Below are 57,671 nucleotides of genomic sequence, written 5' to 3' on the forward strand. Positions count from 1 at the left end.
TGGATGGTGGCCAGAGCGAACACCAGCGCGACGCTGCAACCCTACGGGCCGGAAAGCAACGCGCTTCTGAATCGCAAGCGTGTGTTCCTGTACCCATCGCAGATCGTGGATCGCTTCGGCAACTGGGTGCGCTTTGAATGGAGTGGTGACCGACTGCTGCGCATGGTAGCCAACGATGGTCGCGAGATCAGCCTGATCTACAACGCGAAGGGATTGATCGCTTCTGCCACGACAGCAGGGCGTACATGGATCTATGACTACACCGAGGCCGATATCCTGCGGACGGTGACGCTGCCGGACGGAACCCAGTGGGTCTACCACCTGCCGCCGCTTTCAGTCACACATAAGTATGCCGACTATATCGGGCAGAACATCTGGGAGTACATGGAGTATCCGGCAACCTGTTCTCGCATGAACAAGATCGTGCCGAGCGAGATATCCATGACCGTCCAGCATCCTTCGGGTGCTTTGGGAACCTTCCTGTTCCGGCCGTTCCGCCACGGGCGCAAGAACGTCTCTCTGGATTGCCAGACTTCCGGCGACAATCACCTGTTTGCTGATGGTTGGAACTACACGCCGATCTATCGTGACGCAATGTCGCTTGTGGCCAAGACCATCAGTGGTCCAGGTATGCCCACGGCGCAGTGGACCTATCAGTACACCAATCTCAATGGGGCCTACGCGAACGATCTGGGCGGTCCGGACATTCCTCCGGGCCAGGCCGAGCCGAAGATCACCACCGAGACGCTGCCTGACGGTGTCGTGCGTGTGTATGAGTTCGGCAAGGAGGTGGCGTACAACGACGGTCTTCTCCTGTCGACCACGACGCGTTCGGGCGGCTCCGTCGTGCGCGTTGATCGCAACAATTACTACCCGGATGCCCAACTGGACTCGGCGCCATTTCCCAAGGAAGCCGGCAAGGACTTCAAATACGGGGCGAGTGATCTCAAGGCGCACTACAACCGTCCTGTCCAGTCCACTGTCGTGGAACAGGATGGCGTGCAGTTCACCCGCACCGTGCAGGCATTCGACGCTTTTGCGCGCGAAGTGACTGTCGTCGAGGGCAACTCCGCCGGGCAGAGCCGCACCAGCGCAACCACCTACTATGACAACCTCGCACTATGGGTGAACGGTCAGTCAGCGCGTAGCGTAGTCAATGGTGTTGAGCAATCACGCACCGAGTTCGACACGACCAATGCGTTGCCGATACGGGCGTATGCCTTCGGGCGTCTGGCACAGCAGGTGACCTACGCAGCCGACGGTACGGTGGCGTCGGTCGCCGACGGCCGTGGCAACACCAGCCATCTTTCCGGTTGGAAACGCGGTGTGCCGCAGCAGTTGCGGATGCCAGCCACGGCTGAATCTCCCAATGGAGCGACGCGCAACGTTGTGGTGGACGACAACGGTTGGATCACCTCGTTGACCGATGAAATCGGTGCGACCACCAGTTTCAGCTACGACAGCATGGGGCGCCTGCGCAGCCAGCAGTTCCCTGGAGGCGACACCGTGAGTTGGAATGCGGTGACCATGGACCTGCAGCGGTTGGGCGGAGCGCAGTTCGGCGTGCCGGCTGGCGCATGGAAGCACTCCCGAACCCAAGGCGGTAGACGGACCGACACTTATCTGGACGCCATGTTCCGCCCGGTGCTGGTCACTGAAAATGCAGACAACGTTCTCGATAGCGCAGTCGTGACCCGCTACGACACCAGTGGCAAAACAGTGTTCGCGTCCTATCCTGTTCGCTCGCTTTCCGACATCAACACGTCGCTTGGTGGCACCAGCACGCGGTACGATGCGCTGGGTCGACCGGTCGTGGTCAGCCAGTCGTCCGAACTTGGCGCCTTGGTGACTCGTTCCGAGTTCGTGGGCAACCTGTCGGTGAAGGTGACCAATCCACGCGGCCAGTCGACCACAACACGGCACTTGGCCTATGACCAGCCCACCTATGAGATGCCGCTGACGCTGCAGCATCCAGAAGGGGTCGTGACCGAGATCCAGCGCGACGTTCTCGGCAAGCCGCTGGCGATCACCCGTCGCAGCGCCGACGGCAGCCAGGCGCTGACCCGCCGTTATGTCTATGACGGTTACCAGCAGCTGTGCAAGACCATCGAGCCGGAAACCGGGGCGACGGTGCAGGACTACGATGCTGCCGGCAATGTCCTGTGGTCGGCTGCCGGTACGGGTTTGACCAACGCCAGCGACTGCAATCGCGCCGAGGCGCTTGCCAGCGGGCGTGCGGTGCAGCGCAGCTATGACGCTGCCAATCGACTGCTGGCGTTGATCTTCCCCGATGGTCGCGGCAACCAGACCTGGTCATACACGCCGGACGGCCTGCCCGCAGAAATCAGTACGCAGAACGAGGCCGGCCGTCCGCTCGTCATCAATCGCTACCAGTACAACCATCGTCGTCTGCTCAGCAGCGAGACGCTGCAGTATCTGGATCTGGGAACGGTGAACTTCGCCTATGGTTACGATGGCAATGGCACGCTTGCGAGCAACACGTATCCGGGTGGGCGTATCGCCAGCTATGCCCCGGATGCACTCGGCCGCGCCACATCGGTGGCGGGCTATGCGAAGGAGGCCAGCTATTTTGCCAATGGTGCCTTGGCGCGCTTCGTCTATGGCAATGGCGTTGTCCATACGATGACCCAGAATGCACGTGGTCTTCCTGATCGAAGTCGCGATGCAACCGCTGCGGCCGCAGTGCTCGATGACAGCTACGACTACGATGCGGGTGGCAACGTGATGGCCATCTCTGATGGCTTGCCGGGTGCGCCAGGCAATCGTGACATGGCCTACGACGGGCTGGATCGACTGCGCTCGGTTACCGCACCTGGTTTTGGCAATGCGCTGTATGAGTACGACGCACTGGACAACCTGCGCCGGGCCAAGGTCGGCAGCCGGGATCGTACGCACTACTTCGATCCGACCAATCGTCTGGTCAACGTCGTCGATACCGGCAGCAGCGCGACCGTTGTCGGTCTCGGCTATGACGTGCAGGGCAATCTTTCGATCCGCAATGGCCAGGCGTTTGGTTTCGACTACGGCAACCGCCTGCGTACGGTGGGAACGACGGAGGCCTATCTGTACGACGCGCATGGACGCCGGGTGAAAGCCTGGAACAGCGAGTCGGGCGCCATCTACTCGTTCTATGACAATGGCGGCGTGCTGCGTTTCCAGCGCAATGAGCGCACGGGAAAGCAGACAGACTATCTGTACCTGTCCGGCAGTCTGGTGGCGCAGGTGCACGGCGAGGCCGCACCCAGCATTCCGGCGCTGAGCGCCCCAGGCTACATCACCCAAGGCAGCGTTAACTTGACATGGAGTCCGGCCGGTGGCGCCAACCGCTATGAGCTGCAGCGTGCCCAGGCGGGTACTTGGAGCACGATCTTCGACGGTGCGGTGCAGGCGTTCACCAGTACCAGTCTGGCTACCGGTACCTATCAGTTCCGTGTGCGTGGTTGTCGCGTGGTCTGTGGTGAGTGGAGCAACACCGCTTCGGTTGCCGTCGAACTGCCGCCGGCTACGGTGCCTGTGCTGACCGTACCGGCAACCGCCTTCAACGGCAGCTACAGCGTCAGTTGGTCGGCCTCTGCCGGTGCAGAGCGCTTTGAGCTCGACGAGAGTGCCAATGGTGGTGCCTGGACCCAGGTCCACAATGCGGTGGGCCAATCCAAGGGGTTCACCGGCAAACCGGGAGGCAGCTTCAACTACCGTGTCCGTGCGTGTAATCCGGTGGGGTGTACCAGCTACAGCGGTAGCGCTGCGGTGGCGGTGGTCTACCCGCCTGCCAGTGCTCCAGGAGTGTCAGCGCCGGCTCGTTCGGCACCCGGCAGTATTGGCATTGGCTGGAACGGGATTGGCGGTGCTGATCGATACACGCTGCAGGAAAGCGCCAATGGCGGCGGTTGGGTGACCCTGTTCGATGGCAATGCAGGTTCCTATGCCACGCCTGCACGTGGAGTGGGCAGCTATGCCTACCGCGTCACGGCCTGCAACGGCGCTGGATGCGGGCCGTGGTCGGGATCTGCAACAGTTGCCGTGATCGGGGCGCCGACGATCGAGCCGGTGATCAGCGCTCCGGGGTTGGTGAATGTGCCGCAATACAGCTTCAGCTGGTCTGTACCCGCCAATAGTGAGAGCTTCATCCTCGAGGAGAGCGCCAACGGCGGTGGATGGACCGTGGTGCATAACGGCGGTGCTAACAGCTTTGGCGCGGACCGCGGCAAGGGCAGCTATGCCTATCGCGTGCGTGCCTGCAACTTCGTGGGGTGCAGTCCTTACTCAGGCATCGTGACGGTAACAGTGGCACTTCCGCCAGGGACGCCCCATTTCTATCTGGCCGAATGGCTGACCACGCGCAAGGCGCCCTATCAGGTGCAGTGCTCGGTGGGGTGGAGCCAAATGGCCGACGCCACCGAGTACCAGCTTGAGAGTGGTGGCGGTGGCAAGCGTCTGTATACGGGGCCCAACGCCTATGTGAGTGCAAACGGCAATGCGTATTGTGCAGGCAACTATCGCGTGCGTGCCTGCAATGCAGGCGGTTGCTCGTCGTGGTCAGCCGACCATCCCGTCACCCGCGGTGTACTGAGCTGGGACTGAGCCATGAATGGAGTCACTTCTCTACTGATTCGCGCAGCGCTTCTTGTGGTGGCGACTATGGCCGGTGCTGCACCGGCTGCGGCCCAGGAAGTTGTGGAATACATCCACACCGATGCACTGGGTTCACCGGTGGCGATAACCGATGCCACCGGAAATGTAATCGAGCGGAGGGTGTATGAACCGTATGGGGCCGTGGTCAATCGGCCGTTGAAAGATGGTCCTGGGTACACCGGGCACGTGACGGATTCGGGCACAGGTCTGAGTTACATGCAGCAGCGGTACTATGATGGGGAGACTGGTGCATTTCTATCAGTCGATCCAATAGCCTCATCAGTGGCTGCTTTTGGACGCTACGCGTATGCGCTGGGGAACCCGTATCGGTTCCTTGATCCGGATGGAAGGCAGCCCAAGGAAGCTCGGCAGGCTATTACCGGGAGCAAAATAAAAAATAATGGTATCGCCGCTGGAGTAAGGGTGGCGGCAATCGGAGGGGCTCTCCCGTCTGGTTTCACCAAGGAGAATGCGCAGGCTCGGTATGATGCTATGAAGGGTGTTGTTGATGCTACGAAGGATAAGATGGAGTCAATTGCGAACGCAAATTCAGATGATGCTGCCAAGGTCTTCTCACAGGTTTATCAGAAATACTCTATTAGATTCGGATGGGAGGTGAGTGCGGAAATCGTGATGAAGAATAGCGGTGCTTTTCATCTTTCCGATATTGGGATATCCAGTCGGGTTCGGGATGGGGACTGGCTGGGTGCAACTGCCGGTAGGCCTCTCGTAGGGGGGATCAATATCCACACGCATCCAGCATTGGACGGATACAAACGTGCCTACTCGCCATTCTCCTATTGGGATGTTGAAACGTACAAGACGACAAATTCGATAAATTACGTTTCGGATCCGTCGGGTGTATATAGGCTGAATAAAGATGGTGAGTCGGAGGTTGTGAAATGAAACTAAATTATCAGCTTTGCGTGGCCTTCTTCTTGGTGTTTTCCGTGGTCGGTTGCGGTCTTCAAGACGGAGGGCAGGCACCGCCCGCAAAGGTCTGTGGGATTGGCCAGAATCCAGTTTGTCGAGTCAGCTTCCGGGCGCTGGCTGCGACCCCTCGGCTATTCGATGGGAAATCAATACGCATGGAGGGCTATCTCGGAGTTAGCCGGGGGCTCTTTGTATTGAGCTCCAGCAAGGAGCTGTTCGAGGCTGGAGTGACCGATGAGACCGAAGTTCGCATCAGGGGACCAATAGATCTCCAGCGTGGCGTGTTTGATCGGTATGCCTATTCGTGGGTATCAGTGACTGGGGTGTTCAGGCTTAGGAGGACGGACGGGTCGACGGATGATCTTCTTCTCGGTGAAATGCATGCCCCACTTGACGTTCAATCTTTGAGGGTCCCAGGTCCGATTCCAAAAGCGACTTTCGGAGACGTGTCCGTTGATCTCGAAGATCTGAAGTGAATTCCAGGTATCAATCGCCCTCCGATTAAGCAGTTTGTGATAACAGGAATGATTCTGCTGGTGTCCGAGGCGGGTGCCGATAGGTCGTTACATGTCTCTGCAGATGACGTTTACGGTCGTCGTGCAGTGGCGCAGCATGGGCAACCACGGAAAAAAAAACGCCACGGTCTCCCGTGGCGCTCGCAACTTTCCGGGTGTTATCGCGACCTCACCCCAGCAACTTCCGCACCTTCGCCAGCGCCGTCATGAACCGCTCGATCTCTTCATGCGTGTTGTAGAACGCCAGCGAGGCACGGCAGGTCGCCGCCACGCCGTAGTACTGCAGCAGCGGATGCGCGCAGTGCTGGCCCGAACGCACGGCTACACCTTCCAGATCCAGCAGGGTGGCCAGGTCGTGCGCGTGTGCGCCGTCGATCAGGAACGACACCACCGCGGCCTTTTCCGGTGCCTCGCCGATGATGCGCAGGCCATCGACCCGACGCAGCTCTTCGGTGAAGTGGGCCAGCAGCTCGGCTTCGCGCGCTTCCACGTGGTCCAGGCCGACGTTCTGCAGATAGTCGGCGGCCACGCCCAGGCCGATGAAGCCGGCGATGTTGGGGGTGCCGGCTTCGAACTTGTGCGGGGCATCGTTGAACACGGTGCCGTCGAAGCTGACTTCCTTGATCATCTCGCCGCCGCCCAGGAACGGCGGCATCGCATCCAGGTGCTCGCGGCGTGCCCACAGCGCGCCGGTACCGGTCGGGCCGCACATCTTGTGGCCGGTGATGGCGTAGAAGTCGCAGCCGATGGCGGTGACATCGACTTTGCGGTGGGGTGCGGCCTGCGAGCCGTCGACCACGGTGACGATGCCGCGTTTGCGGGCTTCGCGGCAGATCTCGCGCACCGGGTTGATGGTGCCGAGCACGTTGGAGACGTGGGCCACGGCCAGCAGCTTGACCTCGGGGGTCATCGCCGCGCGCAGCGCGTCCAGGTCCAGCGCGCCGTCGGGGGTGATCTCGGCTACGCGGATGGTCGCGCCGGTGCGCTGGGCCACCAGCTGCCACGGCACGATGTTGGCGTGGTGCTCCATGCGCGACACCAGGATCACGTCGCCGGCCTTCAGCCGCGGCAGGGCCCAGGAGTAGGCAACGAGATTGATCGCGAAGGTGGTGCCGCTGCACAGCACCAGGTCGTTGCTGCGCACGTTGAGGAAACGGGCCAGCTTGTTGCGTGCGCCTTCGTAGGCGTCGGTGGCCTCGGTGCCCAGCGCATGCACGGCACGGCTGACGTTGGCGTTGTAGCGGCGGTAGAACTCGTCCACCGCGCCGATCACCTGCACCGGCTTCTGGCCGGTGTTGGCGTTGTCGAAATAGACCAGCGGCTTGCCGTGCACTTCGCGCATCAGCAGCGGGAAGTCCAGGCGTACGCGCGCCCAGTCGGGGGCGTCGGCGGGTGCTTCGATCGGTCGCGGGGTGGACAGGTTCATGCCACGCCCGCCTCGGCCAGTGCCTTGTCCAGCCGGCGTGCCAGCTGTTCGCGCAGCGCTTCGGGCAGCACCTTCAGCGGTTCGTGGCAGAACGCGGCGCTCAGCAGCGCCTGCGCCTGGGCCTGCGGCAGGCCGCGCGAACGCAGGTAGAACAATGCGTTGGCGTCGAGCTGGCCGACGGTGGCGCCGTGTGCGGCCTTCACTTCGTCGGCGTCGATCACCAGCGTCGGCTGGGTATCGATCTCGGCGTCGGCAGACAGCAGCAGATTCTTGTTGGACAGGTTGGCGTCGGTGCCATCGGCGCCGGCACGGATCTGGATGCCGCCATGGAACACCACGCGGCTGCGGTTGGCGGCCACGCCACGCCACTGCAGCTCGGCGCTGGTGTCGCGGGCGATGTGGTCGATGCCCAGGCGGGTATCGACGTGTCGACGGCCGGTGCCGAGCAGCACGCCATTGGCGGTCAGCTGGGCGTTGTCGCCTTCCAGACGCACGTTCAGTTCATGGCGGCTGAGCGCGGCACCCAGCTCCAGGTCCACGCGGTGGTACTGCGCGTCCTTGGCCAGTACCGCGTCGGTGCGCAGGAAGCTGGTCTGGCGCGCGCTGCTCGCCTGCACCCGGGCGTGCTTGAGCACCGCATCGCGGGCGACGTGGGCGTGCAGCACGGTGTTGTCCAGGTGCGCCGAATCACCGACGCTGAAGCGATGCTCGACCACGCCCAGGCTGGCGCCGGCACGCAGTTCGATCAGGTGGCGATGGTGCCAGGCCAGATCGGTGTCGCCGGCGACGCTGGCGAACACCAGCTGCAGTGGTACCTCGACCTGCACTCCGTCGTCCACGCGCAGCACCACGCCTTCATCGGCGAGGGCAGCGTTGAGGCGGGCGAATACTTCGTCACTGCGCTCATAGCGGCGGCCGAGGAAGCGTACGGCATCCTCGCCAGCGGCCAGTGCGGAAGACAGCGTTTCCAGCTGCACGCCGGCCGGCAGGCCCTGCACGTCGCTCAGCGCGTCGTCGAGGCGGCCATTGACGAACACCAGGCGCGGCGCCGGGATGTCCTCCAGCGCGGCGGCATCCAGCAGCGCCGGGGCCAACGGTGCGGCCGCGAAGCTGCGGCGCTCCAGCTGGCGCAGCGAGGTGTACTTCCAGCTTTCGCTGCGTGCGCCGGGCAGGCCGTCGCGCAGCGCGCTGTCGAGCACTTCGCGGCGCGCATCGCTGCCGCAGAAGGCCTGGGCCATGGAGTCGAGCAGGGCGCTCATCAGACCGCCGCCTCGGGCACGACCCGGTCCTTCAGGAAGTCATAGCCGTGCGCTTCCAGTTCCAGCGCCAGTTCCGGGCCACCGCTCTTGACGATGCGGCCATCGGCCAGCACGTGCACCACATCCGGCTTGATGTAGTCCAGCAGGCGCTGGTAGTGGGTGATGACCAGGAACGAGCGGTCCGCGCTGCGCAGCGCGTTGACGCCGTCGGCCACGCTCTTCAGCGCATCGATGTCCAGGCCCGAATCGGTTTCGTCCAGGATCGCCAGCTTCGGCTCCAGCACGGCCAGCTGGAAGATCTCGTTGCGCTTCTTCTCGCCACCGGAGAAGCCTTCGTTGACGCCACGGTGCAGCAGTTCGTCCTTCAGGTGCAGCACGGCCAGCTTCTGCCGAACCAGCTTGAGGAACTGCATGGAATCCAGTTCTTCCTCGCCGCGTGCCTTGCGCTGGGCGTTGAGCGCGGCGCGCAGGAAGTAGGTGTTGTTCACGCCGGGGATTTCCACCGGGTACTGGAACGCCAGGAACAGGCCGGCAGCGGCGCGCGCTTCCGGGTCCTGGTCGAGCAGGTCGACGCCTTCGAACTGCACGCTGCCTTCGGTGACCTCATAGCCGTCACGGCCGGCCAGGACATTGCCCAGGGTGGACTTGCCGGCGCCGTTGGGGCCCATGATGGCGTGCACCTGGCCGGGCTTCACGTCCAGGGACAGGCCCTTGAGGATTTCCTTGTCGCCGATGCGGGCGTGGAGGTTTTCGATCTTCAGCATGGTGGGGGTTTCCGTGGTGCGGGCCGGGGCCCGCCGGTAAAAAGAATGCGTTGTGCGAGGGCAGGGCGGGCGATCAGCCCACCGAACCTTCCAGCGAGACTTCCAGCAGCTTCTTGGCTTCCACTGCAAATTCCATCGGCAGTTCGCGGAACACCTGCTTGCAGAAGCCGTCGACGATCATCGACACCGCGTCTTCCTGGCTGATGCCACGGGCGCGGCAGTAGAACAGCTGGTCGTCGGAGATCTTCGAGGTGGTGGCCTCGTGCTCGACGGTGGCGCCCGGGTTCTTCACCTCGATGTAGGGGAAGGTGTGGGCGCCGCACTGCTTGCCGATCAGCAGCGAATCGCACTGGGTGTAGTTGCGCGCGCCGTCGGCATTGCGGTCGACCTTCACCAGGCCGCGGTAGGTGTTCTGGCCGCGGCCGGCGCTGATGCCCTTGCTGATGATCTTGCTCTTGGTGCGCTTGCCGACGTGGATCATCTTGGTGCCGGTGTCGGCCTGCTGGCGATGATGGGTCAGCGCCACCGAGTGGAACTCACCCACCGAGTCGTCGCCCAGCAGCACGCAGGACGGGTACTTCCAGGTGATCGCCGAGCCGGTCTCGACCTGGGTCCAGGTGACCTTGCTGCGCGCGCCACGGCATTCGGCACGCTTGGTGACGAAGTTATAGATGCCGCCGACGCCGTTCTCGTCGCCCGGGTACCAGTTCTGCACGGTGGAGTACTTGATCTCGGCATCGTCCAGCGTCACCAGTTCGACCACCGCCGCATGCAGCTGGTTCTCATCGCGCATCGGCGCGGTGCAGCCTTCCAGGTAGGACACGTACGCCTTCTCTTCGCAGATGATCAGCGTGCGCTCGAACTGGCCGGTGTGGCCGGCGTTGATGCGGAAGTAGGTGCTCAGTTCCATCGGGCAGCGCACGCCCTTGGGAATGAACACGAAGCTGCCATCGGAGAACACCGCCGAATTGAGCGCGGCGAAGTAGTTGTCGCCCACCGGCACCACGGTGCCGAGGTACTGGCGCACCAGTTCCGGGTGTTCCTTGATGGCTTCGGACATCGAGCAGAAGATCACGCCCTTCTCGGCCAGTTCCTTGCGGAAGGTAGTGCCCACCGAGACCGAGTCGAACACCGCGTCCACCGCTACGCCGGCCAGCTTGGCGCGCTCGTGCAGCGGCACGCCCAGCTTGTCGTAGGTGTCCAGCAGTTCCTTCGGCACGTCATCCAGCGAGGCGTACTTCGGGCCCTTCGGCGCGGAGTAGTAGCTCAGCGCCTGCAGGTCGATCGGGGCGATCTGCAGCTTGGCCCAGTTCGGCATCGGCATGGTCAGGAAGTGGCGGTAGGCGTCCAGGCGCCACTGCGTCATCCATTCCGGCTCTTCCTTCTTGGCCGACAGGGCGCGGATGGTGTCCTCGTCCAGGCCGGCGGGAAGGGAGTCCGACTCGATGTCCGTGATGAAGCCGGCCGAATACTTGCGGCCGAGCTGCTCATGGATCTCGCGGTTGGGGGTGTCGTCGCTGGCGACGGTTTCGATGGTTTCGGTGGCCATGGGGGGGCTGCCTACGGATCAGGAGACGACGTCGACAGCGATGGTGCGGCGCTGTTCTTCGTCGACAAGGGGAAGAGGGGGCAGGATCTGCGCCAGGCTGACATCGCGCAGGGCCTCGGAGACCACGTCGTTGATCAGCCGCCAGCTGCTGCGTGCGCCGCACTTGGGCGCCATGCCGCACTGGTGGTGGTCGTGGCTGCACTCGGTCAGGGCCAACGGCCCTTCCATGGCTTCGACCACTTCAAACAGCGAGATCTCGATCGATGGGCGGGTCAGCCGGTAGCCGCCGCGGACGCCGCGCAGGCCTTCGACCAGGCCAGCCTGGGCCAGTGGCTTGAGCACCTTGCTGACGGTGGGCGGCTCCAGACCGGTGAATTCGGCCAGCTCGGTGGCACTGAGCACCTCGCCCGGACGGGCGGCGAGCACGGTCAGTACGACGGTGGCGTAATCGGTGAGCTTGGTGACGCGCAACATGGGATGCGAGTGGTTCTTAAAGCGGACTGAAATTGTACGCTTTTATTCGCCGGCATCCAACCCGGCCATTCAGCGGGCGCTTGGGGCCGGCTGCAGGTCGGCGGCCGAGGGCGGCCGACGGGGCGACATGCTGGGGCATGGGGGTGATTTTCGCAATCACCCGGAATGGGCGAGAATCAACGTTCCTTTCGCTGCAAACGTCTCTTGCCGATGCCCAAGAAGATCCAAGCCCGCAAGTCCGCCATCCACGGCAACGGTGTGTTTTCCGTGGCCCCGATCAAGCAGGGCGAGCGCGTGATCCAGTACAAGGGCCTGCTGCGCAGCCACGGCGATGTCGATGCCGATGACAGTGGCGACGTGGAAAGCGGCCATACCTTCCTGTTCACCCTCAACGACGACTGGGTGATCGATGCCAACTACAAGGGCAACGACGCGCGCTGGATCAACCACAGCTGCGACCCGAACTGCGAGGCGGTGATCGAGGAAGACGGAGACGGTGACAGCCGCGGCGACAAGGTGTTCATCGAGGCGCTGCGCGACATCAAGGCCGGCGAAGAGCTGACCTACAACTACGGCATCACCCTGGCCGAGCGGCATACGGCCAAGCTGAAGAAGATCTGGGAGTGCCGCTGCGGTTCGCCCAAGTGCACCGGCACGATGCTGCAGCCCAAGCGTTGATCCGCTAGCGCCGGGCCATGCCCGGCGAGCGCGAAGCGCGGGCGGAATCAGAAGCCGCCGGGCATGGCCCGGCGCTACCCGGGCGTTTCTGCACCTGCCGTGCACGACCAGGTCACCGTCGTTCAATGCGCCTTCGCCCACCCTGTCCGCTCCCCCTCATCTGGAGCACGACATGACTCAGCGCCTACGCGGCAAGCAGATCGCCATCCTCGCCACGCACGGTTTCGAGCAGTCCGAACTGATCGAACCCAAGCACCTGCTGGAAGCGGAGGGCGCGCGCGTGAGCGTGGTCTCGCCGGCCAAGGAGGCGAGCATCAAGGGCTGGAAGGACAAGGACTGGGGCGATTCGGTCGCTGTGGATCAACCGCTGGAGGGCGCCGACGCCGGCCTTTTCGATGCGCTGGTGCTGCCCGGTGGCGTGATCAATCCGGACACCCTGCGCACCAACGAAGCAGTGCTGGATTTCATCCGCAGCATGGCCGAGGCCGGCAAGCCGGTGGCGGCGATCTGCCACGGCCCTTGGCTGCTGATCAACAGCGGGCTGGCGAAGGGACACGAGGTAACGTCGTGGCCGTCGCTGCAGCAGGATCTGGCCAATGCCGGCGCGCGCTGGCGCGACGCGGAAGTGGTGGTGGACGGCAACCTGATCACCAGCCGCAAGCCGGATGACATTCCCGCTTTCAGCGAGGCGGTGGTGAAAGCGCTGGCGGCGTGATGTTGTGCTGGTAGTGCCGGCCGCTGGCCGGCACGTGCGTGAAAGGATTGCCGGCCAGCGGCCGGCACTACCTTATTTGCCGAGCACGCCGGCCGGCACCAGGTTGCCCAGATTCTGGTTGAAGGTCACCACCAGCTTGCCGTTCTTCACCTGCGCTGACTGCACCTGCAGGGCACCGAGCAGGCCGGCCACGGCCGGGTCCAGCTTGTAGATCGGTTCGCGCTGGGCGTAGTCGCTCAGCCATGCGTTCAGCAGGCCGCGGGTACGCGAGTCAAGGCGGCCGCCCTGGCTGGCCGGGGTGAAGTCGTCCACGCTCGGCTGCTGCAGGTGGAAGCCCTGGGTCTGCGCGTCATAGCGCAGGCCGCTGCTGAGCTTCACCGTACCCAGCTTGGCCGGGTTGCCGCCCGCAGTGGCCAGCGCCACGTCCATGCCCAGGTTCAACCGCTCGCCGGCCGGAAGGCTCAGCTGCGGGTGGCTCATGGTCAGTGCGATCAGGCCGCCCAGTGCGTCCTGGGTGCGCGGGAAGCTGCCGTCCAGGTACTGCTGCACGTCGCTGGCGCCGACCGCCAGTTCACGACCGGAGATCGAAGGGGCGGCCTGCGCACCGATCGCGGCAGCAATCAGCACGGTCGAGGCGGCAAGGCGGGTCATCAGGGAACGCAGGCGCATGGTGGTGACCGGAAGAAGGATCGAAGAGGCCTACAGAGTAGCTTTGCCCGCTGAATCGCGGGTACACACCGCTGCAACGGTTCAGTCCAGCGTTGGCTGCAGGCTGGCCGACTGGATCTGCCAGGCGCGGCCGTCGGCACTGGGCTGTACGCGGTACCAGCCGTGGTAGCGGAAGGTGCCCTCGGCGGTCACCGCGCGGATCTTCACCGGCACCTGCAGCAGGCGCGGCGGCTGGCCATCGTCGCGCGGCACCGCCACATCACTGTCCAGGCGCAGGTTGCGTACGTCGGGCAGCAGGCGCAGCACGGCGTCGTCAGCGTGACGCGGGTCGGCCGGGGCATAGGTCCAGGCCGCGTCGCTGCGTGCCTTGTTCTGGTTGAGCAGGTCGAGCATGTAGCGGTTGAGCATCGCTGCGGGCGATTCGCTGCCGATGGCAACGGCGCCATACAGCGGGTCGATGGTGATGGCGTCGACGGAAGCTGCCTCCGATGCCGCTTCCGTCATTGGTGCGGAAGCGGTGGTTGCGGCGGGGGCTGAGTCTGGTGTCGTGGAATCCGCCTGAGGCGGCGGGTTGGAACACCCCACCGCAAGCAACGGGATCAACAAGCAAAGAAAACCGCGCATGTCTGCCTCCTCCCCGAGGCGACCTGGAAGGCGGCAGTGTAGCGGCCGGGGCCGCCTCAGCGCGAAGAGGGAAGCTGCTCCAGCGCATCCAGCGCCGGCAGCACCTGGACGGCGATAGCGGCCAGTGCATGGCCGTCGGTGTCCGCATGGCGCTGCACGATGTCACGCAGCAGCTGGGTCGCCACCACCAGGGTGGCACGTTCGTCGCCGCTCAGCCCGGCCGTGCGCGGGGCTGATTCCAGCAGGCGCATCAGGTCGCGGCTGGCGCGGTGTTCCAGTTCGATGGTGCAGCGCCCGGTGCACTGGTGCCCGTCCTTTTCGATCGGGGTCACCGAGATCCGGTAGCGGGTGGAGGGGCTGGCCATGAGGGGTGCTCGCGCTGGTGGGGAGGAATGGCTCCACCATAGGCAAGGCATCGGTCGGCGGCGATGGCCGGGGCTGCACGCAGTGTTCCACCCGGTTCGTTCCTGCACTGGAAAAACAGCGGCGCGGCCATGGGCGGCGGGCCTGTGCGGGCGATTGCGTGGGCGCGGGAAACGCTGTGTTGCGGGGTCGCAGGGGGCGGCATCCACGCGTGGCGTGGATCTACTGGAGAGCAGAGCAAAAAAAACGGGACGGCCAAGGCCGTCCCGTCAGGTATCCGCTGCAGGGCGCGCGCTTAGAGCGCAGCGTCCTTGAGCTTCTTCAGCGGGCGAACCTTGAGCTTGGTGGTGGCCGGCTTGGCGGCGAACCACTGCTCTTCCTTGGTGAACGGGTTGATGCCCTTGCGCTTCGGCTTGGCTGCCACATTGACGGTGCTGATCTTCAGCAGGCCCGGCAGGGTGAACGAGCCGGCGCCCTTCTTGTGCACCGAAGCGGCGACAGCGCCTTCCAGCGAGGCCAGCACAGCGCGGACGTCCTTGGCGACAACGCCGGAGACTTCAGCGATGTGTGCAACCAGGCCCGACTTGGTCAGCACTTCCTTGATCGGCTTCGGAGCGGCCGGCTTGGCGGCGGCAGCCTTCGTCGCGACTTTCTTCACTGCCTTCTTCGGGGCAGCCTTCTTAGCGGTCTTTGCCATGGTTTCCTGTTCCGTGAACGGTTGGTTGTTTGGTCGGCGCCGAACCCCGTCGGCAAGCGCAATGTAGGGCAACTCTTGGGCGCCGCCAATAGCCTGGAGCGCTGAAAGTGCATGTTTTTTCATATCCAGGCCGATTCAGTACATGGCTGGCAGTGGGGGAAGCGGGGGCCGTGGTGCACTGCATTGCGCTGTTGTTGTTTTCGGTCGGGTTGGCGAAATGACTGAAAACAAGGGGAAAATCGCCGGGGTGATGGCGAAGAAGTGTCCACTCGCTGGCTCGGGACAGGCGCGGCGCATGCGGCGGAGCGACGCAGGGCTAACGCGGCGCGTGCCAAGGTATTGGTTCATCACAGCCACAACGGAGCAGGACATGGGAATCTCGCGACACGCTAACGCGCATTGGGAAGGCGACCTGAAGTCGGGCAAGGGCCAGTTGAGCACGCCACAGAGCGGCCTGCTGGACAAAACCCGCTACGGTTTCAACAGCCGTTTCGGTGATGAAAAGGGCACCAACCCCGAGGAACTGATCGCCGCCGCGCACGCTGGTTGTTTCACCATGGCGCTGTCGGCCAAGCTCGGCGAAGCCGGGTTCACCCCGACCTCGCTGGATACCGAAGCCAAGGTCGATCTGTCGATGGAAGGCGGCCCGCAGCTGTCGCAGATCCGGCTGAAAGTGAAGGCGGTGGTGCCGGGAATCGATGCGACCCAGTTCCGCGCGATCGCCGATGACGCCAAGCAGAACTGCCCGGTTTCCAAGGCGCTGAGCGCAGTGCCGATCAGTCTGGAAGCCGAGCTGGGCTGAGAAGGTGGTAGCGCCGGGCCATGCCCGGCGAGCGCAGCGGAAAGACGCCGGGCATGGCCCGGCGCTACCCCGCGTGCGGGCAATCACCAGTCGATGGTGCCGGTGATCACCGTCTGCACCTGGCCACCGGACCAGACCTCGCCGTCTTCGTCGACCAGCAGGGTCAGGCGCGCATCGTGGCCGACTTCGCGACCTTGGCTGACTTCGAAGGGCTGGCGGCCGCGCGGCAGGGCATCGCGCAGGTCCAGCCAGGCCGCCAGTACGGCGTTGGCCGCGCCTGAAGCAGCATCCTCGAAGCGGCGTCCATTGCCGACGAAGGCGCGCACGGCCAGGTCGTAACCGTCGCTGCCATCGGCAAAGGCATAGGCGAACACACCCATGCTGTCGGTCGATTCAGCCAGCGTGGCGATCGCGTCCCAATCGGGGCGCAGGGCGCGCAACGCGGCTTCGTCCGCAACCTGCACGACCCACCAGCTGCGACCGCCCTGCATGCGCGCAGGTGGCAGCGCACCCAGCGGCCAGCCCTGCAGGGCGGGCTGCAGGCGCGGATCGTCGGCTGCCGCGGTCTCGGCCAGCTGTGCACGCGGCGTACGGATCGCGATGCGCTGCTGCGCGCCTTCACCGGTCACGCGCAGTGGCAGCGCCCCGGCGATGCCGTCCTGCACCAGTACTCCGTCAACCGGCACGGCGATGCCTGCCTGCAGCACCGCATGGGCAGTGCCGACGCTGGGATGGCCCGCGAACGGCACTTCCTTCTGTGGGCTGAACATGCGCAGTCGATAGCTGGCGCCGGCCGTCTGTGCCGGGAACACGAAAGTAGTTTCGGGCAGGCGGGTCCAGCGGGCGATGGCCTGCATCGCTGCATCGTCCAGGCCTTCGGCATCGAGCACGACAGCCAGCGGATTGCCAGCGCCCGGGCGCGGGGAAAACACATCCAGCTGCAGGAAACGGCGTGCGGACATCAGGCGGGAACTCCAGGAAACAGGCCGCATAGGGTAGCGCGGGGCCATGCCCCGCGAGCGCGCAGCGCGGCAGGCCGGCGGGCGTGGCCCGGCGCTACCAGCGGATGTGGCCGTCGATCACCGGCTGCACCTGGCCACCGATCCATACCGTGCCCTGCGCGTCGACGGTGACCTGGACGCGGCCGTCGCGACCGACCTCGCGGCCCTGGCTGGCCACATAGCTCCCGTTCTTGCCGGGCAGGGCATTGCGCTGCCGCAGCCAGGCGCCGATCAGCGCGTTGACGCTGCCGGTCACCGGATCCTCGGGTACGTTGGGCGCATCGGCAGGACAGAACGCACGCACCACCAGATCATGGTCGGCACCGGGTTCGAGCGCGAACACCGCTACGCCGAGCGCATCGGTGGCCATGCTCCAGTCGCGCAGGGCCGCCATGTCCGGTACCAGCGTGCGTACGGCGTCGGCATCGTGCAACGGCAGCAGCCACCAGCGCGGGCCGTTTTCCCAGAGTTCGGCGCCCTGGCCCTCGGCGATGACGGCGCGCAGCGCTTCCGGGACGGCGCCCGGTGCTGTCGGCAGCAGGCGCGCCGCTGGGCTGGCCAGGCGGATGGTGGGCGTGTTGGCCGGGCCGGTGACCTGCACCGGCAGCAGGCCGGCCGCGCACTGCTGTACCAGGGCCCCGTCGCGTGGCTGCACCAGACCGCAGGTGACCGCCGCCCAGGCGGCACCCACGCTGGGATGGCCGGCGAAGGGCAGCTCGCTGGCAGGGGTGAAGATGCGGATGTGGTAGTCGGCGCCGGCATCGGTGGGGCGCAGGAAGAACACGGTCTCGGACAGGTTCAGCCAGGCGGCCAGGGCCTGCATGTGGTCGGTGGACAGCCCATCCGCGTCGAACACGACACCGAGCGGGTTGCCGGTACCGGGGTGATGGGCGAAGACATCGAGCTGCAGGTAGCGGTAGGCGGTCATTGACGGGTGTATTGGGCTTAGAATCGAAGGTTCCGCCCCCAAGGGCGGCTTCCCCACATTACACATAGCCTATCCATGTCAGCTTCCCCCCTTGTCGATCGTTGGATCGTACTGAAGTTCGGCGGCACCTCGGTGTCGCGTCGCCACCGCTGGGACACGATCGGGAAGCTGGCGAAAAAACGGGCGGAAGAGACCGGATCGCGCGTGCTGGTGGTGGTTTCGGCGTTGTCCGGGGTCACCAACGAACTGACTGCGATTGCCGATGGCGCGCCGGACAGCCGCGATCGCGTGGCGGCGCTGGTCGAGCGCCACCAGGGCTTCCTGCAAGAGCTGGGCCTGGGCGCCGAAGTGCTGGCCGAGCGCCTGGCCGCACTGCAGGGCCTGCTGGACGACCCGCGTGCGCCCAACCGTCCGCTGGACTGGCAGGCCGAAGTGCTGGGCCAGGGTGAACTGCTGTCTTCCAGCCTGGGCGCGGCCTACCTGCGCGCCAGCGGCCTGGATTTCGGCTGGATGGATGCGCGCCAGTGGCTGGACGCGCTGCCGCCGCAGCCGAACCAGAGCGACTGGTCGCAGCGCCTGTCGGTGAACTGCCAGTGGCGTGCCGATGCAGAATGGGCGCAGCGCTTCCGCGCGCAGCCCACGCGCCTGCTGATCACCCAGGGTTTCATCTCGCGTCATGCCGACGGTGGCACGGCCATTCTCGGCCGCGGCGGTTCGGATACGTCGGCGGCGTACTTCGGTGCGCTGCTCGGCGCCAGCCGCGTGGAGATCTGGACCGATGTACCGGGCATGTTCAGCGCCAATCCCAAGGACGTGCCGGACGCGCGCCTGCTGACCCGCCTGGACTATTACGAAGCGCAGGAAATCGCCACCACCGGTGCCAAGGTGCTGCACCCGCGCTCGATCAAGCCGTGCCGCGATGCCGGCGTGCCGATGGCGATCCTCGATACCGAGCGCCCGGAACTGCCGGGTACCAGCATCGACGGCAACGCCGCGCCGGTGCCGGGGGTGAAGGCGATCAGCCGCCGCAACGGCATCGTGCTGGTGTCGATGGAAGGCATCGGCATGTGGCAGCAGGTCGGCTTCCTCGCCGATGTGTTCGGCCTGTTCAAGAAGCACGGCCTGTCGGTGGACCTGATCGGTTCGGCCGAGACCAACGTCACCGTGTCGCTGGACCCGTCCGAGAACCTGGTCAACACCGATGTGCTGGCCGCGCTGTCGGCCGACCTGTCGCAGATCTGCAAGGTCAAGGTGATCGTGCCGTGCGCGGCGATCACCCTGGTCGGCCTGGGCATGCGCTCGCTGCTGCACAAGCTGTCGGACGTGTGGGCGACCTTCGGTCGTGAGCGCGTGCACATGATTTCGCAGTCGTCCAACGACCTGAACCTGACCTTCGTCATCGACGAGGCCGATGCTGACGGCCTGCTGCCGATCCTGCACGCCGAACTGATCGACAGCGGCGCGATGCCGGTGGAAGAGACCGAAGTGTTCGGCCCGCGCTGGCGCGAAATCGCCGGCACCGTGCGCCCGCGTGGTACGCCGTGGTGGCGCGGCCAGCGTGCGCACCTGCTGCAGCTGGCCGACGCCGGCACCCCGCGCTACGTCTATCACCTGCCGACGGTACGGGCGCGTGCCCGTGCGCTGGCGGCGATCAAGCCGATCGACCAGCGCTACTACGCGATCAAGGCCAACAGCCATCCGGCCATCCTGCAGCTGCTGGAAGCCGAAGGTTTCGGCCTGGAATGCGTGTCGCACGGCGAGCTGAAGCATGTGTTCCAGGCCATTCCGGAACTGTCGCCCAAGCGCGTGCTGTTCACCCCCAGCTTCTGCCCGCGCAGCGAGTACGAAGCGGCGTTCGCGCTGGGCGTGACCGTCACTGTCGACAACGTCGAAGCCCTGCAGCGCTGGCCGGACCTGTTCCGCAACCGCGAGCTGTGGCTGCGCGTGGACCTGGGCCGTGGCGAAGGCCATCACGCCAAGGTCCGCACCGGTGGCAAGGAATCCAAGTTCGGCCTGCCGATCGCGCGCGTGGACGAGTTCGTGCGCGCGGCCACCGAGCTGGGCACCCGCGTGGTCGGCCTGCATGCGCACCTGGGCAGCGGCGTGGAAACCGCCCAGCACTGGCGCCTGATGTGCGATGAGCTGGCGGGCTTTGCGCGTCGTATCGGCAGCGTGCACACCATCGACATCGGTGGTGGCCTGCCGATTCCGTACAGCGACGAAGACGAGCCGTTCGACCTGGAGGCCTGGGCCGAGGGCCTGGCCGAGGTCAAGGCGCTGCACCCGGCATTCCGCCTGGCAATCGAGCCGGGCCGCTTCCTGGTGGCCGAATCGGGCGTACTGCTGACCCACGCCACCCAGGTGGTGGAAAAGGACGGCGTGCGCCGTGTCGGCCTGGATGCCGGCATGAACACGCTGATGCGCCCGGCCCTGTACGACGCCTGGCACGACATCGAGAACCTCAGCCGCCAGGGCGGTTACGCCGAAGCGGCGTTCGATGTGGTCGGTCCCATCTGCGAATCCAGCGATGTGTTCGGCAAGCGCCGCAAGCTGCCGGTGTCGACCGCGCCGGATGATGTGATGCTGATCGCCGACGCCGGTGCCTACGGCTATGTGATGTCCAACACCTACAACCAACGGGCGATGCCGCGCGAGGACGTGATCGAATGATCGCCGCCTTGCGCGCCCTGCACCCGCCCACCGACACGTCCCGCGCCTGCGCGCGGGCACGTGCCTGACCGTGCTTGAACTGGATTCACCATGACTGCTTTCGATAAACACCAGGTTTCCCGCTTCCGCTTCGTCCGCTGCGAATTCGCCGCGGACACCGGCGTGGCCAAGCTGGTCTACGCCTTCGATGACGGCCCGGAAATGGTGGAAACCGTTACCGTGCCCGGCGCCCCGTTCGTGCTGGAGCCGGCGCGTGCCGACGCCGTGCAGCGCGCGCTGCGGCTGCTGCACCTGATTGCCGGTGTGAGCTACTACAAGGCCGGTGTGCCCGATACGGTCAGCATCGACAGCTACAGCATCGATGCCGATACCGCGGCGCTGGTGGAGACCATCTACCTCAACGGCCTGGGTGAGTTCGCCTACCGCAACGGCCTGAACCTGCGTGGGCGCTTCCGCCTGCCGGTGCAGGGCGAAACAGTGCAGGCACCGGTGCTGGGCCTGCAGGCGCATGCGCTGGTGGCCATCGGTGGCGGCAAGGATTCGCTGGTCAGCATTGAAGCGCTGCGTCGCGCCGGCGTGGACGAGACGGTGACCTGGATTGGTGGTTCGCAGTTGATCCGTGCCTGTGCCGAGCGCACCGGGCTGCCGACATTGAACCTCGGTCGCGCGCTGGCGCCGGAACTGTTCGAGCTCAACCGCCAAGGCGCCTGGAACGGCCACATCCCGGTCACCGCGGTGAACTCGGCGATCATGGTGCTGGCTGCAGTGCTGCAGGGCGTGGACCAGGTGGTGTTCTCCAACGAACGTTCGGCCAGCTACGGCAGCCAGATTCCGGGCACCGGCGAGGTCAACCACCAGTGGTCGAAGGGTTGGGCGTTCGAGCAGGCCTTCGGCATGTACGTGCAGGAACAGGTGGCCGCTGATCTGCAGTACTACTCGCTGCTGCGGCCGATGTCGGAGCTGGCGGTGGCGCGCCAGTTCGCCAAGAGCGATTTCTACGACGCGCATTTCTCCAGCTGCAACCGCAACTTCCACATCCTTGGCGAGCGCCCGGTGAACCGCTGGTGCGGCGTCTGCCCGAAGTGTCACTTCGTGTTCCTGGCGCTGGCCCCGTTCATGCCGAAGACCCGCCTGGTGCGCATCTTCGGCCGCAACCTGCTGGACGACATCGAGCAGGCCGGTGGCTTCGACGCGCTGCTGGAATTCCAGGACCACAAGCCCTTCGAATGCGTAGGCGAAGGCCGCGAATCGCGTGCGGCGATGGCAACCCTGGCGCAGCGCCCGGAGTGGAAGGAAGACGTGCTGGTGAAGCGCTTCTGCAATGAAATCCGGCCGCAGCTGGATGCGGCCGAACTGGAGTTGGCACCGCTGATGCAGCTGCAGGGCGAACATCGTATTCCGGCGGCGCTGTGGGAACGGGTGCGTGAAGATTTCGCAGCTTGAAGGCAAGCGCGTAGCGCTGTGGGGCTGGGGACGTGAGGGGCGTGCCGCGTTTGCGGTGCTGCGCGCGCGCCTGCCATCGCTTGGCCTGAGCCTGTTCTGCCCGGCCAGCGAGGTCGAGGCCGCGCGTGCTGAAACGCAGGGCGCGCTGGATGTCCGCGGCGAACCCACGGCCGAAGCACTGGCTTCATTCGAGGTGGTGATCAAGTCGCCCGGGATCAGCCCGTATCTGCCGATCGCGTTGGCGGCGGCCGGGCAGGGCACCGTCTTCATCGGTGGCACGGCGTTGTGGTTTGCCGAACACGCCGATGCCGATGGCACCGTGCGCGACACGATCTGCGTGACCGGCACCAAGGGCAAGAGCACCACCACCGCGCTGGTCGCGCACCTGCTGCGCGCAGCGGGGCATCGCACCGGTCTGGTCGGCAACATCGGCCTGCCGCTGCTGGAAGTGCTGGACCCGCAACCGGCGCCCGCGTACTGGGCGGTGGAGCTGTCCAGCTACCAGACCGGCGAGGTCGCACGTAGTGGTGCGCACCCGCAGGTAGCCGTGGTGCTGAACCTGTTCCCGGAACACCTGGACTGGCACGGCAGCGAGCAGCGCTACATCGAAGACAAGCTGCAGCTGGTGACCGGGGCCGCGCCGCGCGTTGCCGTGCTCAATGCTGCAGACCCGCACTTGGCCGCGCTGACGCTGCCCGCCAGCGAGGTGGTCTGGTTCAACCAGCCGCAGGGCTGGCATATGCGCGGCGACATCGTGCATCGCGGCGAGCAGGCGGTGTTCGATACCCGCAACACGCCACTGCCGGGCCGGCACAACCGCGGCAACCTGTGCGCGGTGCTGGCCGCGCTGGAGGCGATGGGCCTGGATGCGGTGGCGCTGGCGCCGGCCGTGCAGGATTTCCGGCCGCTGCCAAATCGCCTGCAGCGGATTGGCGAGGCCGATGGCCTCACCTACGTCAACGATTCGATCAGCACCACGCCGCATGCAAGCCTGGCGGCGCTGGAGTGCTTCGCCGGCCAGCGCATCGCGCTGCTGGTGGGTGGGCATGATCGCGGCCTGGACTGGACCGACTTCATGCAGCACATGGCGCACGACGTGCCGCCGGTGGAGATCGTGACCATGGGCAGCAACGGCCCACGCATCCACGCGATGCTGCAGCCGTTGGCCGACGCCGGCCGTTTTGGTCTGCATGCTGCTGCCGATCTGCCCGACGCGATGGCGCTGGCGCGTCGCGCACTGGGCGAGCAGGGTGGGGTGGTGCTGCTGTCGCCGGGGGCGCCGAGCTATGGCGCCTACCGCGATTACGTTGCACGTGGGCGGCATTTCGCCGAACTGGCCGGGTTCGACCCGGACATGATCAGCGCGATTCCTGGGATCGGGATCGGCTGACGGTAGTGCCGGCCGCTGACCGGCAACCCGGGGTGCCGCATCCACGCATGGCGTGGATCTACTGTAGAGCCGAGCCCACGCTCGGCTGCCCTCATTCGTCTTCGTTGATGAACGCGTAATCGCGATCAATCAACTGCTGCAGGTACGCATCAAAGCTGGGGGCGATCACCGCGTAGCTATCCGGGTCGTGCAGGTAGCGAACCACCTGGCCAACGCTGCCGCCGGGTGCGGGATCGAAATCCAGATACAGCATCGAGGTGCCGCCGTTGTTCATGCAGTGCGAGAAGCACAGGCGACGGCTCATCGGCAGGTCGGCATCGATGCCGGCACCGAGGATCTCCGGTTCTTCATCCAGCCATTCTTCGTAGATGGAGCGGATGCTGTCGTCCCACTGCTGCTGGTCTTCGAAGATCTGCGCCACCGAGCGCAGGTAGTACGGATAGTCGCCGACGTCCGAGCCCAGCATCAGCACGCAGACCTCGCCCTTCGGGTACTGGCGGAAGTGCGTGCCGTCCACGCGCGACAGCAGCTCGACCAGGCTGGCGGGAACCTGCGGCCACTGCGCGCGCAGGCGTTGCAGATCGGCGTCGCTGGCGCCTTCGGTCCATGCCCATTGCGGGGCATCGTCCTCGGGCAAGCGCGGGATCAGTCCAGACAGAAAGCGATCAACAAGGTTCATGCAGAGAGGGGACGGAGGGGATCAGGTCGTATCCAACCACACCTGCGTCACGCAGCCAATGCAGAATGCGACGCGGGAGGGGCGATTACGGCTTAATCCCCTCCGTCCCCTTTTTTCTGGAGCAGGCGCATGAAACGTTGGCGTTGCGGCGTGGCGATGGTACTGGGGCTGGCGGCGATGCCAGCGTGGGCGGCGATGAAGACGCAGCCGGTGGAGTGGAAGCACCAGGGCACGACCTTCAGTGGCGTGCTGGTCTATGACGATGGCGACAACGACAAGCGCCCGGGCCTGGTGATGGTGCCGAACTGGAAGGGCGTGAACGAGTCGGCCATCGAGAAGGCCAAGCAGCTGGCTGGCGATGACTACGTGGTGCTGGTGGCCGATGTGTACGGCAAGGGCGTGCGACCGAAGACCGATGCCGGGGCCGGGCCGGTGGCGACCAAGCTGCGCAACGACCGCCCCCTGCTGCGAGCGCGGGCACTGGAGGCGGTCAACGTGCTGAAGGCGCAGGCGGGCAAGGCACCGCTGGACGCCAGCCGGATCGGCGCGGTGGGCTTCTGCTTCGGTGGCACCACGGTGCTGGAACTGGCCCGTGCCGGTGCGCCGCTGGCGGGTGTGGTCAGCCTGCATGGCGGGCTCGGGTCGCCCTTGCCGGCGCAGACCGGCGGCAGCCACCCGTCGGTGCTGGTGTTGAACGGCGCCGACGACAAGAGCGTGACCGCAGAGGACATCGGCAGCTTCCAGAAGGAAATGGATGCGGCCAAGGTGGACTGGGAGTTCACCAACTACAGCGGTGCGGTGCACTGCTTTGCCGAGCGCGATGCCAACAGCCCGCCGGGCTGCCAGTACAACGAGCGTGCGGCCAAGCGTGCCTGGAAGGCGCTGGATGAGTTCTTCGAGGAGCGTTTCGAAAAGCGTTGAGGCTCTGCAGAGGTAGTGCCGGCCGCTGGCCGGCAACCTCCTGATGCTGCCGGTGCTATCGGGACTGCCGGCCAGCGGCCGGCACTACCGAATGCCGTCAATGCGAACGCTGTACCGCGTAGCGTGCCAGGCCGCGCAGGGCGGCGACGGCGTCGTTGTCGGCCAGACCGTCGAGCGCGCGCTCGGCGGCTTCGGCATACTCCTCGGCGCGACGGCGGCTGTAGTCCAGGCCACCGGTCGCGTGGATCGCCGTCAGCACTTCCGGCATCGCCGAGGCGTCGCCGTTCTGCACGATCGTGCGCAGGCGCTGGCGGGTGGCCTCGTCCGAATGCGCCATCGCGTGGATCAGCGGCAGCGTGGCCTTGCCCTCGGCCAGGTCATCACCGAGATTCTTGCCCAGCTCCTCGGCGTTGGCCGAGTAGTCCAGCACGTCATCGGCGATCTGGAAGGCGTAACCCAGGTGCATGCCGTAGTCGTACAGGGCCTGCTGGGTGGCTTCATCGACGCCGCTGGCCAGTGCGCCCAGGCGGGTGCCGGCGGCGAACAGCACCGCGGTCTTGCGCTCGATCACACGCAGGTAGGCCGCTTCGTCGGTGTCCGGGTTGTGCACGTGCAGCAGCTGCAGCACTTCGCCTTCGGCGATGCGGTTGGTGGTGTCGGCCAGGATCTGCATCACCGACATCCGGTCCAGCTCGACCATCAGCTGGAAGCTGCGCGAGTACAGGAAGTCGCCCACCAGCACGCTCGGCGCGTTGCCCCACAGTGCATTGGCGGTGCTGCGGCCGCGGCGCAGGCTGGATTCGTCCACCACGTCGTCGTGCAGCAGGGTGGAGGTGTGGATGAACTCGATGATCGCGGCCAGCTGGTGGTGCTCGGGGCCGGCGCCGCCGACCGCATGGCCGGCCAGCATCACCAGCATCGGCCGTAGGCGTTTGCCGCCCGCGGAAATGATGTGGTCGGCGATCTGGTTGATCAGCACCACATCCGAGGACAGCCGGCGGCGGATCAGGGCATCGACGGCAGCCATGTCGGCTGCGGCAAGCGACTGGATCTGGGACAGGCCCAGGGCGGGACGGGTGTCTTCAGTGATGGTCATGCGATCAGGCTTTCAGGCTCATCCCTGATTATAGGCGTTGCCTGTGAATTGGGGAGGAAACCGGTTCCCAGGCCGCCGCTGCGGATCGCCGACCACGGTGTCCGGCGTGAATACGTATGCAGGCAGCGCCATCGTCGTGGGCCGCCGCTAAGCTTGCGGGAGTTGGTTTTCGGCCCGCTTGCAGCGGGTCCCGCATGCCCGGAGGGGGGCTGTCGATGTCGCACTATCCATGGTGGCGCGGAGCCGTCATCTACCAGATCTACCCGCGCAGTTTCCTCGACGCCAACGGCGACGGGGTAGGCGACCTGCCCGGCATCATCCAGCGTCTGGACCACATCGCCGCGCTGGGCGTGGATGCGATCTGGATCTCGCCGTTCTTCCGTTCGCCGATGGCCGACTTCGGCTATGACATCGCCGACTACCGGGATGTCGATCCACTGTTCGGCAGCCTGGACGACTTCGACCGGCTGTTGGCCAAGGCGCATGGTCTTGGCCTGAAGGTGATGATCGACCAGGTGCTCAGCCATACCTCGATCGACCATGCCTGGTTCCGCGAGAGCCGGCAGGACCGCAGCAACCCGAAGGCGGACTGGTATGTGTGGGTGGATCCGCGCGAGGACGGCACCCCGCCCAACAACTGGCTGTCGCTGTTCGGCGGTGGCGCCTGGCAGTGGGAGCCGCGCCGCGAGCAGTACTACCTGCACAACTTCCTGGTGGACCAGCCGGATCTGAATTTCCACCATCCGGAGGTGCAGCAGGCGACCCTGGACAACGTGCGCTTCTGGCTGGACCGGGGCGTGGATGGCTTCCGACTGGATGCGATCAACTTCTGCTTCCATGACGCGCAGCTGCGCGACAACCCGCCCAAGCCGGCCGACAAGCGCGTCGGCCGCGGTTTCAGCGCGGACAACCCGTACGCCTACCAGTACCACTATTACAACAACACCCAGCCGGAAAACCTGCCGTTCCTGGAGCAGCTGCGCGCCCTGCTGGACGAGTACCCGGGGGCGGTGAGCCTGGGCGAGATCTCTTCGGAGGACTCGCTGGCGACCACCGCCGAATACACCCAGGACGGCCGCCTGCATATGGGTTACAGCTTCGAGCTGCTGGTCAACGACTACAGTGCGGCCTACATCCGCGACACGGTGTCGCGCCTGGAAGCGGCGATGACCCAGGGCTGGCCGTGCTGGGCCGTGTCCAACCACGATGTGGAGCGCGCGGTCAGCCGCTGGGGCGGGCATCCGGCCGACCCGCGCCTGGCGCGGATGCTGGTGGCGCTGCTGTGCTCACTGCGCGGCTCGGTCTGCCTGTACCAGGGCGAGGAGCTGGGCCTGGCCGAGGCCGAGGTGCCGTTCGAGGCGCTGCAGGACCCGTACGGGATCACCTTCTGGCCGAACTTCAAGGGCCGCGACGGCTGCCGCACGCCGTTGCCGTGGATCGACGCGCCGCTGGCCGGCTTCACCACGGGCAAGCCGTGGCTGCCGATCCCGGCCGAGCACCAGGCGGCGGCCGTGGCGGTGCAGGCGCAGGATCCGCAGTCGGTGCTGTCGGCCTTCCGCGGCTTCCTGGCCTGGCGCCGCACCCAGCCGGCCCTGCTGCACGGTGACATCCGGTTCCTGGACAGTGCCGAACCAGTGCTACTGTTCGAGCGTATGCTTGCAGATGAAACTCTCCTGCTGGCCTTCAACCTGTCGGCCGAAGCGGTGACCCATCCGCTGCCGGCAGGTACCTGGCAGCAGGTGGCCGTACCGGGCCCGGATGCGGGCACGGTGCAGGGCAACGAACTCCAGCTGCCGCCGCGCGCGGTGTATTGCGCACGACGCAGCTGACCGATTTCTCCGGTGGCGGTACTTGCGGGGACGGGGCCGAAGCGCCCCGTCCCTTTTTTGTGGGCGCGGTTGCGGTGTAGGGCATCCACGCGTGGCGTGGATCTACCGGGGCCGTGTGGCGGTGATCGGCATCCACGCATGGCGTGGATCTACTGGGCCGTGTGGCGGTGATCGGCATCCACGCATGGCGTGGGTCCACCGGAGGCGACGTCGCGGTGATCGGCATCCGCACGTGGCAACGGTGCACCGATGTCAGTAGATCCACGCCATGCGTGGATGGGCCTTGCCGATGACCCACCAGAGGCCGTCGCGGCACTCGCACAAAAGAAAACCCGCTGCCTGCGCAGCGGGTTTCCGGTGGGGTGCCGGCCAGCGGCCGGCACTACCGTGCAGGTCAGAACTTGTAGTTCACGCCCAGCATGTAGGTGCGGCCCCACTCGATGTACTCCAGCGGACGATCCCGGGTGCCGGCATAGGTGCGGTACGGCTCGTTGGTCAGGTTGCTTCCCTGCAGCAGCAGGGTCAGCCCGCGCAGGCTGCTGCTGTCGCTGAAGGTGTAGCTGATCTGCGCATCGGTCACGTTCTCGCCCACTACGTAACGCAGGGTGCGGTTGCCATTGAAGTTGCCGATCTCGCCGATGAAGTCCGAACGACGACGCTGGCTGACGCGTGCTTCAAAGCCACTGCGCTCGTAATAGGCAGTGAAGTTGTACACGCGCTTGGAAAGGCCGGGCAGGCTGATCGGGTCGGTGCCGACGCTGGATGCGCTTTCCGGATCGAGGATCTGGATGTCGCTCTTGTTGAAGGTCGCGCTGGCCTGCACGCCGAAGCCACGCAGGCTGTCGGTCAGCATTTCCAGCGGGAACGATGCGGTCAGCTCCAGGCCCTTCAGCGTACCGCCCTTGCCGTTGACCGGGGTCGAGAACGTGCCGGTCGGCAGCACCGGCACCACCATGCCCGGCGGCGGCACATAGTTGCCCAGCAGACCGGTGAAGTCGTAGTTGTCCACCGACTGCGTGTAGACGTAGCTCTTCAGGTCCTTGTAGAAGATCGCGGCGGCCACGTAGGCCTTCTCGCCGAAGTACTTCTCGTAGGACAGGTCGAGCGCGGTGGCGCGCCACGGATCCAGCAGCGGATTGCCGCCACTGCCGCCGGGGCGGCCGGTACCGGTATCCACGCCGAACTCCAGGCCGGCCCGCATCTGGTCCACGCGCGGGCGGGCGACCTGTTTGGCTGCAGCAAAGCGCAGGGTCTGCTCGTGCGGGAACATGAAGGCCAGGTTCAAGCTCGGCAGCCAGTCGTTGTACTTGCGGCCATCGGAGTAGGGCTGGATGTTGTTGCCGGCCGCCTGCGAGCTGTCCCAGTAACGCGAGTCCGAGCTCTGGTCGGTGTGCTGCATCTGCACGCCGATGTTGCCGCGCACGCCGACCACGCCGATGTCGGTGTTGATGTTCAGGCGCGCCCAGGCGGTGGTGATCTTTTCCTGCACCGTCCACGACTTGGGAATCAGGTAGTCGAGGTTGTCGACCGGATTGAAGGTCATGTAGCGACCGACCGCGCCCGGCACGTTCCAGGCCGGGATGGTGCCCAGACCGGCGAAGCCGAGGTTGACCGGGCGGTACTGCAGATCCGACGCGATGTTGGCATCGCCCTGTGCGCCCAGCAGGATGTTGCCTTCAGACTGGGTCTTCACCTTGCGGCGGTCGGCATAGTTCACGCCGATATCCAGGTCCGGTGCCCAGGACGCCATTGCTTCCGGCAGGGCGATGGTCGCGGCCAGCTTGCCGCCCTTCAGGCGGTCTTCCACCTTCGGCACCTTGCCGTAACCAGAACCGTAGATGGTGTTGGTCAGGAACAACGCGTCCGGGTTGGAGTAGTTCAGGCCCGGGCTGATCTGCGAGAAGCCATCCTGGCGGAACTGCACGCCGACCGTATCCAGCTGCGGCATCGGGGTCAGCTGCAGGTTGCTTTCCAGGTTCAGCTCGTCACGGGTGGCCTTGGAATAGTTCAGGTCGGCGACCAGCTTGACGCTGCCGAAGGTGAACTCGTTGTTCCAGCCGAACGCATCGATCTTGTCCTTGCGCTTGTTGTACATGCCGCGCACCAGCGGGTACACGCCACTGGCGGTGCCACCGGTGAAGGTGCCATTGGCATTGACCTGCGGATTGCTGACCAGCAGGCCCGGGGTGTAGTTGCCGTTGTAGTTGCTGAGGTTGAGCTCGAACTGGTTGGCGGTGTCGATCTGCTCCGCCTCGGTATGGAATGCGTCGAAGGTGCTGGTCCAGCTGTTGTTCGGCCGGAACTGGATCGTGGCCATCACACCGTCGCGCTTGTTGTTGCCGGTGCGGCGCAACGCCTTGATGCCGTCGGTGAAGTAGGTGCCAGCGGCAACACCCGGGCGGTTGCCGTTCGTGGTGTGCTCGGTGGTCCACGGCTCGTACAGGCCCACCTGGTTTTCCTGGATCGGCATGTCGCTGTGCGCGTAGCCGATGGCGATGCCGAGGGTCTTGTCCAGGAACTGGTCGATGTAGCTGGCGCTGAAGCGGTTGCCGTACGGATCGGTGTCGGCGGCGCGGCCCAACGAACTCTTCTGGTAGCGGCCGCTGATCGCGATGACACGGTCGGGGAAGCTGAGCGGACGTGCGGTCTGCATGTCGATGGTGCCCGACAGGCCCTGGCCGACCAGCGCCGCATCCGGGGTCTTGTACACGGTCACGCCGTTGACCAGCTCGGACGGGTACTGGTCGAACTCGACGCCACGGTTGTCGCCGGTGCTGACCACTTCACGGCCGTTGAGCAGAGTGGTGGCGAAATCCGGCGACAGGCCGCGCACGCTGATCACCTGCGCACGACCGGCCACACGCTGCGCGGCGAGGCCGGGCAGGCGCGAGATCGATTCGGCGATGCTGACATCGGGCAGCTTGCCGATGTCTTCGGCGGAAATCGCTTCGACCACCGAGGTGGCGTCCTGCTTGGTCGCGATGGCGCTTTCGATGCCGCGACGGATGCCGGTGACCTGCACGGTATCCAGGTTGGTGGCGGCAGTGCCGGTCGGCGGGGTGGTGGTCTGCGTGGACTGTGCTGCTGCCAGCGACGGCGTCAGTACGACGGCCAACGCGATGCTCAGCGCACTGCGCTTGTGGTTCAACATTTTCCCCTCCCAGGCAATGTTGTAGTGCGATTCGTGGTCGTCCCGATGCTGTCGAGGACGTGCGACGCGGTGGCCGCTGTCGTCGCCGCTATGGTAGGCAGCGCGTTCTTCGTGGGAATCACCCTGCATACGTATTCAATGGCGTTTGCAGGGTTGTAATCGATTCCAGATCCCCGCCACGGTAGCGCCGGGCCATGCCCGGCGAACGTCACGCGGGGGCGTTCATCAATCCAACGGCGTGAATCGAATGGCTTGCCCGCCGCCCGGCGCCAGCACCAGGGTGAGTGAATCGTTGCTGCTGACCTCGCGGGTGTCGCGCTTGAAGGCGAAGGGATTGCTGCGGAAATCCGCGCCGTCGCCATCGCGGTAGATCTCGGCGCGGTAACGCACGCCCGGCTCCAGGAAGCCCAGCGACACCGGCAGCACGCGGCCGTTCTCATCGGTGATGCTGCCGAGGAACCAGTCGCGGCTGTTGCGGTCGCGGCGCACGATCGTCACGTAGTCGCCGACCTCGCCATCGAGCACGCGGCTCTGCTCCCAGTCCACCGCGACGTCCTCGATGAAGCGGAACGCTTCACGGTGCTGCAGGTAGTGCTCGGGCAGATCCGCGGCCATCTGGATCGGGCTGTACAGCACCACGTACAGGGCCAGCTGGCGGGCCAGCGTGCTGGGAATGGCCTGGCCGTGGCGGCCCTTCAGGCTGAGGGTGCCGGGTGTGTAATCCATCGGCCCGGCCAGCATGCGGGTGAACACCAGGTTGACCTCATGCTCGGGCGGGTTCGGCGGCTGGCCCCAGGCGTTGTACTCCATGCCGCGCGCGCCTTCGCGCGAGATCCAGTTCGGGTAGGTGCGGCGCAGGCCGGTGTCCTTGATCGGCTCGTGCGGATTCACCGACAGGTGCCGGCGCGCGGCTTCCTGCACCACCTTCAGATGATGACGGGCCATGAACTGCCCGTCGTGCCACTCGCGCCACAGCGGGCCGCCGGCCGGGTTGCGGCGATCGACCTGGCCGTCGTCGCAGACGTAGCCGGTCTTGAACTGGTCCACGCCCAGCCGCGCATACAGGTCCAGCGCAGCATCCAGTTGCTCTTCGTAGTGTTCGATCGCGCAGCCGGTTTCATGGTGGCCGATCAGGTGCACGCCCTTCTTCAATCCGTACGCCGATAGGGCTTCGATGTCGAAATCCGGCGTGGCGCGGGTGAAGTCGAAGTCGTAACCGTTGCCGACCCAGTTGCCGTCCCAGCCCGGATTCCAGCCTTCCACCAGCACACCACGGAAGCCGTGCGCGGCGGCGAAGTCGATCACCTTTTTCGTCTTGGCGGTTGTGGCGGCATGCTTCGGGCCGGTCGCCCAGCTCTCTTCATCCAGGTGCATCGACCACCACACGCCCAGGTACTTGGCCGGTTTCACCCAGCTCACATCGCCCAGCGCATTGGGCTCGTTGAGGTTGAGGATCAGGTCGGACTCGACCAGCCCGCCGGCGCGGTCGGCAATCTGCAGGGTGCGCCATGGCGTGGCGAAGGGCAGGGCGCGGCGCACCTTCCAGCCTTCGGCAGAAGGCGAAAGCTGCGCGCGCAGGCGCTGGCCCTCGGTGCGGCGCAGCCACATGCCCGCGTAATCGACCAGGGCCGCTTCATGGATGGCCACGTGCAGGCCGTCGTGGCTGCGCAGGGTCATCGGTGTGTGTACCAGCGGCACTTCGCGCAGTGGCGTGCGCTGGTACAGGTATTCGTAGTGGATCGGTTCGCCAGCGGGTATCCACCAGGCGGTGGACTCCGGCGCAATGGCGAACTCGGTCAGTTCGTCATCGATGATCGCTTCGCGCAGGTTCGGTTGCTCGGGGAACACGTAGCGGAAGCCCAGGCCATCGTCGTAGACGCGGAACACCAGGTCCAGCCGGCGTTTGCTGCCGGTGGTTTCAGCCAGGTGCACGGTCAGTTCGTTGAAGTGGTTGCGGGTGAGGCGGCGCTCGCCCCAGGGCTGTTCCCAGCGGTCGTCGACACTGCGGCGTTCCTGCGCCAGCAGGCTGAAGTCGCGGTCGAGGCGACCATCCCGCAGTTCAAAACCCAGCTTCGAATCGGCCATCACGGTCTGGCCGAGACGCTCGACGCGGTAGCGTGCGGTGCCGCCGTCCAGCACCAGGCTGACCTTCAGTACCTTGTCCGGTGATTCGACGCTGGCGATCTGCGGTGCAGCCGCCTGTGCCAGCGTGGCCAATCCCAGCAGGGCCAGGCCGAAGGCGTGCGCGAACACTGCGCGTACCGTTGTGGGTGACGTCGGCATTTCCCCTCCCAAGGCGCCGTTGACAGACCCGGACCATAAGCCAGCGCGGCAGGCGCGCCGGTACTGCGCGCCATGAATACGTATGCAGCTGGACGCAGCCGACAGCCCCGCGTCTACCATGGGGCCAGGGCACCTTGAGGGAGGTGCCGCGCCCGCACGCCGGCAACGGCAGTGCGGACCCACAACGGTGCAGAGAGGGAGGGAGGTCGACGGGCGCAAGCCGGTCTGCCGCTTCGATGCTGAAGATCATTTGCCTGACCGCTGCCCTGGGGGCAGCGCTGGGGACGACCGCGCACGCGGCCGACCTGACATTCGACGGCCGCCAGGCGCGCGCCGAAGCCGCTGCCAAGGGCAGCTTCATCCTGCATGCGCCCAAGGGCGAGGTGCGCATCGCCGCCGCGCCCATGCGCAGCCAGACCGGCAGCGTGATGTTCGACGCACTGTTCGCATTGGCCCAGCAGGAAATGGACCAGGACCGGGTGGACGCCATCCGCGATCCGGCCTTCGATGAAGGCCGCCCGGTACCGTGCGAGTGCTTCCAGACCGGCGCGCGTTGGCCATACGTGTGGACGCGTGATGTCAGCTTCGCTGCCGACCTGGCGCTGGCCAAGCTGGACCCGAAGCGCACCCGGCAGTCACTGCAGTTCAAGTTGTCGGCGGCGCGCGACGGGCATACGCCGGGCCTGTTCGTGGCCCAGGACACCGGCTCCGGCGGCAGCTGGCCCATCAGCAGCGACCGCGTGGTGTGGTTCCTGGCCGCACGCCACCTGCTGGATGATCCGGCGTTTGCCGAGCAGGTCTGGCAGGCGCTGCAAGGCACGCTGGCGCAGGACCGGGCGATGGTGTTCGACGCGCAGATGGGCCTGTACCGCGGCGAGACCTCGTTCCTCGACTGGCGCGAGCAGACCTATCCGGACTGGACACGCGAGAACGTGCGCTTCATCGGCGACTCCTACGCACTGTCCACCAACGTGCTGCATTACCAGGCGCTGCGCCTGGCGCAGCAGATGGCCGCGCAGCTGGGCGACGAACGCAGCGAACAGTACAAGGCCTGGGCCGACGCACTGGCGGTGCAGATCGACGCACGGTTCTGGCGTGAAGACATGGGCCAGTACATGAGCTACATCGGCGAAGCGGCGCACCCGGTGCCGTACGCCAAGATCGATCTGCTTGGCCTGTCGCTGGGCATCCTTGCCGACGTGCTGCCTGCTGAGCGCGCGCGCCGGGCGCTGGCGGGCTATCCGATGGGTGCTGCCGGCAGCCCGGTGGTTTGGCCGCAGGAAGCGCAGCAGCCGATCTACCACAACCGCGCGATCTGGCCGTTCGTCAGCGCCTACTCGCTGCGCGCGGCGCGCAAGGTGGACGACGCGCCACGCATCGCCGCCGAGATCCGCTCGTTGATGCAAGGGGCGGCGTTGGCCGGTTCCAACATGGAGAACTACGAGCTGGTCACCCAGGCCGTGCACGTGGACGAAGGCGCCTTGAGCGGCCCGGTGGTCAATTCCGAGCGCCAGCTGTGGTCGGTGGCCGGCTATCTGTCGATGGTGACCGAGGGTGTGTTCGGCGTGCAGGACGATGGTCGCGTGCAGCCCAAGCTGCCGGCCGAGCTGGTGCCGGAGCTGTTCGGAAAGCAGAAGCGGATCAGTCTGGACGCGGGCGGCAAGCGCTATGTGCTGGAGCGCCCGAAGCAGGTGGGTGCTGGCTTGCTGGTCGCGGGAAAGACGCGCACGCGTGGTGCCACGACGACCGTGCAGCTGGTCGCCGCGCCGGCAGCGGCGAGCCATGATGTGCCGCGTGCCGATGCCAATGCACGTGCGCCGGCCACGCCGCTGGCGCCGCAGGCAAAGCGCAACGGCAAGGGCTGGACCGTCGCAGTCGCCGCCGGACAGGTGCTTTGGCAGGACGGTGTCGCGGCCTCTGCCAGCAAGGGGCAGGTGCGCGTCGGTGATGACGGACTGCAGCACTGCCTGAGCCTGACCCGTCGCGAAGGTTCGCTGGAATCACTGCACAGTCCGATGGTCTGCGTCGGCCCGCAGCAGGTGCTGCGTGGCAGCCGGCAGTGGCAGTTCAACGCCGCCAAGGCGGGCCACGTGCGCTTGCGCCTGCAGTACAGCAACCCGAACGGCCCGATCAACACCGGTGTGACCGCGGCGGTGAAACAGCTGGCCGTGCAGTGCAAGGGCCAGCCGCCGCAGCGGCACACGGTGGCTCTGCCGCACAGCGTGGCGGCGCAGGATTCGACCGCTGCAACCTTCGCGGTGCCCAAGGGCCGCTGCACGGTGACCCTGGAAGAGGGCTTCAACATGAGCGCGCTGCAGCACTTCGCGCACTACACCGGCGGCAAGGGCGGGCGTGATGGCGTGCTCAACCAGGCCCAGGTACAGGCGCTGAAGATGGCGCCGGTGGCGGCAACAGAGGACGCACGATGAGTCGTCCTGCAAAGCCGCAGTTGTCGTTCTGGCAGATCTGGAACATGTGCTTCGGCTTCCTTGGCATCCAGTTCGGTTTTGCCCTGCAGAACGCCAACGCCAGCCGCATCTTCGAAACACTGGGTGCGGACATGGAGGCGGTGCCGGGGCTGTGGATCGCCGCACCGCTGACCGGCCTGCTGGTGCAGCCGGTGATCGGCTACCTGTCCGACCGCACCTGGACGCGCTGGGGACGGCGCCGCCCGTTCTTCATGATCGGCGCGGTGCTGACCACGCTGGCCCTGCTGGTGATGCCGAACTCGCCAACGCTGTGGATCGCGGCCGGCACGCTGTGGGTGCTGGACGCCTCGATCAACGTATCGATGGAGCCGTTCCGCGCCTTCGTCGGCGATCAGCTGGCCCCGCGGCAGCGCCCGGCCGGCTATGCGATGCAGAGCTTCTTCATCGGCGTCGGCGCGATCGTTGCCAGCTTCCTGCCCTTCATCCTGGCCCACTTCGGCGTTGCCAACACGGCAGCGGCGGGCGAGGTGCCCGATACCGTGCGCTATGCGTTCTACTTCGGCGCGGTGGTGCTGCTGGCGGCGATCACCTGGACGGTGGTCAGCACACGTGAGTATTCGCCCGACGAGCTGGCCAGCTTCGATGACGCCGAACCCCCGGCGCACCACGCCGGCACTGCGGTCACCGGCCCTGCGCCGTGGGCGCAGGTTGCGCTGTGGCTGGGGCTCGGCGTGCTGCTGGCGGCGCTGATCGCGTGGCGCCAGGGTGACAAGATGCTGTACGTGCTGGCCGGCCTGTGCGCGGGCTACGGCGGACTGCTGGCGGCGGCGCGGGTACTGCCGGGCACGCACATGCTGGCCGCCATCGTCGGCGACCTGCGTGCGATGCCGATCACCATGCGCCGCCTGGCCTGGGTGCAGTTCTTCTCGTGGTTCGCTCTGTTCGCGATGTGGATCTTCACCACGCGCGCGGTGGCTGGCATGCACTTCGGTTCCACCGACGTCGAGTCGGCGGCCTACAACGAAGGCGCCAACTGGGTCGGCGTGCTGTTTGGGGCCTACAACGGCTTCGCCGCACTGGCCGCACTGCTGATCCCGCCGATGGTGCGGGCGATCGGGCTGCGCTGGAGTCATCTGGTCAACCTGTGGCTGGGCGGGGCAGGGCTGATCTCGATGATGTTCATCGACGATCCGCAGTGGCTGCTGCTGTCGATGGTCGGCGTGGGTTTTGCCTGGGCCTCGATCCTGTCGTTGCCCTATGCGCTGCTGTCGGACAGCGTGCCGGCGGCGAAAATGGGTGTGTACATGGGCATCTTCAATTTCTTCATCGTGATCCCGCAGCTGGTCGCGGCCAGCGCGCTCGGTTTCGCCCTGCGCGCATGGCTGGGGGGCCAGCCGATGCATGTACTGGTGCTGGGTGGCTGCAGTCTGTTGATTGCTGGCCTGTGCGTGTTGCGGGTTCCGTCCCGTCCGGAGGTGGTGTGATGCGTGGTGCCCTGTCTGTTGCTGTATCCCTTGTGCTGTTCGCTGGCCATGCTGCGGCTGCGCCACGCCCTGCCTATGTCGGCACCACCGAACCGTTCGCCAGCGACGCGGTGTATTTCGTGGTCACCGACCGCTTCGTCAACGGTGATCCGTCCAACGACCATCGCGACCAGGGCGGCAAGCACCGTACGTTCGATATCCCGGTGCCATGCCCGGACAAGGTGGACGGCAACATCGGCTACCTCGGTGGTGATTTCCGCGGTGTGCTCGACAACGCCGATTACATCCGCAACCTCGGTTTCGGTGCGGTATGGATCACCCCCATTGTTGACAACCCGGATGAAGCGTTCACCGGCAGCAAGCCGATCAGCTGCACCAGCACGCTGACCGACCGCGGCAAGACCGGCTACCACGGTTACTGGGGGATCAACTTCTACAAACTCGATGAACACCTGCCGAGCAGGGACCTGGACTTTGCCGGGTTGACCAAGGGCCTGCACGGCGCCGGCCTGAAGGTGGTGCTGGACATCGTCGGCAACCACGGGTCGCCGGCCTGGACCATGCCGAAGCGGCAGCCGCAGTTCGGCCAGATCTTCGACAAAAACGGCGCGCTGATCGCTGACCACCAGAACCTGCCGCCGCAGAAGCTGGACCCGAAGCACAATCCGCTGCACGCGTTCTACAACAACATCGGTCCGGTCGACAGCAAGGACGGCTCGATCTTCGACGGCAACCTGGCCGAGCTGAGCGACTTCAACCAGGACAACCCGGCAGTGATGGACTACCTGGTGGGGGCCTACCTGCAGTGGACTGCGCAGGGCGTTGACGCGCTGCGCATCGACACCATCGGCTGGCTGCCGCATCCGTGGTGGCACGCGTTCGTCAACCGCATCCGCGCGCAGCATCCGGGCATGTTCATGTTCGGCGAAGCGTTCGACTACAACGCGGCCAGCATCGCCGAACACACCTGGCCTGCCAACGCCAATGTCAGCGTGCTCGACTTCCCGCTGCGCGGCGCGCTGGAACAGACCTTCGGCACCGCCGGCAAGGGGTTTGAAACCCTGTCCGAACCACTGCACCTGACCGGTGGCCCGTACGCCAACCCGTACGAGCTGATGAGCTTCTACGACAACCATGACATGCCGCGCCTGCAGGCCAGCGACAACGGCTTCATCGACGCGCACAACTGGCTGTTCACCGCACGTGGCATTCCGGTGGTCTATTACGGTTCGGAAACCGGCTTCATGCGCGGCCGTGCGGAACATGCCGGCAACCGCGCCTACTTCGGCCAGCCGCGGGTGGACGCCGCCCCGCAGAGCCCGATCTTCGCGCCGCTGCAGCGCATCGCCAAGCTGCGTGAGGCCACGCCGGCACTGCAGCGCGGCCTGCAGGTGAACGAACGTCTGCAGGGCGATGAAGCGGTGTTCTTCCGCGTGCTGCAGCACGCCGACGTAGCGCAGACTGCGCTGGTGCTGTTGAACAAGGGCGATGCCGCGAAGACCTTCAACGTGGACCGCTACCTGCAGGCCGGCACCTGGCGGGACGCGCTGGACGGCGGCGAGGTGAAAGTGACGGGGGCGCTGAAGGCTGACGTGCCAGCGCACGGGGTGAAGGTGTTCGTACTGGATGCGGCCGTGAAGCAGCCGGCGCTGCAGGCCGAACTGGACAAGGCCGTGGCCGACCAGCAGGCACGCGACCAGCGGCTTCGGAAACGGTAGTGCCGGCCGCTGGCCGGCAACCCCTGAAACCACGGCACCTGCAGGCGCCGGCCAGCGGCCGGCACTACCGGGATTGATCGCATCCGGCACAATAGGCACCCCCCTGATGCCGCGCCCGCACCGCCATGACCGACCTTGTCCCGCAGACCCCGATCGAAACCCTGCTCAAGGCCGCGATGGACGGGACAGTGCCGATCCGCGCGTTCATGGAGGCCTTTGTCGCCTCCGAGGTGGTGCTGCTGACCGGCAGCCTGGTCACCCCCGATGGCAGCGGCTTCGATCCGCTGCTGTTCGACAAGCAGGGCACCCTGCACGTAGCCGTGTTCACCGATTCGGCGCGGGTGGGCATCTACAGCCAGCAGGCCGAGCATCAGGTCCGCTGGCTGATGCTCGACGTCTTGCGTCGCGTGCCGGGCGGTTACGGTGTGGTGATCAATCCGGGTACCACGCTGGGCTTTGAGATCTCGCCCAGCGGCGTCGGCGAGATCCTGAAGGATTTCGCGCAGGGCTGACCGTTCTGTAGCGCCGGGCCGTCGGTCGTCTGCTTCCAATTGGCGGCCGTACGTGATCCTCTTGCACAACATAGGGATCGAGGCCTCGCCATGGAATTCAGGGTGCTACCCGCTGACGCGCCGGAAAGGCTGCAGCTGGCACAGTGGTACAACGCGCAATGGGGCCGGGACGCCGGCGTGTCGCTGGAGCAGGAACTGCAGCGGCTCAACCAGCCGCAGGATGCGGAAGGCTTTCCGCACCTGATCACAGCATTCGATGGCGGGCAGGTGGCAGGCGCGGTGCAGCTCAAGCGCCGGGAGATGCAGGTATTCCCGCAGTACGAGCATTGGCTGGGCAGTGTGTTCGTGGCCGACAGTCATCGTGGCCGCGGGCTGGCCAGCGGATTGGTCGAACAGGCTGCGGCGCAGGCGGTACGGATGGGCGTCTCGCATCTGTACCTGCAGACCGAAGCCCTGGATGGCGGCCTCTACGCGCGGATGGGCTGGACGCCCCTGCAGGAAGCCGACAGTCACGGCTATCGCGTACTGGTGATGGTACGGGAGCTGGGCGCATGACCGCCGCTTCGGTACACCATTCCCGCCTGGCGCTGGTCTTCCTGATCGGCGCCATCGTCGCGGCACTCATCGCCATGCCGCTGTTGCGTGCAGTCGGTTTCGTGCAGTGGCCGGTGTTCGTCATCGCCTGGCTGATCAACCTCGGGGCGGCCTGGCATCTGGGGCAATGGGCGCGGCAACAGGGCCGTTCACCCTGGGCGTTCGGGTTGCCGGCAGCGCTCGGTACCGTGGCATCGATCGTGATCTACGTGCTGCTGGCGGTGCTGGGGCCGAAGGCCGGTTCGCAGAGCCCCGCAGCGTAGCCGAGGGCGTCAACGGGGCAGCACGGCATCCACGCATGGCGTGGATGCGTTCCAGTAGATCCACGCCATGCGTGGATGCTTCCGCAAACGATGCCGGCCCACGGGCCGGCATCGTCGCTCACATTACATCGTCACCTTGCGCCGGTTGTCCTCGCTCACCCGGTCGATCAGCTTGTTGTACGGATCGAAGCCCGCCTCATCCGGCCTGGCATCCACCGTCACCGTGATCTTCGGCTCGCCCGTGGTGATGTGATGGCGCTGCAGGTACAGCACCTTCTGGTCATGTTCCTTGCCTGACGGACCATTGGCGAACACACCGATCTCGACCCAGTCATCCATCGTGCCGGCGGTCTCCTTGCCCCTGCCATCGGCGTACTGCTTGCTGGCATGCAATTCCAGGGTCACGTCGTAGCGTCCGTCGGCACGCTTGCGCGCGCTGGCGGCCAACACCCGGTTGTCGTAGAAGCTCATCTTCTCGAACAGGTCGGTGACCAGCTGCTGGCGGTCGGCGGGCGTTTCGGCGCGGAGGTAGGACAGCAGCTCCCGTGACGTAGTGTACGGCGGCTGCTGGTAGCCCTTGTCCTGCAGGAAACGCTTCAGGGCGCGGTTCAACGCCTCCTCGCCGATTTCCTCACGCAGCCGGTAGAACACCAGCGAGCCCTTCTGGTAGTGGATGTATTGCTGGTTCTCCACACGTTCCAACGGCAGCTCCTCGATGGCCTCACCGCCGCGCCCGGACAGGTAGCCATCCAGCTCGCGCTTGAGGAACTGGCGCATGTGCTGGCGACCGTACTCCTGCTCCATCACCATCAGTGCCGAATACTGCGACAGCGACTCGGACAACACGGTTGCACCTTGCACGTTGGCGCCGATCACCTGGTGTGCCCACCACTGGTGCGCGACTTCGTGGGCGGTCACGTAGAACACATAGTCCACCTTGTCCGGGTCGCGCAGGTCGGCGATGAAGCCGATCGACTCCGAATAGGGAATGGTGTTGGCGAAGGACTGGGCGAAGCGCTGGTAGCCCGGGAACTCGATGATGCGTACCTGGCGGTGCTGGTACGGAGTGAAGTTGGCTTCGTAGTAGGCCAGCGACTTCTGCACCGCGTCGATCATGCGGTCCACGTTGTAGCCATGGGCGGGATCGAAATACACCTCGATCGGGATGTCCTTGTACCTCGCCCGGCGAACCTCCCAGCGTGCCGACAGGTAGGCGTAGAAGTTCAGCATCGGCCGGTCCATCGCATAGCTGAAGCAGCGCCGCCCGTTCACCGTGGTCTCGTGCTGCAGGTAGCCCGGCGCCAGTGCCACCTGGTCCGGTGCCGTGCAGATGGTGCTGCGGAAGTCGAGCCAGTCGGCTTCGTTGGTGACGTAGTTGTTCGCGCGTGCGGCTTCGTCCTCCAGCTTGGGCATGCGCCGTGGCTCGCCGAGGTCACGCTTGCGCCGCTCGTTGCGGTCGCTGATCTCAACGCCTTCGTTGTAGCCGAAGGACGGCAGTACGCGGCTGTTGAAGAAACTGCCGTTGTCGACGATGTTGCTCGGCGCCTGATCCGCGGTGATGCCATGGGGCTGCTGCACCACACGGAAATGGATGCGGCGCTCTTCGCCCGGCTGCAACGGCGTGGCCAGGCGATAGATGCGGTAGCCAAGGTCGGCGTCGTGCATCGACAGCGTCTGTCCACCCAGGTCGACGGCCACCAGCTGTTTGTCGTCGGCCGTGGCCACGTGCACCTCCTGGATGGGCGCGGCGTGGGTATTGCGGATCGTCCAGTTGGCGTCGATCACCATCGACTGGGTTTCGGGATGCAGGTCCACCCGGTTGTCCACGGCGATGATGCGCGGCTGCGGCAGGTTGCGGTATTTCGACAGTTCGCGTTCGTAACGGGCCTGCAGGTCCAGCTGCTGGTCCGGTGAAAGGAAGTCGTTGCGGATGTTGGTGCTCCAGTACAGCCAGCTGCCTACCGCGATGAACGCGACGGCGGACAGCGCTGCCATCGCGCCGGTCGGGCCACGCAGGCGTCGCCCGGCCAGGGCAAGCCGCTGGCGCAGGCCCTGGCTGACGCCACGTACCCAGAATGCCGATGCCAGGCACATCAGTGCCAGCAGGAACAGCGCCCAGTAGCCCTGGAAGGCCAACTGTCCGGTCAGGAAATGGCCGTAGCCGTTCATGTCCGAATAGGGGGCAATCGGCCAGCTGCCGAAGTTGTAGATGTTCTGGGTGTAGTCGAGCATGCCCAGCACGCCTTGGCCGATCATCACCACGATCAGCAGCGCGTAGCCGAAGAACTTGTTGTTGGTCAGCACCTGCAGCACCAGCGCCAGACCGCCCATCAGCACGTACACGACCGAATCCAGCGCAAGGCTGCGCAGGTACAGCAGCGGTTCGAGATGGGTGTAGCCCTTGACCAGCTGCACGGCCATGGCTGCCAGCGCGCCGGCCGCCTGGAAGCAGGCGATCACCGCCAGCAGTGCGACGAACTTGGCCAGCAACGGCACCCAGTTGGGTACCGGCATCGCATCGTTCACCTCGTTGATGCGTGCGCCACGCTCCTTCCACACCAGCTCACCAGCGAAGAACAGCACGATGATGACCAGCAGCCAGCTGAAGGCGCCCTGCAGGGCCATGATCATCTGCGAGGTGACCGGCCAGATGGAGGTGCCGTACAGCGTCTGCCGGAACAGCGCGGACGGCAGGAAATTGGCTAGGCCCAACACCAGCAGCACGATGAAGGGCACGCTGCGCAGCACGCCGCGTGTATCGAAGCGCACCTGGCGCAGGAACTGCCGCCACGCGGTGCCTGTACTGAACACCGGCGTCACCCGCGGCAGCGCGGTCGTTGCCGGTCGCAGCGGCGCGGGATCGGCCGATGCCGCCGCCTGGCCGCGGCCCCAGCGCCGGCGGCCGCTGCCGCTGCGCTCGGTACGGAACAGGGCGAAGGTGGCTGCGAACAGCGCGGCGGCCACGGTCAGCCACAGCACCCGGTTGGCCAGCAGGTAGCCGGCCAGTTCCGGAATGCCGCTGTTGCGCTCTTCTGTGGACCAGTAGCGGATGGTGCGCGACAGCGCACGCATGCCCAATGGCTCGGTCAGCACCGCGATCCAGGTGTTGTCGATGTCGCGCAGCAGGGCGGCGCTGACGCCGTACAGCACGAAGTAACCGACCACGCCGATGTACACCCACAGGATCGAACGGGTGGTCACCGCCAGCAGCGACAGCAGTGCCGTGGTGAACAGCAGGTTGGGAATGACCACAACAGCGAAGGTCCAGGCATAGCCGGCCCAATTGGTGGGCCCCAGGCGCTCGGCATCGACCCAGGGCATGAACTGCGCCACCAGTATGCCAACGGCGATCAGCACGTATACCAGCAGGCCCGACACCAGCGCCGCGCCGATGCGCCCGGCCAGATAGTGGCGGCGTTTGATCGGGCTGGCGAAGATCAGTTCGGCCGTGCCCAGTTCGAAGTCACGCAGCAGCGCATTGCTGACAAACAGGGTGGACACCAGCATGCCGAGCAGGGTGAAGATGCCCAGCATCGAGGCGACGACGGTGGGGGCATTGCTGTGCACGTTGCCGCTGCCGCCCCCGATCTGCACCGCATCGCTGGACGCGGCGCCGAAGGCGAGCAGAGCGAACAGTGCGGCAAACAGCCACAGCAGCGGGGAACGCAGCTGCTCGCGCAGCTCGAACCGGAAGAAGTCGAGGGTCATGGTGTACTCCGATCAAGCTGCACGGGCACGCGCCTGCAGGCGCAGGCGCTGGAAATACACGTCCTCGAGATCGGGTGCGACCGGCGCGAAGCCATCGCCCGGGTCGCTGGCGCTGTGCACGTGGATCACCGGACGGCCCCCCACCAGGCGCGAGGACAGCACCGTGTAGCGCGCCTCATGGTCGGCCAGTTCGGAGGGGTCCACCTGCTTGCGCCAGACCTGCTGCTGCAACGCTTCGATCGCATCGGTGGGGCGGCCGGTCAGCAGCACCTGACCCTTGTTCATGATCGCCATGGTCGGGCACAGGTCGGTCACGTCCTCGACGATGTGGGTGGACAGGATCACCGCCACGTTCTCGCCGATGGCCGCCAGCAGGTTGAGGAAGCGGTTGCGCTCTTCCGGGTCGAGCCCGGCGGTGGGCTCGTCGACGATCACCAGGCGCGGGTCGCCCAGCAGCGCCTGGGCGATGCCGAAGCGCTGGCGCATGCCGCCGGAGTAGGTGCCCAGCTTGCGCTTGCGTGCATCCCACAGGTTCACCTGCTGCAGCAGGCCGTCAACCACTTCGCGGCGCTGGCCACGCTGGGTCAGGCCCTTCAGCACGGCGAAGTGTTCCAGCAGGTCCAGCGCGCTGACTTTCGGGTATACCCCGAAGTCCTGCGGCAGGTAGCCCAGGCGACGGCGCACGGCGTCCTTGTCGTGCAGCACGTCGATCGGTGATTCACCGGGAATGCTCAGGGTGGCACTGCCGCTGTCGGCCTCCTGCAGGGTGGCCAGGGTGCGCATCAGCGAGGATTTCCCCGCGCCGTTGGGCCCCAGCAGGCCGAACATGCCGCGGGGAATATCCAGGGTGACCCCGTTCAACGCGTGCACGCCGTTGGCGTACGTCTTGGACAGCGAATCGATCTTCAGCATGCGACGTACACCTTTCCGTGTGTTGATCTGCTGTTTATCGCGCTGAACGGGGGCCGCGTCATGCCCCTTTGGTCATGGTGCCGCCAGTCGTGGCCCGTCAGCGCAGCGCAGGGGGCTGGCTATACTCGCTCAGCCCAACGCGGAAAAGGACATCCGGTGCGCATCGCATTCTGGTTCAACTGGTTGCTGTTGATCTCGCTCAGTATCGGGTTGGTGCTGTCGCTGGCCGATTTCCGTACTGCCACGCACTACGCATCCGCACCGCTGTTGCTGGAACCAGGCACGCAGCTGGTGCTGGAGACCGAGCGGCTGTTGCCTGGTCGGCCGCAGCTGTCGTTGACGTTCCAGCGGCCGCCGCGCAGGTACGACCAGCCAGATCCCGTGCTCGGTGACTGGCAGAACAGCGAGCACGCTGGTTTTCTGCGCTTCCGCACGCCCGGCGAGCCGATCAGGCTGAAGGTCGAGCATGACGGGCGGCACGCGCTCTATCGGGCGATGCCGGTCAGTTCGCATGGCTCGGGCGAGGTGACACGCGAGTTCACGCCGGACGAACCCGGGTTACCGCCCAGCGATTTCCGGTGGCCGCCACGGACCCCGCCACTTACGCTGGGTGCCGGCGCCCTGCACCTGAAGATCACCGTTGTGGAGGTCGGGCCTGGCCTGCGCGGAGAAACCGCGACACTGGGCCTGGCGCCTGGCCTGCAGATGAAAGTGGCCGACGCCGACTACGGTTGGCTGCCGCTGCTGTTCTTCGTCAAGCAGGGGCTGCAGCTGCTGCTGGCGCTGTACGCGGTGCTGATGCTGGCGTGGAGCTGGCGCATAGGCCGCCTCCGGCGGCGGCGCAGGACGGGCGCCGTGAAATCTTCCTGAATGCGTTGGCATCGGTGCGCTGGATCACACAATGCGTCGACAGCGGCGCCGATACGCTCTGCCCCTCATACAGCGAAGTCAATGCGAGCGCGCATGCGGATCACAACCGGAATCGAAGGGCTGGACAGCATCATTGGCGGCGGGCTGCCGCAGGCGCGGCTGTACCTGCTCGAAGGGCCACCGGGTTCCGGCAAGACCACGCTGTCCCTGCAGTTCCTGCTGGAAGGCCTGCGACGCGGCGAGCGCTGCCTGTACATCACGCTCTCGGAAACGGCCGAGGAGCTGCGCGAAGTGGCGTTGGCCCACGGTTGGTCGCTGGACGGCCTGCACCTGTTCGAGCTGGGTACGGCCGAAGGGGCGATGGGCAACGGCCGCCTGCAGTCGGTGCTGCACTCGTGGGAAATGGAGCTGGACGAGACGGTCAACCTGATCATGTCCAAGGTGGACAGCATCGGGCCGACGCGCGTCGTGTTCGATTCGTTGTCGGAACTGCGCCTGCTGGCACAGGATTCGCTGCGCTATCGCCGGCAGATCCTCGCACTCAAGCAGTTCTTCGCGCCCAAAAGCGCGACGGTGTTCCTGGTGGACGACCTGACGTCCACCGGCGATGAGCGCGATGGCCAGCTGCACAGCCTGTGCCACGGCGTGCTGTCGCTGGAACGCCTGACCCTGGACTTCGGCCCTGCGCGGCGGCGGATGCAGGTGCAGAAGCTGCGGGGCGTCGATTTCGTTGCCGGCTACCACGACATGGTGATCCGTCGTGGCGGCGTGCAGATTTTCCCGCGCCTGATCGCCTCCGAGCATCACGGCCGGTTCGTCGGAACGCCCATCAGCAGCGGGGTGGACGAGATCGATCGGTTGTTGGGCGGTGGACCGCTGCGCGGTACCTCCACGCTGTTGACCGGTCCGGCCGGCAGCGGCAAGACCAACGTGGCACTGCAATACGTGTGGGCCGCCTGCGAGCGCGGTGAGCGCAGCTGCATCTTCGAATTCGACGAGCGGGTCGGCACGCTGCTGGCACGCGCCTCCGCGCTGGATATTGACCTGGACAAGCACCTGCGTTCGGGCCTGCTGGAAATCCTGCAGATCGATCCCGCGGAAATATCGCCCGGCGAGTTCTCCTGGAACCTGCGCAAGGCCGTGGAAGAACGCAACTGCAGCGTGCTGGTGATCGACAGCCTCAACGGCTATGTCACCGCCATGCCGCAGGAAAAACAGCTGATGCTGCAGCTGCACGAGATGCTGTCCTACCTGAACCAGAAGGGCGTGGCGACCTTCATGATCAACCCACAGCATGGGCTGGTCGGCACCATGTCCACCGGCAGCCTCAACGTGTCCTACATCGCTGATGCGGTGGTGCTGTTCCGCTTCTTCGAAGCCAAGGGACGCATCCGCAAGGCGATCTCGGTGATCAAGAACCGCGGCGGTGCGCACGAAGACACCATCCGCGAACTGAAGATCGACGGGCGCGGCATTACGGTCAGCGCCGCGCTGGCCGATTTCCAGGGCATCCTCACCGGTACGCCCGAATTCGTCGGCGACAGTGCGGCGCTGCTGGGCCAGTCCAATGTCCGATAGCGATGATGGCGGCACGGTTGTCCGCATCGTTGCTCCCTTCGGTCGCGATGCTGACAGCATTGCGGCGGTGCTGGCCAACGCGGGTCTGAAACCGCACATCGCCCCCGGTCTGGAGGTATTGGCCAGCCAACTCGATGACCGCACCGGGCTGGTGGTGGTGACCCAGGAAGCAGTGGCGCGCGACAGCGAAGCGTTGCTGCAGGCGCTGCAGCAGCAGCCGGCCTGGTCGGACATTCCGTTCATCCTGCTGCGCTCGGCGCGTTCCTACCGGCGTTCCACCCGCGAACCGCTGCTGCCCGGCTCGATCAACGTGGTGGAGATGGACCGGCCGCTGGGCAGCATGTCGCTGCTCAGCGCTGTGCAGGGTGCGCTGCGTGCACGCGCGAAGCAGTTCGTGGTGCGCGACCAGGTCACCGCATTGGCTGATGGCCGCGCGGCACTGGCGCGCAGCGAATCGGAGCTGCGCCTGATCGCCGACGCGATGCCGGTGCTGATCGCGTTCGTGGACCGCGCGCTGTGCTTCCGCTTTGCCAACAAGGCTTACGAAAGCTGGTTCGAACTGGCCACCGGCGATGTGATCGGCAGGCATGTGCGCGAGGTCATCGGCGAGCCGGTGTGGCAGCAGCGTCGGCCGGCGATGGAAGCGGCGTTGGTCGGCCGTGAGGCGGTGTTCGAGATCGTCTGGCCCCATCGTGTGTACGGGCGCCGGGACTGCGAAGTGCGTTACTCGCCACGCCGGGATGCCGATGGTCGCATCGACGGCTTCCATGTGTTCGTCACCGATATCACCGCCGCCAAGCTGGCCCTTGCCAGCAGCCAACAGCACGCGCACGCGCTGGAGGCGATGGTGGCCGAGCGTACCCGTGAGCTGGAAGCGCAGATGGCGGCACGCGAGGCCAGCGACGCCGCACTGCGGCAGTCGCAGAAGATGGAGGCGATCGGCCAGCTGACTGGCGGTATTGCCCACGACTTCAACAACATGCTGACCGGCATCCTGTCCGCGCTGGACATCGTGCGGCTGCGCCTGGATATGGGGCGGGTCGACGACCTCGAACGTTTCCTGGACACCGCCACCGCCTCGGCCCAGCGTGCGGCGGCACTGACCCAGCGCCTGCTGGCGTTCTCCCGGCGGCAGTCGCTGGATGCGCGGCCGGTGGAGATCAACACACTGCTGGTTTCGGTGCAGCACCTGCTGCACAGCACCCTGGGCGAGGCCGTGCGTATCCGCGCCGAGCCCTCGCCGCTGCCGTTGCACGCCACGCTGGACGCCAACCAGTTCGAGAGCGCGCTGTTGAACCTGGCCATCAACGCGCGCGATGCGATGCCGCACGGCGGTGATCTGACCCTGCGCGCATCGGCGGTCAGCGTTCGCCAAGGTCAATACACCGCCGTGCCTGCTGGCGACTACGCGATGGTGGCGGTGGCCGATACCGGTGCCGGCATGGCGCCGGAAGTGGTGGAACGCGCGTTCGAGCCCTTCTTCACCACCAAGCCCATCGGCAAGGGCACGGGCCTGGGCATGTCGATGGTGTACGGCTTCATGCAGCAGTCCGGCGGCCATATCGCGATCCAGTCCAGTCTGGGCGAGGGGACGACGGTGCTGTTGTTCATTCCGTTGTCGGAAGCGGTGGCGGAGGACGAGCCTGCGCCCGCGCAGCCGATCCGGCGTGGTGCCGGCCAGTCCATCCTGGTGGTGGAGGATGACGAACAGGTACGGATGCTGGTGACGGTGGTGCTGGAAGACCTGGGGTATCACGCCCAGGTGGTGGGCGATGCCGACGCGGCGATCCCGATCCTGGCCTCGGCGCAGACCATCGATCTGCTGGTCACCGATGTCGGGCTGCCGGGGCTCAACGGCCGCCAGCTGGCGGAGATCGCGCGGCAATCGCGGCCAGCGCTGCCGATCCTGTTCATGACCGGCTATGCGGAAAAGGCACAGGAACGCGCGGCCTTCCTCGATGAAGGCATGGCGATGATCGCCAAGCCGTTCCTGCTGGATGAGTTCAGCATGGCGGTACGCACGGCGATGCCGGGCGGCGCGTAGTGGCGTAGGTCCTGTAGAGCCGAGCCCATGCTCGGCTGTCGTCGGACTAGCGTCTCACGCATGTTGCCGAGCATGGCTCGGCACTACAAAAGTGCTATGCGCGCAGCGACGACTCGCGCACCACCAGCTTCACCGGGATGCTCTGGCCTTCCACCGGCTGCCGGCCGATCAGCGCCAGCAGCTTCTCCACCAGCAGCTGGCCGGCCTGCTTGGTGTCCTGCTGCACGGTGGTCAGTGGCGGCGACACCGAGGCTGCCAGCGGGATGTCATCGAAGCCGGTCACAGCCACGTCCTGCGGCACCCGCAGGCCCTGCTCGCGCAGGGCGCGCACCGCGCCGATGGCAATCAGGTCGCTGGCTGCACAGACCGCGTCGATGGAACGGTGCTGGGCCAGCAGTGCCAGGCAGGCCTCATGACCCGATGCCTCGGTGGTGATCGCATCGTGCTGCAGCGCCGGGTCGGCGGCCAGCCCATGCGCACGCAGCGCTTCCACGTGGCCGCGATAGCGCTCCTGGAATTCCGGGTAGTGGCTGGAGGCATGGCCGAGGAACGCGATACGGCGGCAGCCCTGTTGCAGCAGGTGGGCGGTGATGTCATGCCCGCCCTGGAAGTTGTCGCTGCCGATCGACACCCCCGGCTGGCCGGGCAGGGCCGCGCCCCAGCGCACAAAGTGGGTGCCTTGCTCCACCAGCCGCTGCAGGCGGTCGCGTGACTCGTGGTAGTCGCCATAGCCGAGCAGGATGATGCCATCGGCCTTGTTGCTGTCTTCGTAATCGGCCTGCCAGTCGGTGGACAGCTGCTGGAAGGACACCAGCAGGTCCTGCCCGTGCAGCGCGCAGGCACGGGTGATCGAGCCCAGCATCGAGTGGAAGAAGGGGTTGATCAGCGAGTCGTCATTGGTTGGGTCCTCGAAGAACAGCAGGGCCAGGGTGCCGGCGTTGCGCAGGCGCAGGCTGGAGGCGTTCTTGTCGACCTTGTAGTTCAGCTCGCGGGCGATGCGCAGGATGCGCTCGCGGGTCTCGGCGTTGACCATCGGGCTGCCGCGCAGGGCCCGCGACACCGTGGGCTGGGAGACCCCGGCCAGGTGGGCGATGTCCAGGGAGGTGGCTTTGCCTTTGATGGTCATGGGGGCCGGAAGGGGGATGATCGGGGAATGATGCCATGGGTGGGCGGCGGTGCTGCTGGCCGGCGCTTGGCCCCGGCTGCCACACTGGGTGGCATCACCGTTGGAGCTGCGCTGTGACGTATCGCCTGTACCCGGTCGCCGATGACTTCGAGGCCCGCATCCGGATCCTGCGAGCTGATGAAGGCGGTCGCCTCAGCCCGCCGAGGAACGGCATCCGCTGGGATTTCGCCTACGCCGAGCGATCAGGCGAGCTGGAGCTGTTCATGATCTGGCCCGACTTCGTGCTGCCCAGCGGCGACAGCTGGGCCTGCGATGTGTCGCTGCCGGTTGACCAGATGCTGCTGGCGAGGATGTCGGTGCTGAATGACACGCTGCGGCTACAGGTCCATCGGCCACGGATCCGGCCTGGCCTGCGCTTCCACTGCCATGAGGGGCCGAAGGTGGTCGCGGTGGGGGAGGTCACCCGCATCACCGGCCTGGATCGGGCGCGGCCTGCCGGCGCCTGAGCCGCGCCTGCCGGACCTCGATCGCGGCTGGATCCGACGCAGATCCAGCGATTTCCCGACGGGGTGGGGCTGGCAGGAATGGTAAGATGACCCGTTCCGATATCCCCCATTCTCAACCGTGGGCGGTCCAGCGTATCGGCACCCCGCTGGGTGTGCTATCACTGGAGCAGCCCCGGACAACGGAAGAACCCATCTATGGCGCGCGGCATCAACAAAGTCATCCTGGTCGGCAACCTCGGCAACGACCCGGACGTGAAGTACACCCAGGGCGGTATGGCGATCACCCGCATCAGCCTGGCCACCACCAGCGTCCGCAAGGACAAGGATGGCAACCAGCAGGAGCGTACCGAGTGGCACCGCGTGGTGTTCTTCGGCAAGCTCGGCGAGATCGCCGGCGAGTACCTGCGCAAGGGCAGCTCGGTGTACGTCGAAGGCAGCCTGCGTTACGACAAGTACACCGGCCAGGACGGCGTGGAGAAGTACTCCACCGACATCATCGCCGACGAAATGCAGATGCTGGGCGGCCGCGGTGAAGGCGGCGGTGGCGGCGGTGGTGGCAACTTCAGCGGCGGCGAGCGTCCGCAGCGCCAGCAGGCCCCGCGCCAGGAGTACGGTGGCGGTGGCGGTGGCGGCAACGCGCGTGGCGGCCAGGGCGGTGGTTACAACCAGGGCGGCAACCAGGGCGGCGGCTACGGCCAGCAGCGTCCGCAGCAGCAGCCGCAGCAGTCGGCGCCGCCGATGGACGACTTCGCTGACGACGATATTCCGTTCTGATTCCCGCCAGGCTCCGGCCTGCAGAACCCCGGCAAGGCCCAGCGCCCGCCGGGGTTTTTTGTTGTAGCGTGGGCGCACATGACGCCTTTCCGCATTGCCACCGTGGCCCTGCTGCTGATTCTCGGCGGCTGCGGCGACGCCGGTAGCGGCGCTGGTCAGCGCGAAGCGCCTGCGGCCGCGCCACCGGGGCTGCCTGCGACGGTGGCGCGCACTCCGCATTTCATCATCCACAGCGCAGCGACCCCGGAACAGACCGCTGCGGTCGGCATGGCCGTGGAAGCGCTGCACCGGTCCTATGCCATGACCGTGGGGCAGCACGGCACCGCCGGGCCCTTTCAGTTGGTGCTGTATCGCGATCAGGCCGACTTCAAGGCACACAACCGCAGCAGCCCATGGGCCGAGGCGTACTACCGTCGGCCCCATGCCTTTGCCTACCCGGGCGAGGGTGACGCGCCCCATCAGTGGATGCTGCATGAAGTGACCCATCAGCTGCTCGCCGAGGCCAGTGGTCTGTCGCCGCAGCGCTGGATGAACGAAGGCATGGCCTGCTACTTCGGCGCCAGCCGGCTTTCAGGCGGAGTGCTGCACGTGGGCGCGCCGGACCCGGCCAGCTATCCGGTCTGGTGGCTGGGCGAACTGCGGTTCGACAGTGCCGGGCGCCCCAGCCTCGAAAATGCGCTGCTGCCCACCCTGCGCCAACTCGTGGAGGACAGCGGGCCGCCGGTCGCGGAGCATGTGAACGGCTATTACCTGGCGTGGTGGAGCTTGGTCCACTTCCTGATGGAGGGCGATGGCCAGGCCCATCGTCGGCAAGCCCTGCTGCTTCTGCACCGTCGTGGAGATCCTGCGGCATTCCAGCAGCTGATCGGCAGCTATGCGGAATTCGAGCCGCGCTGGCATCAACACCTGCGCGCGCTGGCCCGAACGCGGGATGCACGCGAAACGCCTTGAGCCACGCGCCTTCGTTCGCGACGCATCGGTGCGCCGCGTACCTGCATCTGCCCGGCTGCGGTAATGCCGGAATCGGCCTTGCCGTTGTGCCCCGCAGCATCGGCTTTCGTGCACTGCGACTTGCAAACAGACAATTTCCTCCCCTATGGTGCAATCGATTGCATTGCGGCGAAATCGTCAGTGTTTGATACCGGTTGGGAGGCCGGAAGGTGGATGTCCATCCATTCGATCAGACCGGGCCCGGGGCTCACGCGGCGCGATGCGCTGCGCATCGCGGTTGCCGGCAGTCTCGGCCTCGGCGCTGCGGGCGTTCTGCCTGCGTTTGCAGCCACTGCGCCGCTCAAGGGCAACCTGAAGCATTCCGTGGCCCGCTGGACCTTCCCGCAGCTGTCGGTCGCCCAGCTCTGCCAGACGGTGAAGGGCATCGGTTTTGCCGCCATTGACCTGGTGGGCCCGGAGGATTGGCCCACGCTGAAGGCCCATGGCGTATACAGCTCGATGTGCAACGGCGCCGAGCTGGGCCTCACCAAGGGCTTTGCCGGCCGCGAGTTCCACGACCAGCTGGTGGAGCGCTACACGCGGCACATCGATCTGGTCGCCGATGCCGGCTATCGCAACCTCATCTGCTTTTCCGGCAACCGCAACGGCATGGACCCGCAGGAGGGCATGGCCAACGCCGAGGCTGGCCTCAAGCGCATCCTCGGGCATGCCGAGAAACGTGGCGTGGTGCTGGTGATGGAGCTGCTCAACTCCAGGGTCGATCATCGCGACTACCTGTGCGACCACTCCGCTTGGGGCGTGGAGCTGTGCCAGCGGCTCGGCTCGGACAACTTCGGCCTGCTGTACGACATCTACCACATGCAGATCATGGAGGGCGACATCATCGCCACCATCGGCAGGCACCACGCCTGCTTCAAGCATTACCACACCGCCGGCGTGCCTGGACGGCACGAGATCGGGGACCAGCAGGAGCTCAATTACCCCGCCATCTGTCGCGCGATCCGCGACACCGGTTTCGATGGTTATCTGGCGCAGGAATTCATGCCTGCAGCGCCGGATCCCGTCGGCTCGCTGCGCGAGGCGATCCGCCTCTGCGAGGTCTGAAACGATATCCACCAGGTGAGAGATCCATGGCAGACAATCATTACGACGCCATCGTTGTTGGCTCCGGAATCAGTGGCGGTTGGGCGGCGAAGGAGCTGACCGAGAAGGGCCTGAAGGTCCTGATGCTGGAACGCGGACGCAACATCGAGCACGTCAAGGACTACGTCAACGCGATGAAGGAGCCGTGGGATTTCCCGCATCGCAATCGGCCTACACAGGCGATGAAGGCTGCCTTCCCGGTATTGATGCGCGACTACGCGCTGGCCGAGAACCTGCAGGGGATGTGGGCCGACGAACAGGAATCGCCCTACATCGAGACGAAACGATTCGACTGGTTCCGCGGCTACCACGTGGGTGGCCGTTCGCTGATGTGGGGCCGACAGAGCTATCGTTTCTCCGACCTGGATTTTGAGGCGAACCTCAAGGACGGCATCGCCACCGATTGGCCGATCCGCTACGCCGACATCGCCCCCTGGTACGACCATGTGGAGAAGTTCGCCGGCATCGCCGGCACGCGTGAGGGACTGGATGTATTGCCGGACGGCGAGTTCCTGCCGCCGATTCCCTTGAACATCGTCGAGAAGGACGTGGCCGCGCGGATCCAGAAAGCCTTCGGCGGAACGCGCCACATGATCCACTCGCGTACCGCCAACATCACCAAGCCCATGCCCGAGCAGGGCCGCGTCAACTGCCAGTACCGCAACAAGTGCATCCTGGGCTGTCCCTTCGGCGCCTACTTCTCGACCCAGGCGGCGACGCTGCCGGCGGCCATGAAGACCGGCAACCTGACGTTGCGGCCCTTCTCGATCGTCAAGGAAGTGCTCTACGACAAGGACCGCAAGCGTGCGCGCGGCGTGGAGGTCATCGACGCAGAGACCGGGCAGACCTACCAGTACACCGCCAAGGTGATCTTCCTCAACGCGTCCTCCTTCAACTCGACCTGGCTGCTGATGAACTCGGCCACCGATGTGTGGGAAGGCGGGCTGGGCTCTTCGTCCGGCGAGCTCGGGCACAACGTGATGGACCATCACTTCGGTGCGGGCGCCTCCGGCCGGGTCGAGGGCTACGAGGACAAGTACTACTTCGGTCGTCGTCCCTGCGGTTTCTATATTCCGCGGTTCCGCAACGTCGCCACTGACAAGCGCGGTTACCTGCGCGGGTTTGGCTACCAGGGCGGCGCCAGCCGCACCGGCTGGTCGCGCGAGATCGCCGAACTGAACATCGGTGCCGACCTGAAGGAGGCGCTGACCGTGCCGGGTGACTGGCGCATCGGCATGACCGGCTTCGGCGAAATGCTGCCGCACCACGACAATACGATCCGCCTGGATCGGGACCGCAAGGACAAGTGGGGGCTGCCGGTGCTGGCGATGGACGTAGCCATGCGCGCCAACGAACTGGCGATGCGCAAGGACATGGCCGCCGATGCCGCCGAGATGCTGGAGGCGGCCGGCGTCAAGGACGTGGAGATGCACGACAACGACTATGCCCCGGGCAAGGGCATCCATGAGATGGGGACCGCGCGCATGGGGCGTGACCGCAAGAGCTCGGTATTGAACCAGCACAACCAGGTCTGGGACGCCCCGAACGTCTACGTCACCGACGGTGCCTGCATGACCTCCAGCGCCTGCGTGAATCCCTCGCTGACCTACATGGCGTTGACCGCACGAGCTGCCGACCACGCCGTGCGCGAACTGAAAGCGGGGAACCTCTGATGGATCGCCGCGAACTGCTGAAGATGATCGTCGCCGCCACCGGCGCGGCCATGGTTGGCCTGCCTGCGCTTGCGCAGGGGCAGGCGCAGGCTGCTGCTACGAAGATCCACTTCTCCGACGCCGATGTCGGCACGCTGGATGAGATCGCCGAGACCATCCTGCCGCGCACGAAGACGCCGGGGGCCAAGGATGCCGGCACCGGTGCTTTCATGGCGACGTTCGTCAGCGACTGCTACACCGCCCGGCAGCAGGCGACGTTCCGCGCCGGCCTGGCCGATATCGACAAACGCGCCGGCGGCCGCTTCGTTTCACTCGCGCCGCAGGCCCGCACCGAGCTGCTGCGCGTGCTGGATGCGGAGGCCAGAAAGCACGTGGTCGAGGTAACCGAAACCGGCACTGCCGAGGCAGGAGAAGCGATGCCGCACTACTTCACGATGATCAAGCAGTTGTCCATCTTCGGCTTCTTCACCTCGAAGGTCGGCGCAACCGAAGTGCTGCGCTACGTCGCCGTGCCGGGTCGCTATGACGGCGACCTCGCCTATGTTCCCGGCACACCTGCATGGGGGACCGGCTGATGGATAACACCATGATGATCCGCCCGCTGTTGCTTGCGGCCGGCCTGCTGGCTGCTGCACCAGCGTTCGCGCAGGCCGGTGCCGATCCCGCGCGCGATCCGAAGAAGACCGAGGTGTGGACGCCTGTGCCTGCAACCGTGGCTACGCCTGCGGGCAAGGCCCCGTCCGACGCGATCGTGCTGTTCGATGGCAAGGATGTTTCCGCCTGGGAGGCGGAGCAGGGCGGGCGCGTGCCCTGGAAGGTTGCCGATGGCGCCATGACCATCGTTCCGGGCAGCAAGGGCATCCGCACCAGGCAACGCTTCTGCGACATCCAGTTGCATATAGAGTGGCGCACGCCCACCGATACGAAGGGCTTCGACGGCCAGAACCGGGGCAACAGCGGTATCTTCCTGCAGGAACTATATGAGCTGCAGGTGCTCGACAGTTACAACAACCCGACCTATGCCAACGGCCAGGCGGGCTCGATCTACAAGCAGGCCATGCCGTTGGTGAACGCCTCGCGTGCACCGGGCGAGTGGCAGGCCTACGACATCCTCTGGAAGGCGCCGCGCTTCTCGCCGGGGGGCGGGCTCACCTCGCCCGCGCGCATCACCGTGCTGCACAACGGCGTGCTGGTGCAGGACGATACCGTGCTGGCGGGCAAGACCGAGTACATCGGCGCGCCTTCGTACGCGCCACATGCGTGCGCACCGCTCTATCTGCAGGAGCATGATTCCAAGGTCAGTTACCGCAACATCTGGGTGCGCGAGTTGTAACGGCTGCCTGCTACTTCGCCAGGAAACTGGTGATGTCATCGATCTCCTGTTGTGAGAGCTGAGCGAAGGGCGGCATCAATCCGCCGCCCTTCCTGATCTTGTCCTTGATCTGCGCCGGTTGCAGGCGCTTGCTGACGTCGGTAAGCGCGGGGAATGCGCCCGGCATGCCTGCGCGGTCGGCGCCATGGCAGGCCGTGCAGTTCGCGGTGTAGAGCTTGGCACCGGCGGCAGGGTCGTCCTTGCACCACGCGCTGGTCGCCAGCGTTGCGCCACATGCCATCACAGCCAGTTTCAGCATCGTCTTCAAGAAGGGGCTCCTTTGCGGGCTAGCGCTGCGCGCTGGCGGGCAGGGTGACGGTCAGGTGTTCACGCAGGTAGTCCGCGCCGGTCTGGATGACCTTGGCCGGGTCGCGTGGCTGGTCGTGCTCGACGATGTACCAGTGCACGCCGGCAGCGGCTGCGGCAGGCAGGATGGTCTTCCAGTCCAGCACGCCCTGGCCCACGGCGGCGAAGCCACCCTCGTCTTCGGCTTGGCCCTTGG

46 protein-coding genes (2 of these 46 running past the window's edge) are annotated in these 57,671 nt (G+C 65.8%); 26 read left to right on the forward strand and 20 right to left on the reverse strand.

Going from position 1 to position 57,671, the window contains the following annotated elements; genetic code table 11:
- Positions 1-4,602: the 3' portion of an RHS repeat domain-containing protein gene (locus HFK18_RS01155; RefSeq protein WP_180163806.1), read on the forward strand. 717 nt of this gene lie to the left of the window's left edge; the window shows 4,602 of its 5,319 coding nt (coding positions 718-5,319); its start codon lies off the left edge, out of view; it ends in the stop codon at positions 4,600-4,602.
- 3 nt (positions 4,603-4,605) lie between these two features.
- Positions 4,606-5,559 (forward strand): RHS repeat-associated core domain-containing protein, encoded by a 954-nt coding sequence (locus tag HFK18_RS01160; RefSeq protein WP_180163807.1) that lies wholly within the window; start codon positions 4,606-4,608, stop codon positions 5,557-5,559.
- 711 nt (positions 5,560-6,270) lie between these two features.
- Here HFK18_RS01160 and HFK18_RS01165 read toward each other — a convergent pair.
- The 5 genes from HFK18_RS01165 to HFK18_RS01185 form a co-directional block, all read right to left on the reverse strand.
- Positions 6,271-7,527, reverse strand: coding sequence for a cysteine desulfurase (locus HFK18_RS01165; RefSeq protein ID WP_180163808.1), 1,257 nt, complete (start codon positions 7,525-7,527; stop codon positions 6,271-6,273).
- Positions 7,524-8,786, reverse strand: a complete 1,263-nt coding sequence (sufD, locus tag HFK18_RS01170; protein ID WP_180163809.1) for a Fe-S cluster assembly protein SufD — start codon at positions 8,784-8,786, stop codon at positions 7,524-7,526. Before sufD ends, HFK18_RS01165 begins: the two co-directional genes overlap by 4 nt.
- Positions 8,786-9,550: a Fe-S cluster assembly ATPase SufC gene (gene sufC / locus HFK18_RS01175; RefSeq protein ID WP_100551762.1), complete on the reverse strand. Its 765-nt coding sequence runs from the start codon at positions 9,548-9,550 to the stop codon at positions 8,786-8,788. Before sufC ends, sufD begins: the two co-directional genes overlap by 1 nt.
- Before the next feature lie 73 nt (positions 9,551-9,623).
- Entirely contained in the window at positions 9,624-11,099 is a 1,476-nt protein-coding gene (sufB, locus tag HFK18_RS01180) for a Fe-S cluster assembly protein SufB (RefSeq protein WP_180163810.1), read from the reverse strand.
- An 18-nt stretch (positions 11,100-11,117) separates the two neighbouring features.
- Positions 11,118-11,573, reverse strand: a complete 456-nt coding sequence (locus HFK18_RS01185; protein ID WP_025873978.1) for an SUF system Fe-S cluster assembly regulator — start codon at positions 11,571-11,573, stop codon at positions 11,118-11,120.
- Between the two features lie 210 nt (positions 11,574-11,783).
- Between HFK18_RS01185 and HFK18_RS01190 the strand changes: the two genes are divergently transcribed.
- Positions 11,784-12,251: an SET domain-containing protein-lysine N-methyltransferase gene (locus HFK18_RS01190; protein WP_180163811.1), complete on the forward strand. Its 468-nt coding sequence runs from the start codon at positions 11,784-11,786 to the stop codon at positions 12,249-12,251.
- 172 nt (positions 12,252-12,423) lie between these two features.
- Positions 12,424-12,966 carry a type 1 glutamine amidotransferase domain-containing protein gene (locus tag HFK18_RS01195; RefSeq protein WP_180163812.1) on the forward strand — a complete coding sequence of 181 codons (543 nt, stop codon included), beginning with the start codon at positions 12,424-12,426 and terminating at the stop codon, positions 12,964-12,966.
- 72 nt (positions 12,967-13,038) lie between these two features.
- Here HFK18_RS01195 and HFK18_RS01200 read toward each other — a convergent pair whose 3' ends face one another.
- The 4 genes from HFK18_RS01200 to HFK18_RS01215 form a co-directional block, all read right to left on the reverse strand.
- Positions 13,039-13,635, reverse strand: a complete 597-nt coding sequence (locus HFK18_RS01200; RefSeq protein ID WP_180163813.1) for a DUF1439 domain-containing protein — start codon at positions 13,633-13,635, stop codon at positions 13,039-13,041.
- A gap of 81 nt (positions 13,636-13,716) precedes the next feature.
- On the reverse strand, positions 13,717-14,139 hold the full coding sequence (locus tag HFK18_RS01205; RefSeq protein WP_306669818.1) for a hypothetical protein: 423 nt from the start codon (positions 14,137-14,139) through the stop codon (positions 13,717-13,719).
- A gap of 176 nt (positions 14,140-14,315) precedes the next feature.
- Positions 14,316-14,624: a DUF3861 family protein gene (locus HFK18_RS01210; protein ID WP_180163815.1), complete on the reverse strand. Its 309-nt coding sequence runs from the start codon at positions 14,622-14,624 to the stop codon at positions 14,316-14,318.
- Positions 14,625-14,917: 293 nt separating this feature from the next.
- Positions 14,918-15,319 carry an HU family DNA-binding protein gene (locus HFK18_RS01215; RefSeq protein ID WP_089239384.1) on the reverse strand — a complete coding sequence of 134 codons (402 nt, stop codon included), beginning with the start codon at positions 15,317-15,319 and terminating at the stop codon, positions 14,918-14,920.
- Positions 15,320-15,689: 370 nt separating this feature from the next.
- Here HFK18_RS01215 and HFK18_RS01220 point away from each other — a divergent pair, with 370 nt between their 5' ends.
- Positions 15,690-16,121 (forward strand): OsmC family protein, encoded by a 432-nt coding sequence (locus HFK18_RS01220; RefSeq protein ID WP_180163816.1) that lies wholly within the window; start codon positions 15,690-15,692, stop codon positions 16,119-16,121.
- 83 nt (positions 16,122-16,204) lie between these two features.
- Here HFK18_RS01220 and HFK18_RS01225 read toward each other — a convergent pair whose 3' ends face one another.
- Together HFK18_RS01225 and HFK18_RS01230 are read right to left on the reverse strand one after the other, a co-directional pair.
- The gene (locus HFK18_RS01225; protein ID WP_180163817.1) at positions 16,205-17,083 is read right to left on the reverse strand and encodes a PhzF family phenazine biosynthesis protein; all 879 of its coding nucleotides are present in this window, start codon (positions 17,081-17,083) and stop codon (positions 16,205-16,207) included.
- 94 nt (positions 17,084-17,177) lie between these two features.
- A complete protein-coding gene (locus tag HFK18_RS01230) occupies positions 17,178-18,050 on the reverse strand; it encodes a PhzF family phenazine biosynthesis protein (protein WP_180163818.1) in 873 nt (290 codons plus the stop codon).
- Between the two features lie 75 nt (positions 18,051-18,125).
- Here HFK18_RS01230 and HFK18_RS01235 point away from each other — a divergent pair, with 75 nt between their 5' ends.
- The 3 genes from HFK18_RS01235 to murD all read left to right on the forward strand — a co-directional run bounded on the left by HFK18_RS01235 (position 18,126) and on the right by murD (position 23,553).
- Positions 18,126-20,720 (forward strand): bifunctional aspartate kinase/diaminopimelate decarboxylase, encoded by a 2,595-nt coding sequence (locus HFK18_RS01235; protein ID WP_180163819.1) that lies wholly within the window; start codon positions 18,126-18,128, stop codon positions 20,718-20,720.
- Positions 20,721-20,810: 90 nt separating this feature from the next.
- Positions 20,811-22,163 (forward strand): UDP-N-acetyl-alpha-D-muramoyl-L-alanyl-L-glutamate epimerase, encoded by a 1,353-nt coding sequence (gene murL / locus HFK18_RS01240; RefSeq protein WP_180163820.1) that lies wholly within the window; start codon positions 20,811-20,813, stop codon positions 22,161-22,163.
- A complete protein-coding gene (gene murD / locus HFK18_RS01245; RefSeq protein WP_180163821.1) occupies positions 22,144-23,553 on the forward strand; it encodes a UDP-N-acetylmuramoyl-L-alanine--D-glutamate ligase in 1,410 nt (469 codons plus the stop codon). Before murL ends, murD begins: the two co-directional genes overlap by 20 nt.
- Before the next feature lie 91 nt (positions 23,554-23,644).
- Here murD and HFK18_RS01250 read toward each other — a convergent pair whose 3' ends face one another.
- On the reverse strand, positions 23,645-24,232 hold the full coding sequence (locus HFK18_RS01250) for an SMI1/KNR4 family protein (protein ID WP_180163822.1): 588 nt from the start codon (positions 24,230-24,232) through the stop codon (positions 23,645-23,647).
- A 129-nt stretch (positions 24,233-24,361) separates the two neighbouring features.
- Between HFK18_RS01250 and HFK18_RS01255 the strand changes: the two genes are divergently transcribed.
- A complete protein-coding gene (locus HFK18_RS01255; RefSeq protein ID WP_180163823.1) occupies positions 24,362-25,153 on the forward strand; it encodes a dienelactone hydrolase family protein in 792 nt (263 codons plus the stop codon).
- A gap of 97 nt (positions 25,154-25,250) precedes the next feature.
- Here the strand turns inward: HFK18_RS01255 and HFK18_RS01260 are convergent, their stop codons facing one another.
- Positions 25,251-26,249 (reverse strand): polyprenyl synthetase family protein, encoded by a 999-nt coding sequence (locus HFK18_RS01260; protein WP_180163824.1) that lies wholly within the window; start codon positions 26,247-26,249, stop codon positions 25,251-25,253.
- A 215-nt stretch (positions 26,250-26,464) separates the two neighbouring features.
- On the opposite strand from HFK18_RS01260, the gene HFK18_RS01265 reads away from it, so the two are divergent.
- Positions 26,465-28,078 carry an alpha-glucosidase family protein gene (locus HFK18_RS01265; RefSeq protein WP_108265524.1) on the forward strand — a complete coding sequence of 538 codons (1,614 nt, stop codon included), beginning with the start codon at positions 26,465-26,467 and terminating at the stop codon, positions 28,076-28,078.
- A 394-nt stretch (positions 28,079-28,472) separates the two neighbouring features.
- On the opposite strand, the gene HFK18_RS01270 is transcribed toward HFK18_RS01265, so the two are convergent.
- Both HFK18_RS01270 and HFK18_RS01275 read right to left on the reverse strand, forming a co-directional pair.
- Positions 28,473-31,229 carry a TonB-dependent receptor gene (locus HFK18_RS01270; protein ID WP_180163825.1) on the reverse strand — a complete coding sequence of 919 codons (2,757 nt, stop codon included), beginning with the start codon at positions 31,227-31,229 and terminating at the stop codon, positions 28,473-28,475.
- 225 nt (positions 31,230-31,454) lie between these two features.
- Complete coding sequence (locus HFK18_RS01275) at positions 31,455-33,512, reverse strand: glycoside hydrolase family 97 protein (protein WP_180163826.1); 2,058 nt, start codon at positions 33,510-33,512, stop codon at positions 31,455-31,457.
- Between the two features lie 236 nt (positions 33,513-33,748).
- Between HFK18_RS01275 and HFK18_RS01280 the strand changes: the two genes are divergently transcribed.
- From HFK18_RS01280 to HFK18_RS01305, 6 genes are all read left to right on the forward strand, one after another.
- A complete protein-coding gene (locus tag HFK18_RS01280; RefSeq protein ID WP_180163827.1) occupies positions 33,749-35,941 on the forward strand; it encodes a Six-hairpin glycosidase-like protein in 2,193 nt (730 codons plus the stop codon).
- Positions 35,938-37,425, forward strand: a complete 1,488-nt coding sequence (locus HFK18_RS01285; RefSeq protein WP_180163828.1) for an MFS transporter — start codon at positions 35,938-35,940, stop codon at positions 37,423-37,425. The genes HFK18_RS01280 and HFK18_RS01285 overlap by 4 nt, the downstream gene beginning before the upstream one ends.
- Positions 37,425-39,143: an alpha-amylase family glycosyl hydrolase gene (locus HFK18_RS01290; RefSeq protein WP_180163830.1), complete on the forward strand. Its 1,719-nt coding sequence runs from the start codon at positions 37,425-37,427 to the stop codon at positions 39,141-39,143. Before HFK18_RS01285 ends, HFK18_RS01290 begins: the two co-directional genes overlap by 1 nt.
- A gap of 125 nt (positions 39,144-39,268) precedes the next feature.
- Positions 39,269-39,655: an SseB family protein gene (locus tag HFK18_RS01295; protein WP_180163832.1), complete on the forward strand. Its 387-nt coding sequence runs from the start codon at positions 39,269-39,271 to the stop codon at positions 39,653-39,655.
- A 90-nt stretch (positions 39,656-39,745) separates the two neighbouring features.
- Positions 39,746-40,210 (forward strand): GNAT family N-acetyltransferase, encoded by a 465-nt coding sequence (locus tag HFK18_RS01300; protein WP_180163834.1) that lies wholly within the window; start codon positions 39,746-39,748, stop codon positions 40,208-40,210.
- Positions 40,207-40,512: a hypothetical protein gene (locus tag HFK18_RS01305; protein ID WP_180163836.1), complete on the forward strand. Its 306-nt coding sequence runs from the start codon at positions 40,207-40,209 to the stop codon at positions 40,510-40,512. The genes HFK18_RS01300 and HFK18_RS01305 overlap by 4 nt, the downstream gene beginning before the upstream one ends.
- Positions 40,513-40,635: 123 nt before the next feature.
- Here the strand turns inward: HFK18_RS01305 and HFK18_RS01310 are convergent, their stop codons facing one another.
- The gene (locus HFK18_RS01310; RefSeq protein ID WP_180163838.1) at positions 40,636-44,220 is read right to left on the reverse strand and encodes a M1 family aminopeptidase; all 3,585 of its coding nucleotides are present in this window, start codon (positions 44,218-44,220) and stop codon (positions 40,636-40,638) included.
- A 12-nt stretch (positions 44,221-44,232) separates the two neighbouring features.
- Positions 44,233-45,132, reverse strand: coding sequence for an ABC transporter ATP-binding protein (locus HFK18_RS01315; RefSeq protein WP_180163840.1), 900 nt, complete (start codon positions 45,130-45,132; stop codon positions 44,233-44,235).
- Between the two features lie 183 nt (positions 45,133-45,315).
- Here HFK18_RS01315 and HFK18_RS01320 point away from each other — a divergent pair, with 183 nt between their 5' ends.
- The 3 genes from HFK18_RS01320 to HFK18_RS01330 all read left to right on the forward strand — a co-directional run bounded on the left by HFK18_RS01320 (position 45,316) and on the right by HFK18_RS01330 (position 49,624).
- Positions 45,316-46,002 carry a hypothetical protein gene (locus tag HFK18_RS01320; protein WP_180163842.1) on the forward strand — a complete coding sequence of 229 codons (687 nt, stop codon included), beginning with the start codon at positions 45,316-45,318 and terminating at the stop codon, positions 46,000-46,002.
- Between the two features lie 81 nt (positions 46,003-46,083).
- A complete protein-coding gene (locus tag HFK18_RS01325) occupies positions 46,084-47,580 on the forward strand; it encodes an ATPase domain-containing protein (protein ID WP_180163844.1) in 1,497 nt (498 codons plus the stop codon).
- Positions 47,570-49,624 carry a PAS domain-containing sensor histidine kinase gene (locus tag HFK18_RS01330; protein ID WP_180163846.1) on the forward strand — a complete coding sequence of 685 codons (2,055 nt, stop codon included), beginning with the start codon at positions 47,570-47,572 and terminating at the stop codon, positions 49,622-49,624. Before HFK18_RS01325 ends, HFK18_RS01330 begins: the two co-directional genes overlap by 11 nt.
- Positions 49,625-49,718: 94 nt before the next feature.
- On the opposite strand, the gene HFK18_RS01335 is transcribed toward HFK18_RS01330, so the two are convergent.
- Entirely contained in the window at positions 49,719-50,750 is a 1,032-nt protein-coding gene (locus HFK18_RS01335; RefSeq protein ID WP_180163848.1) for a LacI family DNA-binding transcriptional regulator, read from the reverse strand.
- 113 nt (positions 50,751-50,863) lie between these two features.
- Between HFK18_RS01335 and HFK18_RS01340 the strand changes: the two genes are divergently transcribed.
- The 7 genes from HFK18_RS01340 to HFK18_RS01370 all read left to right on the forward strand — a co-directional run bounded on the left by HFK18_RS01340 (position 50,864) and on the right by HFK18_RS01370 (position 57,130).
- A complete protein-coding gene (locus tag HFK18_RS01340) occupies positions 50,864-51,256 on the forward strand; it encodes a hypothetical protein (RefSeq protein WP_180163850.1) in 393 nt (130 codons plus the stop codon).
- Positions 51,257-51,451: 195 nt separating this feature from the next.
- Positions 51,452-52,030, forward strand: a complete 579-nt coding sequence (locus tag HFK18_RS01345; RefSeq protein WP_180163852.1) for a single-stranded DNA-binding protein — start codon at positions 51,452-51,454, stop codon at positions 52,028-52,030.
- A 78-nt stretch (positions 52,031-52,108) separates the two neighbouring features.
- Positions 52,109-52,981: a hypothetical protein gene (locus tag HFK18_RS01350; RefSeq protein ID WP_180163854.1), complete on the forward strand. Its 873-nt coding sequence runs from the start codon at positions 52,109-52,111 to the stop codon at positions 52,979-52,981.
- Positions 52,982-53,194: 213 nt separating this feature from the next.
- On the forward strand, positions 53,195-54,085 hold the full coding sequence (locus HFK18_RS01355) for a TIM barrel protein (RefSeq protein ID WP_180164318.1): 891 nt from the start codon (positions 53,195-53,197) through the stop codon (positions 54,083-54,085).
- A gap of 26 nt (positions 54,086-54,111) precedes the next feature.
- The gene (locus HFK18_RS01360) at positions 54,112-55,797 is read left to right on the forward strand and encodes a GMC family oxidoreductase (protein WP_180163856.1); all 1,686 of its coding nucleotides are present in this window, start codon (positions 54,112-54,114) and stop codon (positions 55,795-55,797) included.
- Positions 55,797-56,372: a gluconate 2-dehydrogenase subunit 3 family protein gene (locus HFK18_RS01365; protein ID WP_180163858.1), complete on the forward strand. Its 576-nt coding sequence runs from the start codon at positions 55,797-55,799 to the stop codon at positions 56,370-56,372. The genes HFK18_RS01360 and HFK18_RS01365 overlap by 1 nt, the downstream gene beginning before the upstream one ends.
- Entirely contained in the window at positions 56,357-57,130 is a 774-nt protein-coding gene (locus HFK18_RS01370) for a DUF1080 domain-containing protein (protein ID WP_180163860.1), read from the forward strand. Before HFK18_RS01365 ends, HFK18_RS01370 begins: the two co-directional genes overlap by 16 nt.
- A 10-nt stretch (positions 57,131-57,140) precedes the next feature.
- Here HFK18_RS01370 and HFK18_RS01375 read toward each other — a convergent pair whose 3' ends face one another.
- Both HFK18_RS01375 and HFK18_RS01380 read right to left on the reverse strand, forming a co-directional pair.
- Complete coding sequence (locus HFK18_RS01375; RefSeq protein WP_099819397.1) at positions 57,141-57,428, reverse strand: cytochrome c; 288 nt, start codon at positions 57,426-57,428, stop codon at positions 57,141-57,143.
- 28 nt (positions 57,429-57,456) lie between these two features.
- On the reverse strand, positions 57,457-57,671 hold the 3' portion of the coding sequence (locus tag HFK18_RS01380; RefSeq protein ID WP_180163862.1) for a sugar phosphate isomerase/epimerase. 652 nt of this gene lie beyond the right edge of the window; only the last 215 of its 867 coding nucleotides appear in the window; its start codon lies off the right edge, out of view; it ends in the stop codon at positions 57,457-57,459.

The organism is Stenotrophomonas sp. SbOxS2 (genome assembly GCF_013416715.1).
GTDB lineage: Bacteria > Pseudomonadota > Gammaproteobacteria > Xanthomonadales > Xanthomonadaceae > Stenotrophomonas > Stenotrophomonas lactitubi.

Bases quoted from the DNA above. Each gene is read 5' to 3' on its own strand.
- HFK18_RS01160 (WP_180163807.1), top strand. From the start codon at position 4,606: ATGAATGGAGTCACTTCTCTACTGATTCGCGCAGCGCTTCTTGTGGTG.
- HFK18_RS01165 (WP_180163808.1), bottom strand. From the start codon at position 7,527: ATGAACCTGTCCACCCCGCGACCGATCGAAGCACCCGCCGACGCCCCC.
- sufD (WP_180163809.1), bottom strand. From the start codon at position 8,786: ATGAGCGCCCTGCTCGACTCCATGGCCCAGGCCTTCTGCGGCAGCGAT.
- sufC (WP_100551762.1), bottom strand. From the start codon at position 9,550: ATGCTGAAGATCGAAAACCTCCACGCCCGCATCGGCGACAAGGAAATC.
- sufB (WP_180163810.1), bottom strand. From the start codon at position 11,099: ATGGCCACCGAAACCATCGAAACCGTCGCCAGCGACGACACCCCCAAC.
- HFK18_RS01185 (WP_025873978.1), bottom strand. From the start codon at position 11,573: ATGTTGCGCGTCACCAAGCTCACCGATTACGCCACCGTCGTACTGACC.
- HFK18_RS01190 (WP_180163811.1), top strand. From the start codon at position 11,784: ATGCCCAAGAAGATCCAAGCCCGCAAGTCCGCCATCCACGGCAACGGT.
- HFK18_RS01195 (WP_180163812.1), top strand. From the start codon at position 12,424: ATGACTCAGCGCCTACGCGGCAAGCAGATCGCCATCCTCGCCACGCAC.
- HFK18_RS01200 (WP_180163813.1), bottom strand. From the start codon at position 13,635: ATGCGCCTGCGTTCCCTGATGACCCGCCTTGCCGCCTCGACCGTGCTG.
- HFK18_RS01205 (WP_306669818.1), bottom strand. From the start codon at position 14,139: ATGACGGAAGCGGCATCGGAGGCAGCTTCCGTCGACGCCATCACCATC.
- HFK18_RS01210 (WP_180163815.1), bottom strand. From the start codon at position 14,624: ATGGCCAGCCCCTCCACCCGCTACCGGATCTCGGTGACCCCGATCGAA.
- HFK18_RS01215 (WP_089239384.1), bottom strand. From the start codon at position 15,319: ATGGCAAAGACCGCTAAGAAGGCTGCCCCGAAGAAGGCAGTGAAGAAA.
- HFK18_RS01220 (WP_180163816.1), top strand. From the start codon at position 15,690: ATGGGAATCTCGCGACACGCTAACGCGCATTGGGAAGGCGACCTGAAG.
- HFK18_RS01225 (WP_180163817.1), bottom strand. From the start codon at position 17,083: ATGTCCGCACGCCGTTTCCTGCAGCTGGATGTGTTTTCCCCGCGCCCG.
- HFK18_RS01230 (WP_180163818.1), bottom strand. From the start codon at position 18,050: ATGACCGCCTACCGCTACCTGCAGCTCGATGTCTTCGCCCATCACCCC.
- HFK18_RS01235 (WP_180163819.1), top strand. From the start codon at position 18,126: ATGTCAGCTTCCCCCCTTGTCGATCGTTGGATCGTACTGAAGTTCGGC.
- murL (WP_180163820.1), top strand. From the start codon at position 20,811: ATGACTGCTTTCGATAAACACCAGGTTTCCCGCTTCCGCTTCGTCCGC.
- HFK18_RS01250 (WP_180163822.1), bottom strand. From the start codon at position 24,232: ATGAACCTTGTTGATCGCTTTCTGTCTGGACTGATCCCGCGCTTGCCC.
- HFK18_RS01255 (WP_180163823.1), top strand. From the start codon at position 24,362: ATGAAACGTTGGCGTTGCGGCGTGGCGATGGTACTGGGGCTGGCGGCG.
- HFK18_RS01260 (WP_180163824.1), bottom strand. From the start codon at position 26,249: ATGACCATCACTGAAGACACCCGTCCCGCCCTGGGCCTGTCCCAGATC.
- HFK18_RS01265 (WP_108265524.1), top strand. From the start codon at position 26,465: ATGTCGCACTATCCATGGTGGCGCGGAGCCGTCATCTACCAGATCTAC.
- HFK18_RS01270 (WP_180163825.1), bottom strand. From the start codon at position 31,229: ATGTTGAACCACAAGCGCAGTGCGCTGAGCATCGCGTTGGCCGTCGTA.
- HFK18_RS01275 (WP_180163826.1), bottom strand. From the start codon at position 33,512: ATGCCGACGTCACCCACAACGGTACGCGCAGTGTTCGCGCACGCCTTC.
- HFK18_RS01280 (WP_180163827.1), top strand. From the start codon at position 33,749: ATGCTGAAGATCATTTGCCTGACCGCTGCCCTGGGGGCAGCGCTGGGG.
- HFK18_RS01285 (WP_180163828.1), top strand. From the start codon at position 35,938: ATGAGTCGTCCTGCAAAGCCGCAGTTGTCGTTCTGGCAGATCTGGAAC.
- HFK18_RS01290 (WP_180163830.1), top strand. From the start codon at position 37,425: ATGCGTGGTGCCCTGTCTGTTGCTGTATCCCTTGTGCTGTTCGCTGGC.
- HFK18_RS01295 (WP_180163832.1), top strand. From the start codon at position 39,269: ATGACCGACCTTGTCCCGCAGACCCCGATCGAAACCCTGCTCAAGGCC.
- HFK18_RS01300 (WP_180163834.1), top strand. From the start codon at position 39,746: ATGGAATTCAGGGTGCTACCCGCTGACGCGCCGGAAAGGCTGCAGCTG.
- HFK18_RS01305 (WP_180163836.1), top strand. From the start codon at position 40,207: ATGACCGCCGCTTCGGTACACCATTCCCGCCTGGCGCTGGTCTTCCTG.
- HFK18_RS01310 (WP_180163838.1), bottom strand. From the start codon at position 44,220: ATGACCCTCGACTTCTTCCGGTTCGAGCTGCGCGAGCAGCTGCGTTCC.
- HFK18_RS01315 (WP_180163840.1), bottom strand. From the start codon at position 45,132: ATGCTGAAGATCGATTCGCTGTCCAAGACGTACGCCAACGGCGTGCAC.
- HFK18_RS01325 (WP_180163844.1), top strand. From the start codon at position 46,084: ATGCGAGCGCGCATGCGGATCACAACCGGAATCGAAGGGCTGGACAGC.
- HFK18_RS01330 (WP_180163846.1), top strand. From the start codon at position 47,570: ATGTCCGATAGCGATGATGGCGGCACGGTTGTCCGCATCGTTGCTCCC.
- HFK18_RS01335 (WP_180163848.1), bottom strand. From the start codon at position 50,750: ATGACCATCAAAGGCAAAGCCACCTCCCTGGACATCGCCCACCTGGCC.
- HFK18_RS01345 (WP_180163852.1), top strand. From the start codon at position 51,452: ATGGCGCGCGGCATCAACAAAGTCATCCTGGTCGGCAACCTCGGCAAC.
- HFK18_RS01350 (WP_180163854.1), top strand. From the start codon at position 52,109: ATGACGCCTTTCCGCATTGCCACCGTGGCCCTGCTGCTGATTCTCGGC.
- HFK18_RS01355 (WP_180164318.1), top strand. From the start codon at position 53,195: ATGTCCATCCATTCGATCAGACCGGGCCCGGGGCTCACGCGGCGCGAT.
- HFK18_RS01360 (WP_180163856.1), top strand. From the start codon at position 54,112: ATGGCAGACAATCATTACGACGCCATCGTTGTTGGCTCCGGAATCAGT.
- HFK18_RS01365 (WP_180163858.1), top strand. From the start codon at position 55,797: ATGGATCGCCGCGAACTGCTGAAGATGATCGTCGCCGCCACCGGCGCG.
- HFK18_RS01370 (WP_180163860.1), top strand. From the start codon at position 56,357: ATGGGGGACCGGCTGATGGATAACACCATGATGATCCGCCCGCTGTTG.
- HFK18_RS01375 (WP_099819397.1), bottom strand. From the start codon at position 57,428: ATGCTGAAACTGGCTGTGATGGCATGTGGCGCAACGCTGGCGACCAGC.